The sequence below is a fragment of the Methylobacterium sp. M6A4_1b genome (assembly GCF_053345175.1).
The window spans coordinates 1-56,196 of record NZ_JBKEZQ010000020.1 but is presented as its reverse complement, the minus strand read 5'-3'; the positions used below and the strand labels follow the sequence as shown (position 1 = coordinate 56,196).

52 protein-coding genes (1 of these 52 only partly in view) are annotated in these 56,196 nt (G+C 71.3%); 32 read left to right on the top strand and 20 right to left on the bottom strand.

Features of this window, described 5'->3' with window-relative positions; all coding sequences use genetic code 11:
- The 8 genes from ACLBWX_RS17545 to ACLBWX_RS17510 all read right to left on the bottom strand — a co-directional run.
- Positions 1-587, bottom strand: partial view of a lipopolysaccharide biosynthesis protein gene (locus ACLBWX_RS17545; protein ID WP_447678285.1) — the 5' end (the start) only. The gene continues 925 nt to the left of window position 1, outside the view; the window shows 587 of its 1,512 coding nt (coding positions 1-587); it begins with the start codon at positions 585-587; its stop codon lies beyond the left edge, outside the window.
- Entirely contained in the window at positions 584-1,942 is a 1,359-nt protein-coding gene (locus tag ACLBWX_RS17540; protein WP_447678284.1) for a glycosyltransferase family 4 protein, read from the bottom strand. The genes ACLBWX_RS17545 and ACLBWX_RS17540 overlap by 4 nt, the downstream gene beginning before the upstream one ends.
- A complete protein-coding gene (locus ACLBWX_RS17535) occupies positions 1,939-3,198 on the bottom strand; it encodes a glycosyltransferase family 4 protein (protein ID WP_447678283.1) in 1,260 nt (419 codons plus the stop codon). The genes ACLBWX_RS17540 and ACLBWX_RS17535 overlap by 4 nt, the downstream gene beginning before the upstream one ends.
- The gene (locus ACLBWX_RS17530) at positions 3,179-4,321 is read right to left on the bottom strand and encodes a glycosyltransferase family 4 protein (RefSeq protein ID WP_447678282.1); all 1,143 of its coding nucleotides are present in this window, start codon (positions 4,319-4,321) and stop codon (positions 3,179-3,181) included. Before ACLBWX_RS17530 ends, ACLBWX_RS17535 begins: the two co-directional genes overlap by 20 nt.
- Positions 4,322-4,362: 41 nt before the next feature.
- The gene (locus ACLBWX_RS17525; RefSeq protein WP_447678281.1) at positions 4,363-5,580 is read right to left on the bottom strand and encodes a glycosyltransferase; all 1,218 of its coding nucleotides are present in this window, start codon (positions 5,578-5,580) and stop codon (positions 4,363-4,365) included.
- Complete coding sequence (locus ACLBWX_RS17520) at positions 5,580-7,778, bottom strand: GumC family protein (RefSeq protein WP_447678280.1); 2,199 nt, start codon at positions 7,776-7,778, stop codon at positions 5,580-5,582. The genes ACLBWX_RS17525 and ACLBWX_RS17520 overlap by 1 nt, the downstream gene beginning before the upstream one ends.
- A 12-nt stretch (positions 7,779-7,790) precedes the next feature.
- The gene (locus tag ACLBWX_RS17515) at positions 7,791-8,978 is read right to left on the bottom strand and encodes a glycosyltransferase (RefSeq protein WP_447678279.1); all 1,188 of its coding nucleotides are present in this window, start codon (positions 8,976-8,978) and stop codon (positions 7,791-7,793) included.
- A gap of 260 nt (positions 8,979-9,238) precedes the next feature.
- Positions 9,239-10,327 carry an acyltransferase family protein gene (locus tag ACLBWX_RS17510; protein ID WP_447678278.1) on the bottom strand — a complete coding sequence of 363 codons (1,089 nt, stop codon included), beginning with the start codon at positions 10,325-10,327 and terminating at the stop codon, positions 9,239-9,241.
- Between the two features lie 421 nt (positions 10,328-10,748).
- Between ACLBWX_RS17510 and ACLBWX_RS17505 the strand changes: the two genes are divergently transcribed.
- Genes ACLBWX_RS17505 through ACLBWX_RS17475 form a run of 7 tightly spaced genes read left to right on the top strand, consistent with a single transcriptional unit; the run spans position 10,749 to position 19,621 of the window.
- A complete protein-coding gene (locus tag ACLBWX_RS17505) occupies positions 10,749-11,003 on the top strand; it encodes an acyl carrier protein (RefSeq protein WP_447678277.1) in 255 nt (84 codons plus the stop codon).
- A complete protein-coding gene (locus tag ACLBWX_RS17500; protein WP_447678276.1) occupies positions 11,000-12,163 on the top strand; it encodes an acyl-CoA dehydrogenase family protein in 1,164 nt (387 codons plus the stop codon). Before ACLBWX_RS17505 ends, ACLBWX_RS17500 begins: the two co-directional genes overlap by 4 nt.
- Positions 12,163-13,131 carry an amino acid--[acyl-carrier-protein] ligase gene (locus tag ACLBWX_RS17495; protein ID WP_447678275.1) on the top strand — a complete coding sequence of 323 codons (969 nt, stop codon included), beginning with the start codon at positions 12,163-12,165 and terminating at the stop codon, positions 13,129-13,131. The genes ACLBWX_RS17500 and ACLBWX_RS17495 overlap by 1 nt, the downstream gene beginning before the upstream one ends.
- A gap of 4 nt (positions 13,132-13,135) precedes the next feature.
- Entirely contained in the window at positions 13,136-14,110 is a 975-nt protein-coding gene (locus ACLBWX_RS17490) for a DUF1839 family protein (RefSeq protein ID WP_447678274.1), read from the top strand.
- Between the two features lie 9 nt (positions 14,111-14,119).
- A complete protein-coding gene (locus ACLBWX_RS17485; protein WP_447678273.1) occupies positions 14,120-16,555 on the top strand; it encodes a glycoside hydrolase family 2 protein in 2,436 nt (811 codons plus the stop codon).
- 10 nt (positions 16,556-16,565) lie between these two features.
- Complete coding sequence (locus tag ACLBWX_RS17480; protein WP_447678272.1) at positions 16,566-18,341, top strand: alpha/beta fold hydrolase; 1,776 nt, start codon at positions 16,566-16,568, stop codon at positions 18,339-18,341.
- A complete protein-coding gene (locus ACLBWX_RS17475; protein WP_447678271.1) occupies positions 18,338-19,621 on the top strand; it encodes a hypothetical protein in 1,284 nt (427 codons plus the stop codon). Before ACLBWX_RS17480 ends, ACLBWX_RS17475 begins: the two co-directional genes overlap by 4 nt.
- A gap of 6 nt (positions 19,622-19,627) precedes the next feature.
- Here ACLBWX_RS17475 and ACLBWX_RS17470 read toward each other — a convergent pair whose 3' ends face one another.
- Positions 19,628-19,885: a PilZ domain-containing protein gene (locus ACLBWX_RS17470; protein WP_447678270.1), complete on the bottom strand. Its 258-nt coding sequence runs from the start codon at positions 19,883-19,885 to the stop codon at positions 19,628-19,630.
- An 84-nt stretch (positions 19,886-19,969) separates the two neighbouring features.
- Entirely contained in the window at positions 19,970-20,290 is a 321-nt protein-coding gene (locus ACLBWX_RS17465) for a PilZ domain-containing protein (RefSeq protein WP_447678269.1), read from the bottom strand.
- Between the two features lie 206 nt (positions 20,291-20,496).
- On the opposite strand from ACLBWX_RS17465, the gene poxB reads away from it, so the two are divergent.
- Positions 20,497-22,257 (top strand): ubiquinone-dependent pyruvate dehydrogenase, encoded by a 1,761-nt coding sequence (poxB, locus tag ACLBWX_RS17460; protein ID WP_447678268.1) that lies wholly within the window; start codon positions 20,497-20,499, stop codon positions 22,255-22,257.
- An 84-nt stretch (positions 22,258-22,341) separates the two neighbouring features.
- Here poxB and ACLBWX_RS17455 read toward each other — a convergent pair whose 3' ends face one another.
- Complete coding sequence (locus ACLBWX_RS17455; RefSeq protein ID WP_447678267.1) at positions 22,342-23,748, bottom strand: amidase; 1,407 nt, start codon at positions 23,746-23,748, stop codon at positions 22,342-22,344.
- A gap of 107 nt (positions 23,749-23,855) precedes the next feature.
- On the opposite strand from ACLBWX_RS17455, the gene ACLBWX_RS17450 reads away from it, so the two are divergent.
- On the top strand, positions 23,856-24,419 hold the full coding sequence (locus ACLBWX_RS17450; protein WP_447678266.1) for a TetR/AcrR family transcriptional regulator: 564 nt from the start codon (positions 23,856-23,858) through the stop codon (positions 24,417-24,419).
- Between the two features lie 11 nt (positions 24,420-24,430).
- Here ACLBWX_RS17450 and ACLBWX_RS17445 read toward each other — a convergent pair whose 3' ends face one another.
- Positions 24,431-25,135: a GntR family transcriptional regulator gene (locus ACLBWX_RS17445; RefSeq protein WP_447678301.1), complete on the bottom strand. Its 705-nt coding sequence runs from the start codon at positions 25,133-25,135 to the stop codon at positions 24,431-24,433.
- Between the two features lie 158 nt (positions 25,136-25,293).
- Between ACLBWX_RS17445 and ACLBWX_RS17440 the strand changes: the two genes are divergently transcribed.
- A complete protein-coding gene (locus tag ACLBWX_RS17440; protein WP_447678265.1) occupies positions 25,294-26,262 on the top strand; it encodes a PfkB family carbohydrate kinase in 969 nt (322 codons plus the stop codon).
- Here ACLBWX_RS17440 and ACLBWX_RS17435 read toward each other — a convergent pair.
- A complete protein-coding gene (locus ACLBWX_RS17435; RefSeq protein WP_447678264.1) occupies positions 26,237-27,316 on the bottom strand; it encodes a helix-turn-helix transcriptional regulator in 1,080 nt (359 codons plus the stop codon). The genes ACLBWX_RS17440 and ACLBWX_RS17435 overlap by 26 nt on opposite strands.
- Before the next feature lie 329 nt (positions 27,317-27,645).
- Between ACLBWX_RS17435 and ACLBWX_RS17430 the strand changes: the two genes are divergently transcribed.
- From ACLBWX_RS17430 to ACLBWX_RS17385, 10 genes are all read left to right on the top strand, one after another.
- A complete protein-coding gene (locus ACLBWX_RS17430; protein ID WP_447678263.1) occupies positions 27,646-27,855 on the top strand; it encodes a hypothetical protein in 210 nt (69 codons plus the stop codon).
- Between the two features lie 18 nt (positions 27,856-27,873).
- A complete protein-coding gene (locus ACLBWX_RS17425; protein ID WP_447678262.1) occupies positions 27,874-28,548 on the top strand; it encodes a LysE family transporter in 675 nt (224 codons plus the stop codon).
- A gap of 933 nt (positions 28,549-29,481) precedes the next feature.
- Positions 29,482-30,225 (top strand): (Fe-S)-binding protein, encoded by a 744-nt coding sequence (locus ACLBWX_RS17420; protein ID WP_447678261.1) that lies wholly within the window; start codon positions 29,482-29,484, stop codon positions 30,223-30,225.
- The gene (locus ACLBWX_RS17415) at positions 30,222-31,847 is read left to right on the top strand and encodes a lactate utilization protein B (RefSeq protein WP_447678260.1); all 1,626 of its coding nucleotides are present in this window, start codon (positions 30,222-30,224) and stop codon (positions 31,845-31,847) included. Before ACLBWX_RS17420 ends, ACLBWX_RS17415 begins: the two co-directional genes overlap by 4 nt.
- A complete protein-coding gene (locus ACLBWX_RS17410; protein ID WP_447678259.1) occupies positions 31,844-32,437 on the top strand; it encodes a LutC/YkgG family protein in 594 nt (197 codons plus the stop codon). Before ACLBWX_RS17415 ends, ACLBWX_RS17410 begins: the two co-directional genes overlap by 4 nt.
- Before the next feature lie 94 nt (positions 32,438-32,531).
- Positions 32,532-33,392, top strand: a complete 861-nt coding sequence (locus tag ACLBWX_RS17405; RefSeq protein WP_447678300.1) for a transglutaminase-like domain-containing protein — start codon at positions 32,532-32,534, stop codon at positions 33,390-33,392.
- 173 nt (positions 33,393-33,565) lie between these two features.
- Entirely contained in the window at positions 33,566-34,963 is a 1,398-nt protein-coding gene (locus ACLBWX_RS17400; protein WP_447678258.1) for an ethanolamine ammonia-lyase subunit EutB, read from the top strand.
- Entirely contained in the window at positions 34,960-35,778 is an 819-nt protein-coding gene (gene eutC, locus ACLBWX_RS17395) for an ethanolamine ammonia-lyase subunit EutC (protein WP_447678257.1), read from the top strand. The genes ACLBWX_RS17400 and eutC overlap by 4 nt, the downstream gene beginning before the upstream one ends.
- Positions 35,779-36,235: 457 nt before the next feature.
- The gene (ilvD, locus tag ACLBWX_RS17390) at positions 36,236-37,966 is read left to right on the top strand and encodes a dihydroxy-acid dehydratase (RefSeq protein ID WP_447678256.1); all 1,731 of its coding nucleotides are present in this window, start codon (positions 36,236-36,238) and stop codon (positions 37,964-37,966) included.
- Positions 37,953-38,852 carry a tetratricopeptide repeat protein gene (locus tag ACLBWX_RS17385; protein WP_447678255.1) on the top strand — a complete coding sequence of 300 codons (900 nt, stop codon included), beginning with the start codon at positions 37,953-37,955 and terminating at the stop codon, positions 38,850-38,852. Before ilvD ends, ACLBWX_RS17385 begins: the two co-directional genes overlap by 14 nt.
- Before the next feature lie 46 nt (positions 38,853-38,898).
- Here the strand turns inward: ACLBWX_RS17385 and ACLBWX_RS17380 are convergent, their stop codons facing one another.
- Both ACLBWX_RS17380 and xth read right to left on the bottom strand, forming a co-directional pair.
- The gene (locus ACLBWX_RS17380) at positions 38,899-39,528 is read right to left on the bottom strand and encodes a glutathione S-transferase family protein (protein WP_447678254.1); all 630 of its coding nucleotides are present in this window, start codon (positions 39,526-39,528) and stop codon (positions 38,899-38,901) included.
- 64 nt (positions 39,529-39,592) lie between these two features.
- Positions 39,593-40,387, bottom strand: coding sequence for an exodeoxyribonuclease III (xth, locus tag ACLBWX_RS17375; protein ID WP_447678253.1), 795 nt, complete (start codon positions 40,385-40,387; stop codon positions 39,593-39,595).
- A gap of 105 nt (positions 40,388-40,492) precedes the next feature.
- On the opposite strand from xth, the gene ACLBWX_RS17370 reads away from it, so the two are divergent.
- The 4 genes from ACLBWX_RS17370 to ACLBWX_RS17355 all read left to right on the top strand — a co-directional run bounded on the left by ACLBWX_RS17370 (position 40,493) and on the right by ACLBWX_RS17355 (position 45,180).
- Positions 40,493-41,197, top strand: coding sequence for a ceramidase domain-containing protein (locus ACLBWX_RS17370; RefSeq protein ID WP_447678252.1), 705 nt, complete (start codon positions 40,493-40,495; stop codon positions 41,195-41,197).
- A 184-nt stretch (positions 41,198-41,381) separates the two neighbouring features.
- The gene (locus ACLBWX_RS17365) at positions 41,382-42,704 is read left to right on the top strand and encodes a homoserine dehydrogenase (RefSeq protein WP_447678251.1); all 1,323 of its coding nucleotides are present in this window, start codon (positions 41,382-41,384) and stop codon (positions 42,702-42,704) included.
- A 134-nt stretch (positions 42,705-42,838) separates the two neighbouring features.
- Entirely contained in the window at positions 42,839-43,825 is a 987-nt protein-coding gene (gene glpX, locus ACLBWX_RS17360; protein WP_447678250.1) for a class II fructose-bisphosphatase, read from the top strand.
- Positions 43,826-44,130: 305 nt separating this feature from the next.
- Complete coding sequence (locus ACLBWX_RS17355) at positions 44,131-45,180, top strand: tlde1 domain-containing protein (protein WP_447678249.1); 1,050 nt, start codon at positions 44,131-44,133, stop codon at positions 45,178-45,180.
- Positions 45,181-45,282: 102 nt separating this feature from the next.
- Here the strand turns inward: ACLBWX_RS17355 and ACLBWX_RS17350 are convergent, their stop codons facing one another.
- From ACLBWX_RS17350 to ACLBWX_RS17335, 4 genes are all read right to left on the bottom strand, one after another.
- Positions 45,283-46,158 (bottom strand): tetratricopeptide repeat protein, encoded by an 876-nt coding sequence (locus ACLBWX_RS17350; protein ID WP_447678248.1) that lies wholly within the window; start codon positions 46,156-46,158, stop codon positions 45,283-45,285.
- 260 nt (positions 46,159-46,418) lie between these two features.
- Positions 46,419-47,489 (bottom strand): 5-(carboxyamino)imidazole ribonucleotide synthase, encoded by a 1,071-nt coding sequence (locus tag ACLBWX_RS17345; protein WP_447678299.1) that lies wholly within the window; start codon positions 47,487-47,489, stop codon positions 46,419-46,421.
- Between the two features lie 82 nt (positions 47,490-47,571).
- Positions 47,572-48,069 (bottom strand): 5-(carboxyamino)imidazole ribonucleotide mutase, encoded by a 498-nt coding sequence (gene purE / locus ACLBWX_RS17340; protein WP_447678247.1) that lies wholly within the window; start codon positions 48,067-48,069, stop codon positions 47,572-47,574.
- A 125-nt stretch (positions 48,070-48,194) separates the two neighbouring features.
- Complete coding sequence (locus ACLBWX_RS17335) at positions 48,195-48,413, bottom strand: YdcH family protein (RefSeq protein WP_055949968.1); 219 nt, start codon at positions 48,411-48,413, stop codon at positions 48,195-48,197.
- Positions 48,414-48,607: 194 nt separating this feature from the next.
- Here ACLBWX_RS17335 and ACLBWX_RS17330 point away from each other — a divergent pair, with 194 nt between their 5' ends.
- The 6 genes from ACLBWX_RS17330 (at position 48,608) to ACLBWX_RS17305 (ending at position 53,210) form a co-directional block, all read left to right on the top strand.
- Positions 48,608-48,790 (top strand): YdcH family protein, encoded by a 183-nt coding sequence (locus tag ACLBWX_RS17330; protein WP_056470003.1) that lies wholly within the window; start codon positions 48,608-48,610, stop codon positions 48,788-48,790.
- A 310-nt stretch (positions 48,791-49,100) separates the two neighbouring features.
- Entirely contained in the window at positions 49,101-51,041 is a 1,941-nt protein-coding gene (locus ACLBWX_RS17325) for a propionyl-CoA synthetase (protein ID WP_447678246.1), read from the top strand.
- Positions 51,042-51,097: 56 nt separating this feature from the next.
- Positions 51,098-52,216, top strand: coding sequence for an NADH:flavin oxidoreductase/NADH oxidase (locus tag ACLBWX_RS17320; RefSeq protein ID WP_447678245.1), 1,119 nt, complete (start codon positions 51,098-51,100; stop codon positions 52,214-52,216).
- 83 nt (positions 52,217-52,299) lie between these two features.
- Entirely contained in the window at positions 52,300-52,659 is a 360-nt protein-coding gene (locus tag ACLBWX_RS17315) for a hypothetical protein (RefSeq protein WP_447678244.1), read from the top strand.
- A gap of 56 nt (positions 52,660-52,715) precedes the next feature.
- Positions 52,716-52,883, top strand: a complete 168-nt coding sequence (locus ACLBWX_RS17310) for a hypothetical protein (protein ID WP_200930020.1) — start codon at positions 52,716-52,718, stop codon at positions 52,881-52,883.
- Positions 52,884-52,913: 30 nt separating this feature from the next.
- Positions 52,914-53,210: a hypothetical protein gene (locus ACLBWX_RS17305; RefSeq protein WP_447678243.1), complete on the top strand. Its 297-nt coding sequence runs from the start codon at positions 52,914-52,916 to the stop codon at positions 53,208-53,210.
- A 92-nt stretch (positions 53,211-53,302) separates the two neighbouring features.
- On the opposite strand, the gene ACLBWX_RS17300 is transcribed toward ACLBWX_RS17305, so the two are convergent.
- Positions 53,303-54,064 carry a phosphodiester glycosidase family protein gene (locus ACLBWX_RS17300; RefSeq protein ID WP_447678242.1) on the bottom strand — a complete coding sequence of 254 codons (762 nt, stop codon included), beginning with the start codon at positions 54,062-54,064 and terminating at the stop codon, positions 53,303-53,305.
- A gap of 253 nt (positions 54,065-54,317) precedes the next feature.
- Between ACLBWX_RS17300 and ACLBWX_RS17295 the strand changes: the two genes are divergently transcribed.
- Positions 54,318-54,785 carry a hypothetical protein gene (locus ACLBWX_RS17295; RefSeq protein ID WP_447678241.1) on the top strand — a complete coding sequence of 156 codons (468 nt, stop codon included), beginning with the start codon at positions 54,318-54,320 and terminating at the stop codon, positions 54,783-54,785.
- 127 nt (positions 54,786-54,912) lie between these two features.
- Complete coding sequence (locus tag ACLBWX_RS17290; protein ID WP_447678112.1) at positions 54,913-55,941, top strand: IS110 family transposase; 1,029 nt, start codon at positions 54,913-54,915, stop codon at positions 55,939-55,941.
- Positions 55,942-56,196: the final 255 nt, after the last annotated feature.

Sequence of the window (56,196 nt, the reverse complement as noted above, 5' to 3'; positions counted from 1 at the left end):
ACGAGGCTCCAGACTCCGTAATCCGCGAGTGCGAGCGCCAGGGCGGCGGCGCCCCCGAGGAGGTTGGCGCCGAGCGCCCGGAGGGCGAGCTTGCGGAAGCCGAAGCTGCGCTGGAGGCGCGCCTCGTGGATCGCGCCGAAGGCCGAGATCACGAAGCAGGCGGAGAGGGCGCAGAGGGCCGGGCGCAACTCGGGCAGGTCCAGCAGCCAGGCGATGGGCCAGGACAGCCCGACGAGGGCCGCCGCGTAGACGACGCTGGAGCCCAGCGTGACCCAGAAGGCCGTGGCGGCGAAATCCTCGTCGAGGTCCGCCCGCTGGACCACCGCGTCGGGCAGGCCGCCGCGGGCGACGATCTGCAGGATGTCGATGAAGACCGCCGCGACGGCGACGAGACCGAACTCGGCGGGCTCGATCAGCCGGGCCAGGACCAGGAACACCCCGAAGCTGAGGATGACGTTGCCCACGGAGGCCAGCGCCACCCAGCGGGCCGCCGCGAAGGAGCGGCCCGAGACGTCCGGCTCGTCGGTGACGCCGAGGGAGGCCGGTGCGGTCGCGGCCTGCCCCGGAAGCACTGCGGTGGCGCTCACGCGCGGTCGGCCCGGCGCTCGTCCACGAGCTCGGCGTAGAGGTCCAGGTACTTCTCGGCGACGCGCTCCGAGGTCGATTCGCGAATGACGTGCTGGAAGCTGCGTTCGTCCGGCAGGCCGACGCGGCCGCGGGCGATCACGGCCCGGAGGCGGTCGGCGAGTTCGGCCTCGTTGCCGGGCGTGAAGAGCCACTCGGCGTTGTCCTCGCCGATCAGCTCGGGGATGCCGCCCGAGGCCGCACCGATCACCGGCACGCCCATGACGTAGGCCTCGTAGATCGTCCGCGGCGAGGGCTCGGCCCAGAACGAGGGCACGATGAGCACGTCGATCTCGCTGAGGAAGTCGGCGGGCTTGGCCCAGCCCACGAACTCGATGGGCAGGCCCTCGGCCCGCGCCTTGAACCGGTCGATCGAGTCGTCCATCGCCTGGCCGGCCACGAGGCAGCGCCAGTCGCCGGGTCCGACCGCGCGGAACGCGTCGACCAGGGTGCCGACGCCCTTCTCGACGTTGATGCGGCCGAGATAGCCGAAGGTCATCGGCCGGCCGGTGCGGTCGATCCGCCGCCGCGCCTCGGGGTCGCCGTCCGGAACCGTGCAGGAATAGTAGATCACCCGCCGGCGCTCCGGCGCGAGGTGCCGGAACAGGCCGTGGTTCACGTGGGTCTTCAGGATCTCGGTTCCGACGCTGACCACGGCACCCACCGCCCGGTTGGTGATCTGCTTGGTGGCGTTCACCACCTTGCAGCCGAGATGCCAGTGCGTGCAGGGCTTGCCGTGCCGGAACATCGCGGCGTTGCCGCAGATCAGGTCGTATTCGCAGACCGTGTGGACGATCGGGATGCCGCGCTTGGCCGCCTCGCGCCAGACCAGGGTCGAGACGTCGAGGAGCGAGTGCGTGTTGACGATGTCGGGCCGGAAATCGTCGAGGACACGGCCGAACTCGGCGGCGATGGCGAAGTTCCACTGCTGCTTCAGCTTCGCCCAGGTGCGGCCGACCCGCGTGGCCTTGGGCCAGTCCTCCAGCCAGAAGTCGTTGTTGTGGGCCATGCGGTAGACGGTGACGCCGTTGCGCACGGTCTTGGGCTCGGGCTCCCGGGCGATGCAGGCCGCCGCCACCGTGTGGCCGGCCGCGACCAGTTCCTCGGCGAGATGCTCCACCGAGCGTTCCGCGCCACCGACGATGTAGGGCGGGTAGAGCGCGCTGAGATGCAGGATGCGCAGGGGGCCGGTCGCGGCGATCCGGGCGGCGCTTCCCGCGCCGCACAGTTCGGGGGTGGGCGCGGAAGAGGGCTCCAGCGGAGCGCGGGCGAAGCCCGGAGTCGCCATCGTCGAGGGGGTCATGGTGGAAGCGGTCATGGACGGCACTCGTCGAGACGCGGGGGCTCGGGGATGGCCGCCGGCGGGAGAGGATCGGGACGCGCCGCGCCGCGGGCGCGAACGGCGGCGTAGAGGTCGAGATAGGCGGCGGCGACGGCAGCGGGATCGGTTCCGTCCCGGACGGCACCGGCGCGGGCCAGGCCCTCGGAAAGGCGCCCCGGCGCGTCGACGAGCCGTGCCATCGCGGAGGCGAGGGCCGGCGCGTCGCCGGGGGGCACGAGCCAGGGGCCAGGGCCGACCTGCTCGCCGATTCCGCCCACCGCCGTGCCGATCACCGGCACGGCCCGGCCATAGGCTTCGGCCACCGTCCGGCCGAACGCCTCCGGCCAGACCGGCGGGACGACGAGGCAGTCGATGGCATCCAGGAAGGCATCCTTGTCGGCATACCCGACGAACGTTACCGGCAACCCCTCCGCCAGGGCGCGGTAGCGGTCGAGCCCGTCCGCAGCCTGACCGGCGACGACGAGGCGCCAGCCCTCCGGCGGCAGACGGCGGCAGGCCTCCAGCAGGATGTCGGTGCCCTTGGAGGGCTCGATGCGTCCGAGGCAGCCGAACACCACCGGGGCACCCGGCCGGCGCGGCTGCCGGGCGGAGGGGCCGCCGGGGGCGATCGGGTTCCAGATCACCCGGCGGAGCCGCGTGGGAACGTCCGCGAAGAAGCCGGCCGCCAGGTGTCGGTCCAGGATGTCGGTGCCGACCGCCGCGACGGCCGCAACCGCGTGCTGGCAGTGGCGATGGGGCGCCGCGTAGAGGCGGCACTTCAGGTGCTGGCCGGCGCAGGCGCGTCCGTGCCGGGACATCGCGCCGTTGGTGCACAGGCTGGTGAAATCGTGGAGCGTGTGGACCACCGGAAGTCCGAGCCGCCGGAGCATCGGCCAGATCGCGGGGGGGATCTCCGAGATCGAATGGGTGTTCACCACGTCGGGGGCGAAGTCGCGGACCGCCGCCTGCAGACCGGCGAGGGTGTGCCGGTTCCACTGGGTCGCGAGCTTGTAGCGGAGGCGGTCGAGGCGCCCGTGCTGCGGCCAGTCGAGGCGGTGGAAGGGTGTGCCGTATCCGGTCCGGTAGACGGTGACCCCGTCCTGGAGGGCCGGCGCTTCCACACGGCGCGAGGTGCAGGCCACCGCCACGGCGTGGCCGAGGCCGACCTGGGTCCGGGCGAGCGTCTCCACCATCAGTTCGGCGCCGCCGACCTGCTCGGGCGCGTAGAGGGAGCTAAGGTGCAGGATGCGCATCGGCGGCCTCCCCGGCGGAGATCGGACGGGTGGCGTCCCGCACGGCGTCGAGGAGCACGCCCTCGTAGCGCCGCGCCGTCTCGGCCCAGTCGTAGCGGCGCACATTGGCGTGACCGCGGGCGATCAGCTCGGCGCGCAGGCCGGGCTCGTGGAGGAGGCGGCGCAGGGCCGCCGCGAGGGCATCGGCGTCGGCGGGGTCGAAGGTGAGCGCCCCGGCACCCGCGATCTCGGGCGTCGCCGAGCGGTCCGAGCACAGCACCGGGCAGCCCAGCGCCTGCGCCTCCAGCACCGGCAGGCAGAAGCCCTCGGCGTAGGACGGCACGCACAGGCACAGGGCGCCGCGGTAGAGGGCGGCGAGGCGGTCGTCGCCGATGCGCGTGAGCCGTGTCAGCCGCACCGGTGTTCCGGCCAGGGCGGCCGCGATGGTCTCCCGTTCGTCATCGCCGACATGCACGATGGCGAGGTCGGGATGGGTCGGGGCAAGCGCCGCGACGGCCTGCGCCAGGGTGACGAAGTTCTTGTTGTGGGTGGCGTTGCCCACCGCCAGGACGTAGGCGCCGAGGGCGGTCTCCGGCGCGGCGCCCGCCGCCGACGCGTCGAGCATCGCCGCCGAAGGGACGGTCCTGACCCGGCCGCGCAGGGACGGGTAGAACCGCTCGAGGCACCCACGGGTGGTGTCCGAGACCGCGATCACCCGGGCGCTGTTGCCGAGAACCAGCCGGAAGATCAGGTCGGTCGTCACGGCTTCGCGCCGTCCCGTGCTTTCAGGGATCGTGCGAAAGTAGAGGTCGTGCACGACGCTGACCCGGGCGCGGCCGCCGAAGGCCGCGCCGTAGGGATCGGCGTTCAACACCACGTCGATCGCTTGCGCCCGGCACAGGGCCGGGACGGTGAATGCCTGGCGCAGGACGTCGAGGACCATCAGGCGCGGGCGCGGCACGGTGACGACCCCGACGCGGTCGCGAATCGTCTCGGGCAGTTGCGCGCGCGTCCAGGGTGAGCGCAGGACGACCGAAACGTTGCCCCGGTCGAGCAGCCCCGCGATCACCCGGAAGGCGACCAGCGCCACGCCGGACGGGCGGCCGCCGTGCTGGCTCGGCATGTTGACGAGGACGCGGGTCATCGTGGTTCGGCGGCTCCGGAGGAGAGGGGTGCCCGTCTGCGTCACGCGCGGGTTGCGACCTGGCGGACCAGGGCGGCGAGATCGTCCCGCATCCGGGCGGCCCCATAGCGGGCAAGGGCTCTCTCGCGGGCGAGGCGCGTGCGTCCGGCAAAGGACTCCGGGCGCGCCAGGAGCTCGGCGAGGGCGGCGGCGATGCGGTCGGGCCGGCGCGGCGGCACAAGGGTGCCGAGGGCGCCGCCATCGAGGATCTCGCTGGAGGCGCCGGCATCGGTGGCGACCACCGGCACGCCCGCCAGCATCGCCTCCACGAGGGTCCGGCCGAACGGCTCGGGGTCGACGGAGGGATGGACCACCGCGTCGACGGCCTGCATCAGGCGGGGCACGTCGCTGCGCTGGCCGAGGAACAGGACCCGGTCAGCGACACCCCGGGCCGCCGCGAGGTCGCGCAGCCCCGCCGCGTAGGCATCCTCACCGAACAGGGCCGAGCCCACCACCACGCAGCGCAATTCCGGCACCTGCGCCAGGGCCTCGATCACGACGTCCTGCCCCTTCCAGGGTGCGAGACGGCTGAACACGCCGACGAGGGGCCCCGCGGGCAGGCCGAGCTCAGCCCGCAAGGCGGGCGCGGGGCGTGGATCGAGGGTCAGGTCGAGGCCGTTCGGCACCACCGTCACGCGGTCCCGACGCCCGCCGGCCTGCACGAAGGCCACGGCGGCGGCCTGCGAGGGGACGATCACCCGCGCCGCGCAGGCATTCGCGAGGCGCGCCTGAACGATTCGCTGCGCCCGGCCGAAATGGGCACCGTCGAGGATGTCGTGCAGGTGCCAGATCAGGGGACGGCCGACGAGGCGGGCGGGCAGAGCCGCGAGCAGGAAGGCCTTCTGCGAGTTGGCGTAGACGACGTCGCAGGTCCGTGCCGCCCGGGCGAGGTCGAGCCCGAGGCGGGCGAGGCGCCCGAGCACCGGAAGGGCGCGCAAGGGGGAGACGTCCCGGCGCAGTCCCGAGAGGTCGGCGCCCGGCGCGGCGAGCCGGACGCTCAGGCCGGCCTCCCGCAGGGCCTCGGCGAGGGGGCCGCGCTCGAACAGGAAGGCCGCAGAACCCGGCCAAGCCCGCACGACGTCCCGCAGGACGAGTTCGGCCCCCGACATCGTGCCGGTGTGGCTGACGAACAGCACCCGCGGGCGGGCGCCCCGGGTCTCGATCGGAACCGTGGCGCGCGCCGGGTCGAGGTCGGCGGCAGTGGAGAGCGTTCCGGCCATCAGGCGGCTTCCGCGCGTTTCGGCAGGGACCGGGGCATCGGATCGTAGGTCGGCTGGCCGCCGGGCTTCACCATCGTCATGGCGATGCCGAGGACGGCGCCACCGGCCCTGCGCAGGCTCGAGACGGTCTCGATGGTGTCGGAGAGCTGCGAACGGCCGTAGCGGGTGCAGCAGAGCACGCCGTCGACGTGGCGGGCGAGCATGCAGGCATCCATCAGCAGGCTGGTCGGCGGGCTGTCGAGGAGCACGAGATCGTAGCGCCGGCTCCAGCGCAGGAGGTGCGCCATGCGCTGGCTCATCAGGAGCTCGGTCGAGTCCGGCGTCGGCATGCCGGCCGGGATGACGTCGAAGCCGTCCTTGGTGATGATGGCTGCGGGCGCATCGATCTCCCCGCGCAGGATGCCGGCGAGGCCGGCGCTGCGGCCGAGGCCGAGGGAGGCCTCGAAGTTCGGCCGGCGCAGGTCGCACTCGATCACCAGGACCCGGCGGCCGCTCGCGGCGCTTAGGCCGGCGATGGCGAAGGTCGTGAAGGACTTGCCTTCGCGCGGCTTGCCGGAGGTCACCAGCACCGTGCGCGAGCCGTCGCCGCCCGCCAGGAACAGGTGGGCGTGCAGGGTGCGCAGGACGTTGCGCATGCCGGGGTCGGCCTGCGCCCGCTGCAGGGCCTCCGCCAGGGGCAGTTCGCGGCGCCGGTCGGACAGGCGACCCATCAGGCCGCCCGCGGTGAGGCAGGGCAGCTGCGCGAAGACCGGGGCGCCGGTGCCGGCCACGAGCTGGGCGGGGGTGCGGACCCGGCGGTCGGCGAGGTCGCGCAGGAGGGCGGCGCCGGCGGCCAGCACGGTCGCCAGCACGAGGGCGCCGGCGAGGAACGGGACGGGCTTGGGCGAGAACGCGTCCTGGGGCACTTCGGCCAGGCTGACGAGCCGGGTGCTGCCGGTGAGGATGCGCCGCTCGGTCTCGAGCTCGCTCGCCCGCTTCACGAGGTCGGCGTAGCGGGCGCGCTTGATCTCGGCGTTGCGGACCATGCCCTCGATCGACGCTTCGTCGTCCATGGCGGCGGCGGCCTCCGACTTGGCGCTCTCCATCTGGGCCCGCAGGGACCGGGCCAGGGTGTTGGAGGCCTCGTAGGTCTTGCGCAGTCCGTCCGCGACGTTGGCGAGTTCCCGGTCGATGCGGGCGCGCAGGCTCGCCTGCTCGGTCTGGAGGGCGCGCACGGTGGGATGGTTCGGACCGAGCAGGGTGCTCTGATTGGCGAGCTGGGCGCTGACACCGCTGATCTGCTGCTTGAGGTCGCCCACCGCGCGGCTGGCGAGGGCCGCGGGGGCGCTGTCGGAGCCGCGGCGCCGGTCGGCCTCGATCTCCTTGAGGCGCGCGGCCGCGTCCGCCTTGGCGCCCTCGGCGGCGGCGAGCTGCTGGCTGATACCCGTGAGGCGCTCGGCGCTGATCGGTCCGGTCGCGCCCTTCACGAGGCCCTTGCGGCGGCGGAAGGCCTGGATGCGCGCCTCGTCGTCGCGGATCGAGGCATCGAGCTGCTTGATCTCGGTGAACAGCCAGTCGGTGGCGGCCTTGCGGCTGGAGGCCTGCGCGTTGCGCTGGTCTTCCAGGAAGGCGTTGATCAGGGCGTTGGCCATCGTCTGCGCCACCTCGGGCAGCGGCGACTTGTAGCCGATGGCGATGACGCGCGAGCGGCCGGCGCTGCCGACCATGTAGCGCTTCTGGAGGTATTCCACGAGGGCGTCGCGATCGCTGCCGAGCTTGGCGCAGACGGCGTCCTTCTTCTCGGTGATCCGGTCGGGCCGTCCGCGGGTCATGGCATGGCGGCACTCGGCCATCACCGCCTCGGCGAGACCGCTCTCGGCGGCCAGGCGCATGAGGCGGGGGGACCGGATCACCAGGATCTGGCTCTCGAGGTCGGCAGGGTCGCCGAGCTTCTGGATCCAGGCCATGGAGGCGTTGTTCGCGCCGGGCTCGGGCTCGGCCACGATGACGGAGCCACTGGCGACGTACTGGGCGGGCGTGCGGATCAGGAAGGCGACCGCGAGCCCGAGGACGGCGGCGAAGACGCTCGCGAACAGAAGACGCCGGCGCCAGATCTTCAGGAGCGGCGCCATCAATGCGCCGCCGCGTTCACGGTCCTGCTCGGGCGCGCGCCCGGCGGCCGGAACCCTTTCGGGCATGTCGAGGGTGAGGAGGGACATGCGCGCCGCTCGTTAGGACACGGCTTCGAAGCGCGGAACGGGCTCGAGCCGGGAGAGTGTGCGCGGGCGCGGCTCGCAAGCGGCGCGGTGCATCGAGAGCTGCTCGTCGACGAATCGCGAGAACCGGATGCGGAACAGATCGGCGGAGAACGGCTCCGCCTGGTTCCAGCAGGCCTCGCGGGTGAAACTCTCTTCCTGCCGGATGAAGTCGCAGACGCAGGACGCGATGGCGTCGGGCTCGGGGGTGTCGAAGAACAGGCCCGTGCGGTTCGGTCCGCGGGCCTGGACGGTCTCGCGGGCACCGCCGCGGCCGAGGGCGAGGACCGGGGTTCCCTCCGACTGGGCTTCCACCACGATGATCCCGAAATCCTCCTCGGCCGCGAAGACGAAGGCGCGGGCGGTGGCCATGAGGCGGCGCAGTTCCTCGTCGGACACGAAGCCCACGAAGGAGACGTTCGCGGTCGCGATCGCCTTCAGCCGATCGGCCTCCGGACCGGTGCCGGCGACCACGAGGTTGAGGCCGGGCAACTGCGCGAAGGCGCGCACCACCGCCTCGACGTTCTTGTAGGGAACGAGACGGCTCGCCACGAGGAAGTGGTTGGCCCGCGGCCCGTCGTAGCGCTGGTTCGAAAGGGTGACGGGTGGCGGGATCACCTCGGCGCTGCGGCCGTACACCTTGTGGATGCGCCGGGCCACGAAGCCGGAATTGGCGACGATGGCGTTCGGCCCGGCCGCCGTGCGGTAGTCCCACAGACGCATGCGGTGCAGGACGAGGCGGGCGAGAAGGCCCTTGAGGCCCTTCTCGCAGTTGCTCTCGCGCAGATAGGTGTGCTGGAGGTCCCAGGCGTAGCGCATCGGCGAGTGGACATAGGACACGTGAAGCTGGTCGGGCCCGGTGAGCACGCCCTTGGCCACCGCGTAGCTGCTGGAAATGACCAGATCGTAGCTCGACAGGTCGAACTGCTCGATGGCGAGGGGCATCAGCGGCAGGTAGTGCCGGTGCCGCGTCCGCGCGAAGGGAAGGTGCTGGATGAAGCTCGTTCGCGCATGTTCGTAGCCGAGATACGCCCGGGAAGCGTCTGGCAGGAAGTCGAACAGCGTATAGACATGCGCCTGGGGATAGATCTTGAGCAGCTGACGCAGCACCTGCTCGGCGCCTCCGACCACATACAACCAGTCGTGAACGATTGCGACTCGCATCCGAACCATCCTTGCCGGCACGCCGGACACCCGGTGAGTTTCCACTGACTGTCGGCCCGACCGCCGACCGGCCGGAGCGCTACTCTTGAGATGCAAAATACAACGACCGACCCAAGGGTGAAAGCAGTATCTCAAGCGTCCAGTACTTAGAGATAATGGTCTATCGTCCGCTTTATCGAAAATTGTTTGACAGAAAGCAGTGTCTCGTTAACGCTCTGGACTAAAAATCCATCCCGGCGGTCCCGGACGATGCGAGTCGTTCACGGTGCGACGGCGCCAGGCAGCGGCGCGGGGCGGGCTCCCCGGTCGCACAAACGCCGCAATGCTGCGCCCAGGGGCACCTCGACGACACGGTGCAGCCACTCGCCGAGAGCGATCGACGCCGACAGCGCGAGGACGAAGACCAAGGCGACCCGCAACGGGCCGGGCGCCACCAGGACGGCTGCCACTTTGGCGCCGACATGCAACATCAAGTTGTGGATAAGATAGAATGCATAGCTGGCATTCCCCTGGGAGAGGAGCCAGCGCCACCGCAGGACGACGCCGCCCCGCTCGAGAAGCACCAGCGCGCCGACCGCCAGGACGGCCGCGCTCCCCCAGACCAGGGGGCGCAGGAAACCCGTCATCTCCAGGTCGGCGCCGAGGGTGATCGCCGCGGCCTGGCCGCAGAGGACGATCGACGCCGCGGCCGCGAGGGCCGCCGCGGCGGTGCGCCGGACCGGGAAGCCCGGCCGCTGCGCGCCGAGGCGGTGGTAGGCGTAGCCGAGGCCTGCGCCGGCGACGAATTCGAGCACGATCGGCTTGGTGTAATAGGCCCAGTACAGCCCAGGCACAGGCGCGAGGCCGAGAAAAACCAGGGCGCCGAAGGCCAGGGCAAGACCGGTCATCCGCGCTCGCAGGCTCGCCATCAGCAGCAGGGCAGCGAACACGGCGTAGAAGAACATCTCGTAGTTGAGCGTCCAGCCAACCGAATTCAGGGGTTCGACGTAGCCGCCGCGCGAGAAGGGCAGGAACAGGAGCGACTGCACCACATAATCGGGCCGGAGCTCGACGATGCCGATCGGCTTCAGGCCGGCGAGCGCCACCAGCGCCAGCGCGAGAGTCACGAACCAATACAGCGGCACGACGCGGATCGCCCGGCGCAGCAGGAACGAGCCGGGAGTCTCGCTGCGCCCCGCCGTGCTCACGAACATGATGAAGCCGGACAGGACGAAGAACGCGTCCACGCCCGCTGCGCCGAACGCGAGAGCGTCGGGCCGCGGCAGGATGGGACCGGCGTAGAGGCCGAAATGCGTCAGGAAGACCGCATAGGCCGCCAGGGCGCGCAAGATCTGCAGATTGTAGATCATCTCTCGCCGTCGGATCGCCTGTCGCCGCCCGCCTGACGGGGAGGGCGTCCGCTCAACGCCCGATCGCAGAACCTGAGCGCGCCGCCGACGCTAAAGTCACGCCATTCCAGACGTTATCCTGAATCGTCCGGGCTTTCTACAATTCTCGTGAGACTTTGTTCATCACGACGGCGGTTCTTGCTGCCGCCCAGACGAATCGGAGTGAATTTCGCAGTTTCCGGCCTTTACGGAAAGCGGATGTAAAGCTGCGCGCCGTGATCGTCGCAGGAACGGCGGCTCCGACCGATCGACCACGACTGATCCTGCACCGCTAATCCGCACCTCGAACAACATATATCGGAATTTACCATCGCAGGCCTTGGTGTTTGACAATCTTCAATCCAGCTCAATACATGGCCCGATCCCAGAAAGGAGCCGCATCTTGGTCACTTCTCAAGACATCCGTCAGATCCTTGCCTCGAACGAGGCTCTGGCGCCGATCGCCGATCAGATCTCGGACAACGAGAGCCTGTTCGATCGCGGCCTCGACTCGTTCGGCTCGGTCCAGCTCATGCTCGCGCTCGAGGAGCGGTTCGGCATCGAGTTCCCGGACGAGTTCCTGACCCGCAAGTCCTTCGCCACGATCGGTGCGATCCGCGAGACCGTCGCCGCCGTCGTCCGGCCGCAGGCCGCATGAGCACCCTGGCCCAGCGCGCGCAGCGTGCGGCGGCGGTCGCGGCGCTCCATGCCGACGGCGTCGACCGCGAGGGCCGCTTCCCCCTGGAGGCGGTCACGGCCCTCAAGGCGGAGCGCCTGCTGGGCCTGCAGATCCCTCGCCAGTTCGGCGGCGAGGGCGCCGGGCTGCGCGAGATCGCGGACGCGTGCAGCACCCTCGGGCAGGCCTGCAGCAGTGCCGCGATGGTCTTCGCCATGCATCACATCAAGGTCGCAAGCCTGGTGGCGCACGGCCTCGACAGCACCTGGCACTGCCACCTGATGGAGCGGATCGCCCAGGAACAGCTCCTCGTCGCCTCCTCGACCACGGAGGCGGGGATCGGCGGCGACCTGCGCACCAGCTTCTGTGCCGTCGAAACGACCGGGAATGTCTTCGCCCTCGGCAAGGACGCCTCGGTGATCTCCTACGGGACCCAGGCCGACCTGATCCTCGCCACGGCCCGGCGCCATCCGGAGGCCGTGGGTTCCGACCAGGTGCTGGTTGCCCTGTTCGCCGATCAGATCTCCCTGGAGCGCAAGACCGTGTGGGACACGCTGGGCATGCGTGGCACCTGCAGCGACGGCTTCCGCCTGGAGGCTCGGGACATTCCCGTCGAGCAGATCCTGCCCAAGCCCTTCGCGGAGATCGCGGCCCAGTCGATGCTGGCCTCCTCGCATCTCCTGTGGAGCAGCGTCTGGTACGGCATCGCCAATTCCGCCGTCGACCGTGCCCGCACCTTCGTGCAGGCCGAGGCTCGGCGCCAGCCGGGACAGGTGCCGCCCACCGCCCTGCGCCTCGCGGAGGTTTCTAACGCGCTCCAGGCGATGCGGGCCGCCATCGTCTCGGCGCTCCGCCGTTACGAGGACGCGCACGGGGACGCCGACACCATCGGGTCGATCGGCTTCTCGGTTATGCTCAACAACCTGAAGACGACCGCCTCCGAGATGGCCGTCGACATCGTGCAGCGCGCCCTCTCGATCGTCGGCCTCGCCGGCTACAAGAACGGCACGCCCTTCAGCCTCGGTCGACCGTTGCGCGACGTCCTGTCGGCGCCGCTGATGATCGGAAACGACCGCATCCTCGCCAACACCGCCAAGCTTCTGCTCGTGCAGAAGGGCGGCGGCCAGCTCATGAGCGCGTGATGGACTCGACCTTCTCCACCCCGGCGGATGCCCGGGCCACCGAGATCTTCGACGAGGCCGCGGACGCCGTCCCGAGCTTCCTCGACCGTCTGTTCGATCAGGGCCTCCTGGTGCGCACCGGCGTCGACGGCCTCTACGGCCGCAGCGGCGCCTTCGAGAGCGTCGTGGACGCCCTCGAGCGCCTGATCAGCCGCCTCGGCGCGCCCGACGGGGCGGAAGTGATGCGCTTTCCCCCCGCCATGAGCCGGCCGGCCTTCGAGCGCAGCGGCTACCTCAAGGGCTTCCCGAACCTCGCCGGCACGGTGCACAGCTTCTGTGGCAACGAGGCGGAGCATGCCGAGCTCCTCGCCTACGTCGAAGCCCGGAGCGACTGGACCGGTCACCAGCAGGCGACGGACATCGTGCTCACGCCCGCGGCCTGCTACCCGCTGTACCCGGCCGCCGCCGCACGCGGCCGGCTGCCCGACGGGGGCGGCCTGTTCGACCTGCAATCCTACTGCTTCCGGCGCGAGCCCAGCCTGGAGCCGACCCGCATGCAGCTCTTCCGGATGCGCGAATACGTCCGCATGGGCAGCCCCGAGCAGGTGCTCGCCTTCCGCGAATCCTGGCTCGCCCGCGGCACCGAGATGATCCGCAGCCTCGACCTGCCGCTGGCCATCGACGTGGCGAACGACCCCTTCTTCGGCCGGGCCGGACGGATGCTCGCCAACAACCAGCGCCAGCAGAACCTCAAGTTCGAGCTGAACGTCCCGGTGAACAGCATCGAGAAGCCGACCGCCTGCCTCAGCTTCAACTATCATCAGGATCACTTCGGAACGACCTGGGACCTGCGCCAGGCCGACGGCAGCGTCGCCCACACCGCCTGCGTCGGCTTCGGCCTGGAGCGGATCACCCTGGCGCTCCTGCGCCATCACGGCCTGGACCTCGCCGCCTGGCCGGACGCCGTGCGCACCACCCTGTGGGGCTGAGCCGGTGACCAGCGCACTTCTCCGCCCGACACCGGGCCTTGACCCCGCGACGCCCTACCTGCCGCACCCGCTCCACGCGGCCGACCGCAACTGGCCGGAGACGAACTGCTACGTCGACCTCTGGATCGAACTCCTGCACGGGCGCGGCCTCGTGCCGGAGGCGATGCTGGGCTTCACCCTGAGGCAGGATTTCGAGGGCGACCAGTTCACCTTCTTCAAACCGCCGGCGGCCGACATCGAGCGGCTCTACGGGCTCGAGGTGCTGGAGCTCGCGGTCTACGACAGCCTCGAAGCGCAGGCCCTGGTCCAGGTGCAGCAGGGCCGGCCGGTGCTGGTGGAGGTCGACGCGATCTACCTGCCGGACACCCACGGCACCACCTACGGCCGGGAGCACGGCAAGACCACGATCGGCCTCCTGGCCCTCGACCCGGAGACCGAGGAGCTCGACTACCTGCACAATGCGGGCCGCTTCCGCCTCTCCGGCGGCGATTATCGCGGCATCTTCGGGCCGGCCGTGCTGCCGCCCTACGCGGAGTTCGTGAAGGCGGTCGCACCGCCCATGAGCACGGCCGAGCTGCCGGGCGCCGCGCTCGAGCTGCTGCGGTATCATCGCGTCCGGGCCCCCGGGCACAATCCGGTGCTGGCGTTCCGCGACACCCTCGCGCGGACCGGGCCGGCCCTGGTGCAGCGGTCCCTCGGCGTCTTCCACGCCTACGCCTTCAACACCACCCGCCAGCTCGGCGCGAATTTCGAGATGCTCGCGAGCCATCTCGCCTGGCTCGACGCGGCGGGCGCCGGCACCTTCACCCCCGCTTCGGACACGGCCCTTCGGCTCGCCGTCGAGGCCAAGGCCTTCCAGTTCCAGCTCGCCCGGGCCTTCCATCGCCGCGGCGCCGAGGGACTCGCGCCGCGCCTCGACCGGCTCGCGGCCACCTACGCGGACGTGTTCGCGGCCCTCGACCGCGCACTCGGCCGATAGGGGCGGATCGTGGCCCGGATCCGGTCCATCGACGGTGTGGCACCGCAGGCCGTGGACGGCCCCTGGCGGCTCGCCCTGACGCCGCCGAACGCCTGGGCCGGACCGGGCGACCTGTCGGAGGCCGCCGACTGGATCACGGCGCCGGTGCCCGGCACCGTCGCCGCCGCCCTGCGCGAGGCGGGCCGCTGGTCGGAGGCGGCGCCGACGCCGATCCATGACCGGGACGTGTGGTACCGAACCCGGCTGACCGAGGGCGGCCCCCTGCGCCTGCGGTTCGAAGGCCTCGCGACCCTTTCCGAGATCTGGCTCGACGGCGTGCCGGTGCTGGTCTCCCGCTCCATGTTCGAGGCGCACGCCTTCGAGGTCGATTTCCGGCCGGGGGCCGAGATCGCCCTCTGCTTCCGGTCGCTCAAGTCGGAACTCGATCGCCCGGGCAAGCGCGGGCGCTGGCGCCCCCGGATGATCACGCCGGGTTCCCTGCGCCACGTCCGCACGAGCCTTCTCGGCTTCATGCCGGGCTGGTGCCCGGAGATCGACCTTGTGGGTCCCTACCGCCCGGTGACCGTGGAGCCCCTTCGCCCCGGCGTGACGGACGCCGACCTGCGGGCCACGTATGATGGCGAGACCGGACGCCTCCTTGCGCGCCTGCGGATCTCCGGCCAGCCCACCTCCGTCACGCTCCGCTGCGACGGCTGCGCCGTGGCCCTCGCGGAATCCGAGACCGGCCACTTCATCGGCACGCTCACGCTGCCCGGCGTCGCGCCCTGGTGGCCGCACACCCACGGCACGCCCCGTCTGCACGCCGTGAGCGTCGAGGTCGACGGCGTGGCGGTCGATCTCGGCCGGACGGGCTTTCGCACCCTGTCGCTGGCGCGGCCCTTCGAGGAGGGCCTGGCCCTGGCCGTCAACGGCGTGCCGGTCTTCTGCCGGGGCGCCAACTGGACGCCCTCGGACCTGATCGGGCTCGGCGCCGAGGATTGCGCCGCACTCGTCGACCTCGCCCGCGAGGCCGGCATGAACATGCTGCGCGTGTCGGGCACCACTCTCTACCCGGCGCCCGACTTCTACGACCTCTGCGACGCCGCCGGCATCCTGGTCTGGCAGGACCTGATGCTGGCGAATTTCGATTATCCGCACGAAGCGGCCGGCTTCGCCGCCACGCTCGCCCGCGAGGTGACGGGCACCCTCCACCGGACACAGCTCGCCCCCTCCCTCGCCGTGATCTGCGGCGGCAGCGAGGTCTGGCAGCAGGCCGCCATGCTCGGAGCGCCGCGGTCCGTCTGGGCCGACCCGTTCTGTGCCGAGACCCTGCCGGGGCTCGTCGGGGAGACCCGGCCCGACCTCGTGGTGGTGCCGAACTCGCCGTCGGGCGGCGACCTGCCGTTCTCTCCGAGCGCGGGCTGCACCCACTATTACGGCGTCGGCGCCTATCGCCGCCCCCTGGAGGATGCGCGCCGCGCCGAAGTGGGCTTCGCCAGCGAATGCCTCGCCTTCGCCAACCTGCCGGAGCCGGCGACGCTCGGACGGACGAGCCCGGCCGATCCGCACTGGGACCGGGGTATTCCTCGCGACCGGGGCGCCGACTGGGATTTCGAGCAGGTGCGCGACCACTATGTCGGCCTGCTCTACGGCGTCGATCCCGCAGCCCTGCGCGCCGACGATCCGCAGCGCTACCTCGAACTCGGCCGCGCCGCCGTCGCCGAAGTGATGGAGGCCACCTTCGCCGAGTGGCGCAGGGCGCGCTCGCCCACGGCCGGCGGGCTCGTCTGGTTCCTGCGCGACCTCGGGCCGGGCACCGGCTGGGGCGTGATCGACTGGAACCAGGCCCCGAAATCCGGCTGGTACGCCCTGAAGCGCGCCTTCCGCCCGGTGCAGGTGACCCTGTCGGACGAGGGCCTGGGCGGGCTGCACCTCCACGTCCACAACGAGACCGCCCAGGGCCTGGACCTGCGCTTGGGACTGACCTTCGCAAACCGCACCGGCAAGGTCGGGGCACGGGCCGAGCGCGACCTGACAGTCGGTCCGCGGGCCTCCCTGACCCTGTCTTCCGCCGAGATGCTCGGCCGCTTCTTCGATGGCACCGACAGCTACCGCTTCGGCCCCCGCATCCACGACGTCGCGCATGCCCGCCTCACGGACGCAACGGGGACGGTCATCGCCGAGAGCTTCCATTTTCCCGGCCTCCGGCCGGTCGCGCCGGAGGCGATCGGCCTGCGCGTCGCGCCCGTGGCCGACGCGCCTGTGCCGACCCTGCGCATCGCCACCGACCACCTCGCCCTCGGAGTGAGCGTGCGAAGTCCGGAGGCGCGGCCTAGCGACAGCGGCTTCCACCTGGCGCCGGGCACGGAGAGGCTCGTCAGCTTCCCCGGTCATCTCCGGCTTCCGCAAGGCGTGGTCGGGGCCCTCAACAGCCGAGAGATCGTGAGGTTCGCCCATGATGCCTGAGGTCCGTTCCATGACCGCCCCGGATACGGCGCCCGAAGCCGCCGTGCCCGTGACCTTCGACGACCTGTTCGGCTGGATCCACCCGGCCGCGGGCCGGCGCGGTGTGGTCCTGTGCGGCGCCTGTGGCTTCGAGCAGATGGCTGCCCACCGCCCCTGGCGGGCGCTTGCCGGACGGATCGCTGCGGCCGGCTGCCCGACGCTGCGCTTCGACTATCCGGGGGAGGGCAATTCGGGCGATACCGGCGAGGCACGGCTCTCGGACCATGTCGCAGCGGTCCGCCGGGCGGTGCGCTTCCTGCGCGAGACGGCCGGCGTCGAAGAGATCGTCCTCATCGGCCTGCGGCTCGGCGCCAACCTCGCCCTGCTGGCGGCCCAGGAGGAGGAGGTCGACCGTCTGGTCCTGCTGGCGCCGGCGGCGACCGGGCGGGCCTATCTTCGCGAGATGCGGCTTCGCGCCCGAACGGTCGGCGGCGTCGCGGATGGCGTGGCCCCGAAGGCGGATGCCCACGACCTGTCCGTCGGTGGCTTCCGCATGGGCTCGGCCTTCCTGGCCGATCTCAGCGCCCTCGACGCCGGCGCGACCGGGCGCGCGCCGGCCCCGCGGACCCTGCTCCTCGCGCCCGAGACGCGGACGCTGACCGGCAGGCTGACCGCCCTCGGCGGCGCCGTGGAGACCGGGCCGCTCCCCGGACTTCCGCTTCTCGTCGGCGACCCGATCTTCGCCGAGGTTCCGGAGGCGGATTTCGAACGCATCACCGCCTTCGCGACGGAAGACCTCACGATCGCGGGCCCCGCCGCTCCGCTCCGCATTTCCCCGGCGCGCCTGGACGGCGCCGGCTGGTCCGAGACCCCCGCCCGGTTCCAGCCGGACCTGTTCGGCATCCGCTGCCTGCCCCGGCGGCAGGATTCCGGCGCACCGACGGTGGTGTTCGTCTCCACCGGCATGACCGTGCATTCCGGCTGGGGCCGGCAGACCACGGACCTCGCGCGCAGGCTCGCCGTGGAGGGCGTTCCCTCCTTCCGCTTCGACCTCGCCGGCATCGGCGACAGCGGCCGCCGGCCGGATGCTCGCAAGCCCCCTTACGCCCCCGACGGGTTCGCGGATGTGGGCCGAGCCCTCGATCACCTCGCCGAGGCCCGCGGACCCATCGTCCTCGTGGGCAATTGCAGCGGCGCCTACGCGGCGTTCCAGGCCCTCTGCCGCGACGCGCGCGTCGACGGCGCACTTCTCGTCAACCTCTACTGCTTCGACTGGGACCCGAACGAGGATGTCGACGCCGCGATCCGCCAGACCGTCGGCAGCACGGGCACCTACGCGTCGCTCCTGAAGCGGAGCGCGACGTGGCGGCGGCTCCTGCGCGGCGAGATCCACGTGCGGGCGATCAGCGGGGTCCTCGCCAGGCGGGCGCTCGAGACGGCCCTGCGGCGGCTGCGGCGCCTGAGGAACCCGATCTCCCCCGGCGGCTCCGTCGCCCGGCGGGTCGCCCGGCTGCGGCAGCGCGGCGCCGAGATTCGCCTCGTCTACAGCGCCGGCGATCCCGGGCTTGCGACCCTGCGCCGCCATCTCGGACGTTCGCCCGGCCGTGCCGACCGGCGCCTCGGCACCCCTGTGGCGATCGTGCCGGACGTGGACCACAACTTCAGTTCGGCCGAGGCGCAGGCGATGCTCGGAATTCACCTGCGTGACCTGCTGCACTCGGTTCAGGAAGCCCGGGCCTCCCGGGCCGAGGCGCGGACACCCGCCGACGCCCCCTCCCGGACCACCGCCGTCGCGGGCCTCGCGTGAGCGGCCTCACCCGGCGAACGGCCCTGGCCCTGACGGCGGGGGCCTTCGCGACGCGGGTCGAGGCCGCTGCCTCGCCGGTGCATCGCTGTGAGGATCTGATCGACGCCGTCGGCATCAACGTGCATTTCGGCCATGGGGGCTCGCCCTATGTCGAGCGCTTTTCCGTCTGCGTCGCTGCCCTCGACGACCTCGGCGTGCGCCACCTGCGCGACGACATCGTCCTCGTGGGCACGGAACCGTCCGGGCAGTTCGCGCGGATCGCGAGCCTCGCCCGACGGGGCTACCGCTTCAGCCTGGTCTTCTACGACGGCCTGACGCCCGGTCCGCGGGTGTCACCGGAGCGCTTCGCCGAGATCGCCGACTGGGCGGACGACGGGCTCGTGGTGGCGGAAGGCGGCAACGAGCCGCCGGTGGCCGCGAAGCCCGGCCTCGCCCGCCTTTCCGCCGAGCACCAGGCGGCCCTGTTCCGCGCGGTGCGGAGCGACCCGCGGCACCGCTCCGTCCAGGTCGCCGGCCCGAGCTACATCCAGGCGAACATCGCGGCCGCCGAAAACCTCTCCGGCTCGGTCGATCTCGCCAACATCCACGCCTATCCGGGACCGGAGCACCCCGAGACCCGGGGAGCGGGCAGTCTCGGCGGCTTCCGCGCCGCGGTGCGGCCGGTCTTCGGCACCGCCCCGGTGATCGTCACCGAGAACGGCTATCACACCGCCCTGGCGTCCACGAGCGCGCACCTGCCGGTCTCGGAGGGCATGCGTGCCCGATACCTGCCGCGCATGCTGCTGTGGAGCTACCTGCAGGGCGTGCGGCGGACCTACCTCTACGAGCTGATCGCGTCCTTCGAGCGGGGCGACACCGACCCGGAAAGCCGGTTCGGACTCCTCGCCCACGACGGTACGCCGAGCCCGTCCTTCGCTGCCGTGCGCGGCCTGATGCGCCTGTTCGGCGGGAGGGCGGAGGAGGCGGGGAATCCAGGAGAACGTATCGGCGTCGCGCTTCCGGCGGGGGTGCCCGACCTCGTGGCGGCAAGCTTCCAGCGCGCGGACGGCGCCCTGCTGGTTCCCATCTGGCTCGGAATCGACGGCTGGGACCGCAGCGCCCGGGCGCCCCGGCCGGACATCCCACCGCGGTCCGTGGAGGTCCGTCTGTCGGGCCCGCCCCGGAGGCTGCGCCTGCACCGCTTCGGCGACGACGGGATCGTCCGCGTCAGCCCGCTTCCGCCGACGCAGATCCCCACCGTGGCGGCCAGCGACCGGCTCGCCGTCCTGGAGGTCTGGTAGGACCCCTCAGGACGCCGTTTCGTCCACGAACCGGACGCCGATCTCGCCCAGCTTGCGCCAGGCGACCCGGACCGGGTGCCGCGCGCCCTGCGGTTCCAGCAACAGGGTGAAGCGGTCCGGGATGCCGACGACGCTCGCGACCTGCAGGCGGGCGCCGGAGGGCGAGCGGTTGCGCAGCGTGCAGTCGATGACGCCGCCGCCGTGCAACGCGATCTTGCCCGCCAGCAACGTGCGGGCGCGGGGCTCGGATCGTCTTTCTTCCATCACTCGGTGCCCTGATGCTTCGGGTCGGCCGCTCGTAGGGGCGAAGTGGTTACGACGCGGTATCGCCGCCGTGACCGTGCGACATCATCGGAATTGCGCGCCGATCATCTCGTCGGTGCGCCAGACGATGCTGCAGACCTTCACGCCATCGAGGGGAGGGGCCGCGAGCAGGAAGGTGCTCGGTACGAGATTGGCATCCGGCAGGGTGATCTTGACGCCGCTGAGGGAGAAATCATGCACCAGGCAGGCGATCTCGGTGTGCTCGTCGACGGTGATGCGGCCGGCCTCATCGGATCGGAAACGGGGTTCGGTACGGCGCTCCGACGAGAGCGCGTGCAGGGAGGCTTGCATGACGGGTGTTCCCGAGGCGGGTCTGACGCGGCAGGATTCGTCGGCGCGCAGCAAGGACCTTCTAAGCCGGTTGCTCAAATTGTCGGCACCCACGAAAAAGCCCGGGATCGGACGGGACAGGGCGTATACGCCACGGTCGCGTCGAGGTCGCGCCGTCCCCGGCGCAGCCCGGATGACAGATGCGCGCGGAGCACAACCCTCGGCTGGAACCGGGGCGCAGGACGACCGGTTCGGCAGGGGAACAACCGGAGCCGAGCGCCATGAAGATCGTCACCGTCGCGGACCTAATCGTCGACACCCTCGACCAGGCCGGCGTCCAGCGGATCTACGGCATCGTCGGCGACAGCCTAAACGCGCTGACCGAGTCGCTGCGGGCGCGGGGCACGATCGACTGGGTCCATGTCCGGCACGAGGAGGTGGCGGCCTTCGCGGCGGGGGCCGACAGCCAGCTGTCGGGCAAGCTCGCGGTCTGCGCCGGGTCCTGCGGGCCGGGGCACGTCCACCTCATCAACGGCCTCTACGATTGCCACCGCACCCGCACCCCGGTGCTGGCCATCGCGGCGCATATCCCCTCGTCCGAGATCGGCTCGGGCTACTTCCAGGAGACGCACCCGGGCGAGCTGTTCCGCGAGTGCAGCCACTATTGCGAGATGGTGGGCGACGCCTCCCAGCTGCCGCAGGTGCTGGAGAATGCCATGCGGGCGGCGATCGGCCTCTCCGGCGTCGCCGTGGTAATCATCCCGGGCGACGTCGCCCTGATGGATGCGCCGACCCGCGGGGTCGCCCCCAATGCCGGGTTGATCCCGCCCAGGCCCGTGGTGCGCCCGGCCGAGACCGAGCTCGACGCGCTCGCCGAACTGCTCAACGGCTCGGAGCGGATCACCCTCCTGTGCGGGCGCGGCTGCGCGGGCGCCCATGCCGAGCTGCTTCGGCTCGCCGAGGCCCTGAAGAGCCCCATCGTCCATGCGCTGGGCGGCAAGGACGTGGTCGAGTACGACAACCCCTACGACGTCGGCATGACCGGGCTGATCGGCTTCCCGTCGGGCTATGCCGCGATGATGTCCTGCGACACCCTGCTGATGCTGGGCACCGATTTTCCCTACCGGCAGTTCTACCCGCAGGACGCCAAGATCGCCCAGGTCGACATCCGCCCGGAGCAGCTCGGGCGCCGGTGCAGGCTCGATCTCGGCCTCGTCGGCCACGTCGACGACACCATCCGGGCGCTGCTGCCCAAGCTCACCCACAAGGCCGAGCGCAAGCATCTCGACGCGGCCCTGAAGCACTACGCCAAGGCGCGGGAGGACCTCGACGACCTCGCCACGGGCACGCCGGCGACGGGCTGGTTCGGCCTCAAGTCGGCCAAGCAGCCGATCCACCCGCAATACCTGACGAAGCTCGTCAGCGAGGCGGCCGCGGACGACGCGGTGTTCACGGCCGATGTCGGCACCCCGACGATCTGGGCGGCGCGCTACCTCAAGATGAACGGCCGGCGCCGGCTGATCGGCTCCTGGGTCCACGGCTCGATGGCCAACGCCATGGCGCAGGGCATCGGCGCGCAGTCGGCCTATCCCGACCGGCAGGTGGTGTCGCTCTCCGGCGACGGGGGCTTCGCCATGCTGATGGGCGACCTCCTCACCCTGCGCCAGCAGACGCTGCCCCTGAAGATCGTGATCTACAACAACGGCACCCTCGGCTTCGTCGAGCTCGAGATGAAGGCCGCCGGCTACCTCGAGACCGGGGTGTCCCTCGACAACCCGGACTTCGCCGCCATGGCCCGCGGCGCCGGCATCCACGCCGTCCGGGTCGAGGACCCGGCCGAGCTGGAGGCGGCGGTCCGCGAGGTGATGGCCCATCCCGGCCCCGCCCTCCTCGACTGCGTGGTGGCCCGCCAGGAACTCTCGATGCCCCCGAAGATCGACGGCAAGCAGGTGAAGGGCTTCAGCCTCTACGTCCTGCGCGCGGTGATGAGCGGCCGAGGCGATTCCGTGCTCGACCTCGCCAAGACGAACCTGCTGCGGTGAGGCGGCTCGGCCGTCCGGACGGCCGAGCCGCGACGGCCCGTATCCGCCTGACGCGATCGACCGGACCCTGGCAGGTTCCGACCCTCAGAGGGTCGGATGCAGCTGGCGGACGGGACTCACGCCCTCCAGAACCGAGGCGGCGTGCAGGATCGTTGCCTCCGCCTGCCAGCGGCCCACCAGCTGCACGTTGATGGGCAGGCCCTCCCGGCTGGTTCCGAAGCGCATCGACAGCCCCGGCAAGCCCGTGACGTTCAGGGGCACGGTCGCGCCCTGGAGATAGGTCAGGTCGACCGTCTCGCCGTTGACGACGAGCTCGCTGATGCCGTGCTTGTGCGCCGGCACCGGCAGCACGGGGGTCAGCAGAACGTCGTAGTCCCGGAAGTAGGTGGCATAGCCGTCCCGCAGGCGCTCCGCCGCCTGCTCGGCCGCGATGTAGTCCTCCATCGACGTGTCGGGCAGCGACAGCATGGTCCTGGCCATCGTGTACATCTGGTCCTCGTGCCCGGCGGTCGCCTCCCGGAAGGCGGGCTTCATCTCCATGACATGGAGCTTGTTGAACACGTCGAGGGCGAAGTCGCGCTCCAGCGCCGGGATGCGGACCTCCTCCACGAAGTGCCCCTCGCCCCTGAGCGCCTCGGCCGCCGCCTTGACGGTGGCCGCCACCTCCATGTCGACGGGACCGAAGCCAGGCCCGACCATCCAGCCGACGCGGAGGTTGCGACCCGCCCCGGCGCCCATGCCGGCGTCGGACGAGGCCGCGCTCGTCGCGAACGCGTCCAGGCCATCGGGGCCGGCCAGTTGCGAGAAGGCGAGGGCGAGGTCGCGGATCGAGCGCGCCATCGGGCCGACATGCCAGAAGCGGCGAGGCGCCCGCGGCCAGATGCCGGTCATCGGCACGCGTCCGTGGGTCGCCTTCAGCGAGACGATGCCGGTCTGTGCCGCCGGGCCGCGCACCGAAATGGCGAGGTCGGTGCCGAGGCCCAGCGGCGACATGCCCGCCGCGATGGCCGCCGACTCGCCACCGCTCGACCCGCCGGGCGTGCGCTGGAGATTCCAGGGGTTGTTCGAGCGGCCCGAGAGCAGGTTGTCGCTCTCGATCCAGTAGGAGAATTCGGGAAGGTTGGTCTTGGCGAGGAGGATTCCGCCGGCCCTCTTCATGCGGGCGACGCTGGTCGCGTCGGCATCGGGAATGCGGCCCTTGAAGATGGGCGAGCCGCGCTGGGTAAGGACCCCCTCGGTATCGATGGAATCCTTCACGGTGAACGGGACGCCGTGCAGGGGCCCGAGCGCCTTGCCCGCCAGGACCGCCGCTTCGGCCTCCTTTGCGGCAGCGCGCGCCCCCTCCGCCACCGTGACGATGGCGTTGACCTGCGGATCGACGGCTTCGATGCGATCGAGATGCGCCTGCACGACCTCGACGGGCGAAAGCTGCTTGGTCCGGATCAGTTCGGCCAGTCGGGTGGCGTCGGAGAAGATGATGTCCTGGGTCATGTCATTTCCCTACCTGTCGTTAGGCAGCCAACCGTTAGGGATGGATTTTCGCCCGGTCAACCCCTAACTAACGACCGGTAGTTTTTTGGTCCGAGGGGGAGACGGCGATGGGTGCGAACGTGAGGGAGACGATCCTGGCCGCCGCAAGGAAGACCGTGCAGGCCCGCGGGTACGGCGGCTTGAGCTACCGGGATCTGGCGGCCGACGTCGGCATCAAGGCGGCGAGCATCTACCACCACTTCGCCAGCAAGGCGGATCTCGGTGCGGCCGTGGCGAGGCGTTACGGGGAGGATACGGCGGCGGAACTCGACGCGATGCTGGCCGAGACCTCCGACCCGGTCCAATGCCTGCGGCTCTACCCGAGCACGTTCCGCAGGTCGCTCCAGGACGGGAACAGGCTCTGCCTGTGCAGCTTCATGTCGGCCGAATACGCCAACCTGCCGGAGGTCGTGCAGCGCGAAGCGCAGGGTTTCGCCGACGTCAACATCGCCTGGCTCGCCAAGGTGCTGGTCATGGCGGGAGCAACGAAGCCCGAGGACGGCGAAGCGCGGGCGCGGGCCATCTTCGCCGCCGTCTCCGGTGCCCAGCTCTACGCGCGGAGCCGCGCGGACATCGCGCAATTCGACGGGCTGATCGAAAGCTACCGCGCTTCGGGCCTGCTTCCGGCATAGGGCGCGCGGCCCTACGTGCTCAGATTGAGCCGGTACCGATAGGCGTCGCCGCGGAACAGGCCCTCGACGTACTCGATCATCACCGAGTCCTGGTTGTAGCTGTGGCGCTTGATCAGCAGGCAGGGGAGGGGCTGCTCGAAGGCGAAGATCTCGCACTCGGCCGCTGTCGGCAGGGTCGCCTCCACCGTCTGCTCGCAGCGCACGAGGCGGCCGCCCGGGTGCGCGGCCAGGAAGGCGTAGACCGAGCCGGAGAGGTCGCCGGTCTCCAGGGCCGGCACGGCGCGGATGTTGTACCAGGCGACCTCGCGCGACATCGGCACACCGTCGCCGAAGCGCACGCGGGTCAGGCGCAGGAAGGGGGCCGTGGAGGGCAGCCCGAAGATCGAGGCGATCGAGCGGTCCTCGGTGACCACCCGCTCCAGGATGCGCGTGGAAGGGATCTTCCCCAGTTCCCGCATCTCCTCGGTGAAGCCCTTGAGACGGTCCATGCCCGGGCGCACCGGCTCGGGGCGGCGGCGCACCAGGAAGCCCGAGCGCCCGCGCGGCACCAGGAGTTCGTCGTCGCTGAGCTCGGCATAGGCGCGCTGGACCGTGACGCGGCTGACGCCGAGGCTGTCGGCGAGCTGGCGCTCCGCCGGCAGGATGACCCCCGGCGGCAGCGAGCCCGACAGGATCAGCTGGCGCAGCTGCTCCTCGATCTGCCGGTACAGGGGCATCGCGGTGTCGCCGCGCAGCCGCAGGAGGGACAGCACCGAGGGGCGGTCGCCGTCGGTGGCATCCGATCCGTCCCCGCCGTGTCTCGTCCGATTTCTGGGGCGCACTTTCGATCGACCTCCGGTAGTGATGCTTATATCGGATCAGCTCGGGGTGCTCCATGCGGGTCTTCGTCGTCGGCAGCTTCGTGATCGCCTGCTCGGTCAAGGTCCCGCGGCTGCCGCAGGCGGGTGAATCGCTGGGCGGCTCGGCCTTCCTGGCGGAGCCCGGCGGCAAGGGCTTCAACCTCGCGCTGGCCGCGCACCGGCTCGGCGTCGCGGTGGACGGGCTCTTCGCCATCGGCGAGGACGTGTTCTCCCCCGTGGTCCGTTCGACCTTCGCGCGGGTCGGTTTCCCGGCCGACATGCTCGTGCCGCATGCGGGCACGACGGGCGCCGGCGTCGCCTTCGTCGATCCGGCCGGCGAGAACTGCCTCGCGGTCTGCCTCGGCGCCAACCTCGCCCTGAGCGCGGAGGACGTCCGGGCCGCCGCCGCCCGCCTCCGGGGCGCGGACCTCGTGGCGGCGACCTTCGAATCCCCCGACGCCCCCATCCGCGAGGCCTTCGCCCTGGCCCGGGCGCGGGGCATCCGCACCCTGCTCAACCCCTCGCCGGTGCGCGCCCTCGACCCGGCGATCCTGGCCGACACCGCGATCCTCGTCGTCAACGCCGTCGAGGCGGCCGCACTCGGCCTCGGGCCGCCCGAGGCCATCGCCGCGGCCGCCACCGCGACGCCGGCCATCGCCGCGCTCCTCGACGGGGGCCTCGAACTGCTGGTGGTGACGCTGGGTGCGCACGGCGCGATCGCCTTCCGTCCAGGGGAGCCGCCCCTGCGCCGGGCGGCCTTCGCGGCCGCGGCCGTCGACACGGTCGGGGCGGGCGACGCCTTCGCGGGCGGCCTGATCGCGGCCCTTCTCGCGGAGGCGCCCATCGAGGAGGCCCTGCGGCAGGCCGCGGCCTGCGGGGCGCTCGCCACCGGTCAATTCGGGGCCTTCGACGCCTTCCCGACCGCCGGGGCGCTGAGCGCCTTCCTCGGCGGTGCCGGGCAGCGGCCCGCGCCGGGCCTCAGCACTGCACGGGCTGCCCGCTGAACATCGAGAGCGAGGCGACGATGCTCAGGAGTTCCGCCTGCCGCTTGGTGCCCGTCTTGATGAAGATCGAGGTGAGCTGGGTGCGGACCGTGCTGGTCTGGACCCCCACGCTCTCCGCATAGGTCTGCAGGCGCAAGCCGCCGGCGAGAGCCTGGAGCAGGCGCGCCTCCGCCGGGGTGAGATCGAACAGGAGGTTCAGGAGCCCGTCGTCCGGGGCGGCCCGCGCGCCCACCTGCACCAGGATGAGCAGCACCGCCGAGGCATCGAAGACGTCGCCCGGATGCCGGTCGAAGCGCAGGATGTGGGCGATGTGGGCGCGGTTCTCGGAATAGCTGCGCACCGGCATGGTCTGCATCGCGCGCCGGCCGCCGACGACGTTTGCGATCGCGTCCTGCAGCAGCTTGCTGTTGATCAGGCTCTTGAAGACGTGGCCGCCGTGCTGGCCCGAGGTCAGCACCTCCTCGCGCTCCTGCAGGCGGGCATTCATGGTCAGCACCCGCCCCGAGGCCGACAGGATCGCGGCCGGCAGCCCGATCCGGTCGAGGGCCCTGGTGGTGACCCGGGTCCGCTCGGAGCCGAACTGGGCGCTGAGCTGGCAGGCGCGCACCAGGTGCGGGCGCAGGGCGTCGAGCCGGGGCAGGATGGCGGGCTCGTGCGGACCCGTCTCGGCCCGGCGCTCGACCGTGACGATGGCGACGTCGCCGGTGGGCAGGGGGATCGTCGTCCCCGCCTGCCAGAACGGCTCGTCGACCCGGCAGGGCCGGCCGTCATAGGAGCCCGGCACCAGGTCGACGTCGCGCATGAAGCCCGCATGGGCGAGGGTGCGCCACTGCGCCGCGCGCCCGCTGCCGCGCCAGGCGGCCGCCGCCGGGCGGTGGCGAAGGCGCTGCTCCAGGGCCGGGGAGGCGATCCAGCGGGGCAGGCCGACGGGCGGCAGCAGCATCAGCACGCCGCCATCCGAATGCGCCGTTTCGCCGAGGCACTGGAGGACGTCGGGCCAGAGGTCGGGCGTGCCCGCCGCCTCGTAGATCCGGTCGATAAGAGCTTCCCGCACCGGCTCCCTCCACGCTGGTCTGGCTGGTCGCGCGATAAGACCAATATCAGTCCAAAACCTGCGACGGTATCCTCCAAATGGGGGATGCCGTCGGCGGGGAGGGGTCGGCCGGATCGGCCGCCGCGGTCCCGGCGCGGCGACGGGCCGTGGCGGGCCGGGACGACCCGGCCGCCGGGGCCCAGGTCGCACCCGGGCAAAGCCTTGGCGGCACGTCCTTTTTCCGCATCGACCGCGACGGGTTCCGGGGCACCGGGGGCGCCCTCCGCCGGATGGATGATGCCCGCCTTCCGCCCGCCTCTCAGACTGCGGGCATTCGGGAGGAAACAATCATGCGCATGCTCGTCGCCAGCTTCATCGTCGTCCTGTCCTGCACCGTCACGCGGGCCGACGAACTGAACGACCTGCCGGACCTCGCCTGCGCGCAGGCCTCGTCGGCCGTGGAGCGCGCACAGATCGGGTGTCCGGACGCGAGTCACGCGACCGCGGAGCCGCGCGGCGCCGGCGCCGCCTCGCCCCTCGACCGGGCCGAGGACGACTGAGCGCGCGGGCGCGGCGCCATGAGCGTCATCGCCACGGCCCTGTTCGCCGGTGCCGGCCTCGGCCTGTCCATCGCCGCGCCGATCGGCCCGACCAGCCTGCTCTGCGTCCAGCGCACCCTGGCGGCCGGCCTGCCCACCGGCCTCGCCACCGGCCTCGGGGTCGCCACCGTGCACCTGACCTACGGAACCGTGGTGGTGCGCTGGGGCGCGGACCTCGTCGGCGCCTGGTCGAACCTCGCCCTGGTCTCCGTCGTCTCGGGGGTGGTGCTGCTCGCCCTCGCGGTCCGGGTGCTGCGCAGCGTCTCGGTCCTGGCCGCGACGGGCGAGGGGCGCCGCACCCTGGCGGCGAGCTATGCCAGTGCCGTCGGGCTCGCCCTGGCGAACCCGGTCACCCCCGTGCTGTTCCTGGCCGCCATGCCGAGCCTCCTCGCCCACGGGGCGGCGCCGCTCCCGGTGCTGGTGGCCGGCGTGTTCCTGGGCTCGTTCGGCTGGTGGGTCACCCTGAACACCGCGGTCTCGCTGTTCCGGGGCTGCGTGACCAGCCGGGTCCTGAACCGGATGAACAAGGCCGCCGGCCTCCTCCTGGCCGCCCTGGCCCTGAGCCTGCTCGCCCGGGGTCTGGCCGGCAGCCTGGACCGGGCGCCCCCCGGCCCGGGCACGAGCGTCCCGCGCTCAGGCCCGGCCCGGGGCTGAGCGGCGCGCGCGTCCGGCAGTCAGGTGGGGAGGCGGCGTGCAGCGTCACCGCAGGCGGCGCAGCGTCACCGACGGGGCCATCCAGCATGACCTCGACCGCGGGAGGCGGCCCGGCGGCGTCTGCGGGTCCTCACCGCTTGCAGCCCTGGCTCGTCAGGCAATTGGCGTAAAACCGGAAGCACTCGGACTGGCAGTTTTCGAACTGCGCCTGATTCTGACTCGGTATGTTCGCGCAGGATTTTCTCTGGCACGCGATGACGCTCTCGCCACACTCCCGGGTCTGTCCTTCCGTGCATAAGGGCCTGACATTGGGCTGAAGAACTTGAGCCGCGGCAAAATCACAGCCAACAAAAAGAGCGGTCATAGATAGCAGAGCTGGCGCCAAGGACTTCAGCGCGCCACGGTTCTTCGGCATGGAATCGTCACCTGTTTTCACCACGGGTCCTGAGGTTCTTGGCGACCTGTCAGCGACCTCTGATCGATGCTGCCAGCGTCACCGAATTGGGGCCGGTTCGCAATCGGGCGCGTCAGATTGACTTGGAGAGATCGGATTGCCTTGGAGACAGGGGATCCGGGGATCGGAGCGGGACGGTCCTGAGATGTCGTGCGAGGCCATCGGCAGCCGCCAGGACAGCATCTCGCCAGTCCGTCCTGCAAGTCCGCCCTGCAAGTCCGCCCTGCAAGTCCGCCCTGCAAGTCCGCCCTGCAAGTCCGCCCTGCAAGTCCGCCCTGCAAGTCCGCCCTGCAAGTCCGCCCTGCAAGTCCGCCCTGCAAGTCCGCCCTGCAAGTCCGCCCTGCAAGTCCGCCCTGCAGGTCCGCGCACGCGAATCCGGTTTCCCCTTTCCCGCCCGATACTCTAGACCCGGGCCAAGAGTAGAACATTTCCAAAGCGGCCGGCGGGGCGTCCCGATGGGCGCGGGACCAGGGAACGCCATGCGCATCGGACTGTTCGTGCCGTGCTACGTCGATGCCTTCGAGCCCGAGGTGGGGATCGCCACGCTGGAGTTGCTGGAGCGCTTCGGCCTCGACGTCGAATACCCCTTCGACCAGACCTGCTGCGGCCAGCCGATGACGAACACCGGCTGCCACGCGGAAGCCGCCGCCACCGAGGCGCTGTTCGTCAAGAACTTCGCCCCGTTCGACTACGTCGTGGCCCCGTCCGGCTCCTGCGTGCATCAGGTGCGCGAGCACCTCACGGCGATCCCGCAGACCGACGCGGTCAAGGCGGTGCGGGCCAAGACCTTCGAGCTCGTCGAGTTCCTGCACGACATCCTCAAGGTCGAGGCATTCCCCTGGGCGGAATTCCCGCACCGGGTCGGCTACCACGGCAATTGCAACGCGCTGCGGGGCATCCACCACGCCCGCCCGTCCGAGTTGAACACGCCGTTCTTCTCGAAACCCCTGGACCTCCTGAAGAAGGTCAAGGGCATCGAGATCGTGGCTCCGGCCCGACCCGACGAATGCTGCGGCTTCGGCGGCACCTTCTCGGTGTTCGAGCCCGCCGTCTCGGCCAAGATGGGCTACGACAAGGTGGCCGACCACGCCCAGGCCGGGGCCGAATACGTCGTCTCGGCCGATTCCTCCTGCATGATGCACCAGAAGGGCTGCGCCGACCGGATCGGCGTACCCCTCAAGTTCATCCACATCGCCCGCATCCTCAATGGAGCGACCGCATGAGCGCCTCCGACGAACTCCGCCCGGACGACCGTCGGCCGGGCGACGCGTCCCGCCGCGACGGGGTGATCCATCCCGAGGTGCTGGCCGGCAACGACGAGAGCGAGCGCGGCCAGGACGGCCGGCGCCTGCAGCATGCCGAGGGCGCCTCGCGGCCGATCTCGGCCGGAGCCATCTCCCCGAAGGCCCCCCGGGAGCCGCAGCCGCGCGGCGCCAAGATCCGCGGCGACCGGCCGATCGACCAGGCCGAGGCCGCCGAGCGCTTCCTCGCCGCGCCGATGCACCAGAAGGCGCACGACGCCCGGCTCTGGGACCTGCGCTCGAAGCGCGACACCGCCGCCTTCGGCATCCCCGAATGGGAGGCGCTGCGCGAGCTCGCCTCGCAGATCAAGACGCATACCCTGGCCAATCTCGACCGCTACCTCGAGGAGTTCGAGGCGCAGGCCAAGGCCAACGGCGTCCAGGTGCACTGGGCCGCCGACGGGGCCGAGCACAACCGCATCGTCCACGGCATCCTCAAGGATCACGGCGCGAGATCGCTGATCAAGTCGAAGTCGATGCTCACCGAGGAATGCGGCTTCCGTCACTACATGGCCGGCACCGGCATCGAGGTGATCGAGACGGATCTCGGCGAGCGCATCCAGCAGCTCGACAACGAGGAGCCGAGCCACGTGGTGGTGCCGGCCGTGCACAAGACCCGGTTCGACGTGGCGGAGGTCTTCTCCCGCACCATGGGCACCGACCCGGAGAACGACGACGCCCACTACCTCGCCGAGAGCCAGCGCATGCACACGCGCCCGCTCATCCTGGAGGCGGATGCGGGCCTCACCGGCTGCAACTTCGCCATCGCCGAGACCGGCACGGTGGTGACCTGCACCAACGAGGGCAACGCAGATCTTTCGGGCAACGTGCCCAAGCTCCAGATCCACTCCATCGGCATCGAGAAGCTGATCCCGCGCATCGAGCATCTCGGCGTGTTCCTGCGCCTGCTCTCGCGCTCGGCGCTCGGCTCGCCCATCACCCAGTACACCTCGCATTTCCGCAAACCGCGGACTGGCTCGGCCATGCACTACGTGCTGGTCGACAACGGCCGCTCCGAACGCCTCGGCATGGAGGAGTTCTGGACCTCGCTGAAATGCATCCGCTGCGGCGCCTGCATGAACACCTGCCCGGTCTACCGGCGCTCGGGGGGCCTCTCCTACGGCGCCACCTATTCGGGGCCGATCGGGCTGATCATCGACCCGACCTTCAACAAGCGGAAATATTCGACCCTGCCGTTCTCCTCGACCATGAACGGGAGCTGCACCAACGTCTGCCCGGTGAAGATCAACATCCACGAGCAGATCTTCGCCTGGCGCAAGGTGCTGGCGGAAGAGCACCAGATCCCGCTCCTGAAGCAGGGCATGATGAAGGCGGCGGGCCAGGTGCTGAGCCGTCCGGCGACCTACCGCGCGGCCATCGGCGCCGCCGATTCCGCCCTCAAGGTGCTGCCGCGCTTCGCCGTCTACAACCCGCTCAACACCTGGGGGAAGGGCCGCGAGATGCCCGAGGCCCCGCGCCAGACCTTCCACGCCTGGTACAAGCAGAACCGCATGACGAAGCAGAAGACGGACGGCACGAAATGAGCGTCCGCGAAGACACCCTGGCGCGCATCCGCCGGAACCGGCCGGCCGGCGCGTATCCGCTGCCGGAGGTGCCGCTGTTCGCCCCCCTCGTCGGCGACGATCTCGTGGCCGAGTTCGGCGAGCGCCTGAAGCGCATGGGCGGCAAGCTCGCCGAACCGGTGTCCGGCGGCGACCTCTTCGCCAGCGTGCGCGAGCGCCTGGACGGCGCGGCGGTCATCGCCTCCGCCGTGCCGGAGATCGCGGGCAACCGCGACCTCGGCGCCGTCGCCCGGCCGCAGGACCTCGCCGACGTCGACGTCGCCATCGTGCGGGCGGTGTTCGGGGTGGCCGAGACCGGCTCGGTGCTGTTCACGCAGGCCGAGTTGCAGGTGAACGCGGTCGCCTACCTCGCCCAGCACCTCGTGGTGCTCCTCGACCCGGCCGACATCCTGGTGAACATCCAGGCGGCCTATCGCCGCCCGGATTTCGCCCGCGCCGCCTACGCCGTGCTCCACACCGGCCCCTCGGCCACCGCCGACATCGAGGGCGTGCTGATCCACGGCGCGCAGGGGGTGCGCTCGCTCACCGTGATCCTGGCGCCGCGGGGCTGAGGATACCCTTCGCGACGTTGCCCGCACAGGCGCGATCCTTGCTATGCTGACGGCCATGACTCGACGGCGATGACCCGACAGCAAGGAGCGGATGGTGCGCTATCAACTGGGCTGCAATCTATCCTACAACATCCTCTCGGACACGACCTTCATCTTCAACCTCGAAGTCGCGCGCCTGCGCAGCGTCGAGATCCTCAGTGAAAGCCTGGTCCTGTCGCCGAACCTGAAGCGCGACATCTACGTCACCCCCGATCTCCAGAACCGCTATCTCGGCGTCAACGTGCCGGTGGGGCAGTTCGCGCTCGAATACAACGCCGAGGTCGAGCTCACCGTGCACCGGGCCGACCCGGCGACCATCAACGAGACCCCGATCGCGCAGCTGCCCCTCGACATCCTGCCCTTCCTGCTGCCGAGCCGCTTCGTCTCCTCCGACCGGCTGACGCCCTTCGCGCTCGCCGAGTTCGGCGCCCTGCCGAAGGGCCACCAGCGCGTCAACGCGATCTGCAACTGGATCCACGACCACCTGACCTACCAGCCGGGCACCAGCGACGGCGAGACCACCGCCGACGAGAGCCTGCTGAAGCGAGCCGGCGTCTGCCGCGACTTCGCCCATATCGGCACCGCCTTCTGCCGGGCGCTGGGCATCCCCGCCCGCTTCGTCAGCTGCTACGCCCACGGCCTCGTCCCGAGCGACTTCCACGCGGTGTTCGAGGCCTATCTCGACGGGCGCTGGTGGCTGTTCGACGCCACGCGCCAGGCCGACCTCGACGGCCTCGTGCGGATCGGCGTCGGGCGCGACGCCGCCGAGATCGCCTTCTCGACGCCCTGGGGCAACATGCAGCCCGTCAACCAGCAGATCCGCATCGTGCGGGCGGACGGGCAGGGCAGCCCGGCTCAGCGCACCGTCGACGCGATCTCCACCGAGGAGCCGGCCCCGCACGCCGGCGCGGCCTGACGGACAGGGGCGGCTTCCTCTGAGGCTGCCGGCGGCTCCCTCTGAGGCGGCCGCGGCCTTGCCGAAGCTGCCGGCGGCCTTGCCGAAGCTGCCGGCGGCTCCCCGAACCTGCCGGCGGCCTTGCCGAAGCGGGCACGGGCGCGATGTGGATCGTTCAGGGAGGGCATCGCGCCATGGCCTATCGTCACGTCGTCGGTCCGCGGACCCACGTCTTCGCCGATCTCGCGACCCTGATGGCCAAGGCGACGCCGGTGCGGTCCGGCGACCGGCTCGCGGGCGTGGCGGCCGAATCCGCCGAGGAGGAGGTGGCCGCGCGCTGGTGCCTCGCCGATGTCCCCTTGAGCGAGATCCTGGCGAGGCCCCTGATTCCCTACGAGGCCGACGACGTCACCCGGCTCATCCTCGACACCCACGACGCGGCTTCCTTCGCCGAGATCGCCCATCTCACCGTCGGGGACTTTCGCGAGTTCCTGCTCACCGCCCCGTCGGAGACCCTGGCGCGCATCGCCCCCGGCGTCACGCCCGAGATCGCGGCGGCGGTCTGCAAGATCATGCGCAACCAGGACCTGATCCTGGTGGCCCGCAAGTGCCGGGTGGTCACGCGCTTTCGCAACACCATCGGGCTTCCCGGGCGCCTCGCGGTACGGCTGCAGCCCAACCATCCCACCGACGACGCCGCGGGCATCACCGCCTCGATCCTCGACGGGCTGTCCTACGGCTGCGGCGACGCGGTGATCGGCCTCAACCCGGCCTCCGACTCCGTGTCGACCCTGAGCGGCCTGCTCCATCTCTTCGACGACCTGATCGGGCGCCTGGAGATCCCGACGCAGGGCTGCATCCTCACCCACGTCACCACGACGATCGAGGCCATGAACCGGGGCCTGCCCGTCGACCTGGTGTTCCAGTCGATCGCCGGCACGCAAGGGGCCAATGCGAGCTTCGGCGTCACCCTGCCGATCCTCAAGGAGGCGCACGAGGCGGCCCTGGCGCTCAAGCGCGGCACGGTGGGCGACAACTGCATGTATTTCGAGACCGGGCAGGGCTCGGCCCTCTCGGCCGGCCAGCACCACGGCATCGACCAGCAGACCCTGGAGGCTCGCGCCTACGCGGTGGCGCGGCCGTTCCGGCCCCTCCTGGTCAACACGGTGGTGGGCTTCATCGGGCCGGAATACCTCTACGACGGCAAGGAGATCATCCGGGCCGGCCTGGAGGACCATTTCTGCGGCAAGCTGATGGGCGTGCCGCTCGGCGTGGACGTCTGCTACACCAATCACGCCGAGGCCGACCAGAACGACATGGACACCCTGCTGACCCTGCTGGGGGCGGCCGGCTGCAACTTCATCATGGGCGTACCCGGCGCCGACGACGTGATGCTGAACTACCAGTCCACCTCGTTCCACGATTCGCTCTACCTGCGCGAGGTGCTCGGCCTGAAGCGCGCCCCGGAATTCGAGGCCTGGCTGGCGCGGATCGGGCTCACCGACGCCGACGGCGCCCTGCTGCCGGAGGGACCGAGCGCCCGCCTCATCGCCGCCGCGCCGGGCCTGGCCCGGTCGGGCCTGGCCGCATGAGCGCCGACCGCTCCGGGGACGAGCCCGATCCCTGGGTCCGGCTCGCCCGGCTCACCCCCGCCCGCATCGGCCTCGGCCGGGTCGGCTCCGGCCTGCCGACCCGGGAGGTCCTGCGCTTCGGCCTCGCCCACGCCCAGGCCCGGGACGCGGTGCACACGCCCCTCGACGCCGAGGCGGTGGCCGCCGGCATCGCCGCCCTCGGGTTCGCGACGATCCCCGTGGCCTCCGCCGCCCCGGACCGGGCGGGCTACCTGCGCCGGCCGGACCTCGGCCGCGCCCTGACGGCGGAGGGCGCCGCGGCGCTCGCCGCCCGCAGCGACGGCCCCGTGGACCTCGCCCTCGTGGTCGCCGACGGGCTCTCGGCCCGGGCCGTGCACGAGGGGGCGGCGGGCTTCCTCGCCGCCTTCAAGCCCCATCTCGACCGTGCCGGCCGGCGCCTCGCACCCGTCGTGGTGGCGACGCTGGCGCGGGTGGCCCTGGGCGACGGCATCGGCGCGGCGTTGAAGGCCCGCGCCGTGGTGGTGATCATCGGCGAGCGGCCCGGCCTGTCCTCGCCGGACAGCCTCGGGCTCTACCTCACCTTCGACCCGCGGGTGGGGCGCTCGGACGCCGAGCGCAACTGCATCTCGAACGTGCGCCCGGCCGGGCTCTCGCACGACCTCGCCGCGTTCAAGCTCGACTGGCTCCTGACCCAGGCCTTCGCGCTGGGCCTCTCCGGCGTGACCCTGAAGGACGGCAGCGGGCCGGCCCTGGACGCGGCCCCGGACCCGACCCTGCTCGGCGGCGGATCGCAGGCGGAGACGGACCCGGCCTGAAGCGGCGATCCGATTCCCGTGGGGTCCGCGACCCCGCCGGCGCCTCACCACGGACCCGGGAGATCTCGCGGTCGGCTCACGATCCCCGGCCGAGGAGGGCGGGCAGGGACCCGGCCGCCCGGACGCGCGGCCCGGCGATGGAATCGGCCGTCGCATCGGCCAGTTCGGACGATAGCCCGCGCCGAAGCGTGGCTGTGGCGGGGTCGCAACACCCCGAAAGCATCCCGACTTTGCCTTGGGAGACCCCTCTCGCCGCCGCGATCCCGCCATAAACCGGGACCACCTCAGCAAGTGCGGTAAACGATAGTTCCCCCAACGCTTTACCGCGGAGTTCAGACGCTTTCCGAGAAACGGTCCGGTGGGGCCGCGCGCCGTGGCTGTCCACGGAGCGCACCCATCTGTTCGCGGTCGCTCCGAACCCACACATGCGTATCGGGCCGGGGTGGTGAGACGAACGATGGACGCGCGTAAAACCGACAAGTCGAAGCTTCCCAGCCGTCACGTCACGGAGGGGCCGGAGCGCGCTCCCCACCGCTCGTATCTCTATGCCATGGGCTTGACCCGCGAGCAGATTCACCAGCCGCTGGTGGGCGTCGCCTCCTGCTGGAACGAGGCCGCACCCTGCAACATCTCGCTGATGCGCCAGGCGCAGGCGGTGAAGAAGGGCGTCTCGGCCGCCAACGGCACCCCGCGCGAGTTCTGCACCATCACGGTGACGGACGGCATCGCCATGGGCCATGCCGGCATGCGCGCCTCGCTGCCCTCCCGCGAGGTCATCGCCGATTCCGTCGAGCTGACCATGCGCGGCCATGCCTACGACGCCCTCGTGGGTCTGGCCGGCTGCGACAAGTCCCTGCCCGGCATGATGATGTCGATGGTGCGCCTCAACGTGCCGGCGATCTTCATCTATGGCGGCTCGATCCTGCCCGGCTCGTTCCGCGGCCGCCCGGTGACGGTGCAGGACCTGTTCGAGGCGGTGGGCAAGGTCGCGGTCGGCGACATGTCCCTCGACGATCTCGACGAGCTGGAGCAGGTCGCCTGTCCTTCGGCCGGCGCCTGCGGCGCGCAGTTCACCGCCAACACCATGGCCACCGTCTCCGAGGCCATCGGCCTCGCGCTGCCCTACTCGGCCGGCGCGCCGGCGCCCTACGAGATCCGCGACAGATTCTGCATGACCGCGGGCGAGAAGGTGATGGAGCTCATCGCCAAGAACATCCGTCCGCGCGACATCGTCACCCGCAAGAGCCTGGAGAACGCGGCGGCCGCCGTCGCGGCCTCGGGCGGCTCGACCAACGCGGCCCTGCACCTGCCGGCGATCGCCCACGAGTGCGGCATCAAGTTCGACCTGTTCGACGTGGCCGAGGTGTTCAAGCGGACGCCCTACATCGCCGACCTGAAGCCGGGCGGACGCTACGTGGCCAAGGACATGTTCGAGGTCGGCGGCATCCCGCTTCTGCTGAAGACGCTTCTCGACCACGGCTTCCTGCACGGCGACTGCATGACGGTCACCGGCCGCACCATGGCGGAGAACATGGAGAAGGTGCAGTGGAACCCGGACCAGGACGTGGTCCGCTCCGCCGGCACGCCCCTGACCCCCACCGGCGGCGTCGTCGGCCTGCGCGGCAACCTCGCGCCGGAGGGCGCCATCGTGAAGGTGGCGGGCATGTCGGAGGAGAAGCAGGTCTTCACCGGCCCGGCCCGCGTCTTCGACGGCGAGGAGGCCTGCTTCGAGGCCGTCCAGAAGCGCACCTACAAGGAGGGCGAGGTCCTCGTCATCCGCTACGAGGGTCCGAAGGGCGGCCCCGGCATGCGCGAGATGCTCTCCACCACCGCGGCCCTCTACGGCCAGGGCATGGGCGACAAGGTCGCGCTGATCACCGACGGGCGCTTCTCCGGCGCCACCCGCGGCTTCTGCGTCGGCCATGTCGGACCCGAGGCCGCCATCGGCGGTCCGATCGGCCTGATCCGCGACGGCGACGTGATCACCCTCGACGCCATCAAGGGCACCCTCGACGTGGCGGTCTCCGACGCGGAGTTCGCCCAGCGCCGGGCCGCCTGGACCCCGCGCACCAACTCGGCCACCTCCGGCTACCTGTGGAAGTACCAGCAGACCGTGGGTCCGGCGGTGAACGGCGCGGTGACCCATCCGGGCGGCGCCGAGGAGACGCACACCTATGCGGACATCTAGGACAGCCCTCGGCCGCGCCGTGCGGCCGGCCTGGGCCGCCCGGGATCGGCCGCTGGCACGCATGGGCCGGCGGCTCGCCGCGGCGGCGGGGCTCCTGCTCCTCGGCCTGGCTCCGGCGGCGGCCCTCGACGCCACCGCCCGGACGCCCGTGCCGAGCGGTGGCTACCGCAGCGCCCGCGAGGCCCTGCGCATGGGCGTGCGCGACTACAATGCGGGCGACAAGGAAGGCGCCGCCCGCGCCCTCGAATACGCCGCCGACCAGGGCCACGCCCTGGCGCTGTGGAAGCTCGGGCGCATGTATGCCGAGGGCGACGGCGTGCCCCACGACGACCTAAAGGCGTTCGAGTTCTTCTCGCGCATCGCCGACGACACCACGGACGAGGGGCCGGACGCCCAGAACTCGGGCGTGGTCGCGAGCGCCTTCACGGCGCTCGGCGCCTACTTCCTGGACGGGATCAAGGGCACCTACGTGCGCCCGAATCCCGAGCGCGCCTACGACATGTTCAACTACGCGGCCTCGTATTTCGGCGACCCGAACGCCCAGTACAATCTCGGCCGGCTCTACCTCGACGGCACCGGCGTCGACACCGACGCGCGCCAGGCCGCGCGCTGGTTCAATCTCGCCGCGGAGAAGGGCCACGCCCCGGCCCAGGCCCTGCTCGGCCAGCTTCTCGTCAACGGCCTGGGCGTGCCGGCCCAGCGTGCCCGCGGGCTGATGTGGCTCTCCATGGCCCGGGACGCCGCGCAGGGCCGCAAGGACGACTGGATCGTCGCCCTCTACGAGAAGACCTGGGCCTCGGCCAGCGAGGAGGACCGCGCCGCCGCGGTGGCGCAGGCCTCCCAGAGTTCCGCCCAGGTCACCGGGTCGGCGCGCCGGCGGCGCTGACCCGCGGGAAGGGCGTCGCCCACGCGGACGGTCGGTTCGGGGACGGTCAGTTCGGGGACGTCCGGGCCGCGAGCGCCGTCACGAAGGACGGCCGGGCCAGGGTGGCGGTGACGTAGCCGGCGAGCTTCGGCCAGCGCCCGGCATCGACGGATTCCCCGGCCAGATGCAGGTTGTGGAAGCCGGTCGCCACCGAGATGTCCGCGATGCCGAAAGCGTCGCCCACGAGGTAGGGTCCGTCGATCTGCCCCTCGAGATAGTCGTAGATCTTCGGCAGGTCCTCGGTCAGCGCCTTGGCGACGGCGGCCTCGTCGCCGGGCTTCCCCAGCAGCTTCGGCTTCACCACCCGGTTGGCGAAGGGGGCGATGATGGCGTCGAACATCTCGGTGTCGCCGTACTTGTCGAACCAGATCGCGCGGCCGCGCGCCTCGGCCTCGGACGGAAACAGCGCCGGACTCGGAAACTTGGCCTCGAGATAGGTCAGGATCGCCGAGGAATCGGCGAGCAGGAAGCCGTCGTCGTCGAGGGCGGGAATCTTGCCGAGCGGGCTCGCCGCCTGGAACGCCGGGTCCTTGGCGTGGAAGAACAGCGGGATGTGCTCCGCCTCCCGGCCCTTCTCGGCCAGGGCGACGAGGACCTTGCGGACGTAGGGCGAATAGCCGGTGCCGTAGAGTTTCACGCGGGTTTGCCTCCATGTGGGGGGATCGGTGCTGGCCCAACCCACGGGAGACGGGATCGTTCGCTCACGCGTCGGTGAGTTCCGCCGTCACCGGCACGTGGTCGGAGGGCTTCTCCAGGCCGCGCAGGTGCTTCTGCACCGAGGCCGAGAGCAGGCGGTCGGCGGCCTGGGGCGAGAGCAGGAGGTGGTCGATCCGGATGCCGGCATTCCGGTTCCAGGCCCCCGCCTGGTAGTCCCAGAAGGTGTAGAGGCCTGGCCGCGGGTCGCAGGCCCGCAGGGCGTCGGTGTAGCCCTCGGCGAGGAGCGCCCGGAACGCCGCCCGGCTCCGCGGCAGGAACAGGGCGTCCGCGCGCCAGGCCTCGGGGTCGGCGGCATCCTCCGGCTCGGGAATGACGTTGTAGTCGCCGGCCAGCACCACCGCCTCTTCGGCCTCGCGCAGGCCCTGCGCGTGGCGCCGCAGCCGCTCCAGGAAGCCGAGCTTGTAAGGGTATTTCGGGCTGTCGACCGGATTGCCGTTGGGCAGGTAGATCGAAGCGACGCGCACGGGACGCACAGCGTCGCCGGAGACCAGCGCCTCGATGTAGCGGGCCTGCTCGTCGCTGTCGTCGCCGGGCAGCCCGCGGCGGATCTCGGACATCGCGAGAGGCGCGCGCACCAGCAGGGCGACGCCGTTATAGGCCTTCTGGCCCAGGGTCTCGACGGCGTAGCCCGCCGCTTCGATCTCCGCCCGGGGAAAGCCTTCGTCCTGGCATTTCAGCTCCTGCAGGCAGACCACGTCGGGCTTGGCCTCGTCGAGGAAGCCGACGAGGTGGCCGACGCGCTGCTTGATCGAATTGACGTTCCAGGTGGCGATCCGCATGGGCTGGGAGTCTCTGAGGGTCTTTGCGCGAGGGTGTCCGTCATCGGGCCTTCGCTTCGGGCTGGCAAGACGTCACGGATCGCGGGGCGGACGGATGGGGGCCGGATGGCCGGGCACTGGCTGACACCGATCTACGCCTATTGCGAGCGCAGCGATCCCGGCTTCTGGGCGGAGCCGGTCAACGCCCTGTCCAACGGCGCCTTCCTGGTCGCCGCTGGCCTGGCGGCGTGGCGCGTGCGCCGGGCCGGCACGGGGGATGTCCCGGCCCTCCTGCTCAGCGCCCTGGTGGCGGTGGTGGGCCTCGGCTCGTTCCTGTTCCACACCCTCGCGGTGCAGTGGTCGCTGCTGGCCGACGTCATCCCGATCGCGCTGTTCATCGACGCCTATTTCCTCCTGGCGATGCGCCGCTTCTTCGGCCTCGGCCTCATGGCGGCGCTGGCCGCCACCCTGGGCTTCGCCGCCTTCAACATCGGCCTGGAGCCGGCCCTCGACGGGCTGACGGGCCGGTCGATGGAGGCGCTCACCAACGGCTCGATCGGCTACGCTCCGGCGATCCTGGCGCTGGCGGGCGTCGCCGCCGGCCTGCTGGCGTCGCAGGGCCGCCCCCTCGGCCCGGTCCGGCGCGAGGCCGGACGGGCGCTCCTCGGGGTCGCCGCGCTGTTCGCCGTCTCGCTCGCCTTCCGCACCCTCGACCGGGCGGTCTGCCCGGCCTGGCCGCTGGGAACCCACGCCCTCTGGCACGTCCTCAATGCCGGGGTGCTCCACGCGCTGATCGCCGTCGCGGCCCGCTACCGCGAACGCCGATCGTAACGCCGCGGGTCCGCGACGGCCGGGCGTTTTGTTGCGCGCCCCGGCAAATCGTTGCAGAAGATCGGGCCGCGTCGAGCGCGGCAATCGCCTCCGCCGACCGACGCCAAGGCCCCGCGCCGCCGCCGGACGCGGCAGGTCCCGGATGCGGCAGGCCTCCTACGCGACAGAGTGACGGAACACACCCATGACACAGAGCCTTCGCCTCGGCGTTGCCGGCCTCGGCACCGTCGGCGCCGCCGTCGTCCGGATGGTCGCCCGCCGGGCCGAGGCCCTGGGCCAGACCAGCGGTCGGACGATTCGGGTCACTGCCGTCTCGTCGCGCGACCGCAGCCGCGACCGCGGCCTCGACCTCGCCGGCGTGGCCTGGTTCGACGATCCCGTCGCCCTGGCGCGCTCGGGTGAGGTCGATTGCGTGGTCGAGCTCATCGGCGGCGCCGAGGGCCCGGCCCGGGAGACGGTGGAGGCGGCCCTGGCCGCCGGCAAGCACGTGGTCACCGCCAACAAGGCCCTGCTGGCCAGGCACGGCGCGGCGCTCGCCCGGCAGGCCGAGGCGGCGGGGGTGGCGCTGGCCTACGAGGCCTCCGTCGCCGGCGGCATCCCGGTGATCAAGGCCCTGCGCGAGGGCCTGACCGGCAACGCCGTCTCGCGCGTCTACGGAATCATGAACGGCACCTGCAACTACATCCTCACCCGGATGGAGCGCGAGGGCCTGACCTTCGAGGCCTGCCTCAAGGACGCCCAGGCGCTCGGCTATGCCGAGGCCGACCCGACCTTCGACGTCGAGGGCTTCGACACCGCCCACAAGCTCGCGATCCTGACGAGCCTCGCCTTCGGCACCGAGGTCGATGCCGAGGGCGTCTCCGTCGAGGGCATCTCGGCGATCCAGCCCCTCGACCTGACCATGGCCGAGGAGCTCGGCTACCGGATCAAGCTGCTGGGCGTCGCGCAGGTCGCGGCCGGGGGCATCGAGCAGCGGGTGCACCCGACCATGGTGCCGAAATCCTCCGCCATCGCCCAGGTCATGGGCGTGACCAACGCGGTCACCATCGACGCGGACGCGGTCGGTGAACTCACCCTGATCGGCCCCGGCGCCGGCGGCGAGGCCACCGCCTCGGCCGTGGTCTCGGACATCACCGACATCGCCGCCGGCACCCGTCGCCCGACCTTCGGACGGCCCTCGGCCGCCCTGAGCCCGTCCCAGCGCGTCGCCATGCAGCGGCACGAGGGCGGCTACTACATCCGCCTCACCGTGCACGATCGCCCCGGCGTCGCCGCGGGCGTGGCCACGCGGATGGCCGAGCGCGACATCTCCATCGAGAGCATCCTGCAGCGCCGGTCCGAGAGCGCGGCCTCGAAGGACCCGCACGGCCGCTCGGGCCAGCCGGTCCCCCTGGTCCTCATCACCTACGCCGCCACCGAGGGTACGATCCGGGACGCCCTGGACGCCATCGCGGGCGACGGCCTGCTCGCCGAGGCGCCCCAGCTGATCCGGATCGAGCGCGAATAGCGCCGGCTGCGTCTGCAAACGGACGATCGGTGGACGAACGAAGAAAAGTGCGTGCGACTGGCGAAACTTAGTGCCTCACTCGCATTTTAGTTCATAAGGGGCGCCCGAGAGAGGCGCAGGGGCGCGAGGCTCATATGTCCGGTGGCAACTTGGAATCGCGCGCGCCGGTGGCGCGGTCCCTGACCCTCGAGCTGGCGCGCGTCACCGAGCGCGCGGCCATCGCCGCCGCGCGCCTGCGCGGGCAGGGCCGCGAGAAGGAGGCCGACCAGGCCGCCGTCGACGCGATGCGCCTCGAACTCAACCTCCTGCCCATCGACGGCACCGTGGTGATCGGCGAGGGCGAGCGCGACAACGCCCCGATGCTCTACATCGGCGAGCGCCTCGGCACCGGCGACGGCCCGAAGGTCGACATCGCCGTCGACCCCCTGGAGGGCACCACCCTCTGCGCCAAGGACATGCCCGGCGCCATCGCGGTGACGGCCCTGGCGGAGGCCGGCTCCCTGCTCGCCGCCCCCGACGTCTACATGCAGAAGATCGCCATCGGTCCCGGCTATCCGGCCGGCCTCGTCGACCTCGACGCCAGCCCGGCGGACAACATCGGCGCGCTCGCCCGGCACAAGGGCGTCGACCCGGCCCAGATCACCGCGATCATCCTCGACCGCCCGCGCCACATGCAGCTCGTGGCCGCCGTGCGCGCGACGGGGGCCGGTATCCGCCTGATCTCGGACGGCGACATCGCCGGCATCATCCACACCGCCAATGCCGATGCGACCGGAGCCGACATCTATCTCGGCATCGGCGCGGCCCCCGAGGGCGTCATCGCCGCCGGCGTACTCCGCTGCATCGGCGGCCACATGCAAGGGCGCCTGATCCTCGACAGCCATGACAAGCGCGAGCGCGCCGCCCGGATGGGCATCAGCGATCCCAACCGGAAGTACGAGCTGCACGACTTGGCCCGCGGCGACGTCATCGTCGCCGCCACCGGCGTCACCGACGGCGCCCTGCTCAGGGGCGTCCGGTTCCGACCCGGCCTGATCGAGACCGAGACCGTGGTCTACCGTTCCGCCAGCGGCACGGTCCGACGCATGCTCTGCGAGCACCGCCTGCTCGGCGAGGTCTGAGGCGGCGAGGCCGGGCGCGATGCGCGCGGCCCGAACCCCGCCGGATCCGATGTTCTCGAAGCCGGATCTACTGCATTCGGCGGCCGGCCGGGGCGCGATCGGCCTCACCATTGGCCAAATCGACGCCGTCTCGGCCTGTATAGGCACCCAAAGTCGGCGCAATGCCGCCATCAAATTGCCGATTCGGCCGACTGAGATGGCCATCGTGACGGCCGAATACTTCCGAGTTCGTCACTCGCGCCCGAAATGGCACGGATGGAGGGACCGGCATCGGCGCCGGCCCGGAACGGCGGATCGCGCTGATCATGATCGACCTTGCCAGAAGCCACGACGTGACGGGCCACGACACGATGGGCCACGATCCGCGGACCGGCGATGCCGGGGCCTCCCCGCGGCGGTCGGGCCTCGCCGTCGGCGGAACGCTGGCGCTGGCCGTCCTCCTCGGCGGCGGCCTGGCCTACTGGTCCCGTCACCCGGTCCCGGTCCGGGACGATGCCGTGGCGGCCGGCGCGACGATCACGGCGGAGCCGGACGCGGCGCAGGTCGCCGGCGGGCCAGGACCCGCGACGCAGGCCGAGGGTGAACCCGCCGCCCAGGCGCAGGGCGAGGCGCCGGACCCCGCGGAGGAGACCGCCGTGGCGGCCGCGACGCCCGAGCCTTCGCCGCCGGACGCCGGTCCGGCGCCATCCACCCTCGCCGCCGTCGCCGAGCCCCTGGCGCCGCGGCTGGTCCCGCTCCCGGTGCCGCGCCCCCCCGAATTCCGTGCGGGCCGGGCCTCGTCCCGCCCGGCGCGCGCCGCGGCGCGTCAGACCCCGCCCGCCGCCGCAGCCCCGCCGGAGGACACCCGCTCCTTCGTCGAGAGGCTGTTCGGCATCGAGAACCCGGAGCCGCCGCGGCTCGCCTACGCGGCCCTGGAGACCAAGCCCGCCGACGACGTCTTCCGCAGGGCGCTGAATCTGGTGCCGCGCAGCGGCACCGGCGGGGTCGCGGTCTACGACATCCGCGCCAAGGTGGTGACGCTCCCGAACGGCGAAAAGCTCGAGGCGCATTCGGGCCTCGGCGAGAGCATGGACGACCCCGCGCACGTGCATGTCCGGATGAAGGGCCCGACCCCTGTCGGCACCTACGACATCACCGAGCGCGAGCAGCCCTTCCACGGCGTCCGCGCCCTGCGCCTCAATCCCGTCGGGGGGCCGGAGGCGGTGCACGGCCGGGTCGGCCTCCTCGCGCACACCTACATGCTCGGGGCGAGCGGCGCCTCGAACGGCTGCGTCTCGTTCAAGAACTACGAGAAGTTCCTGCAGGCCTACCTGCGCGGCGAGGTTCAGCGCCTGATCGTGGTCGCCGGCGGCTAGCGCCGCCGGACGCGCGCGTTCGCGGAAACCTCGGCCTCCGCCCGCGCCCCCGATCCCTCCGGGACCGGGCCGGCGCGCCGGATCTCCCGGCTTTACGAGGGCCTAGTTGAACAACGAGCCGACGCCGCCCTGGACGCGGCCGAGGCCCTGCTTGGCGACCGGGTTGCCGGGCTCGATCTGCGCGGCGCGCTGGTAGCTCTCCACCGCTTCCTTCTTGCGGTTGGACTTCTCGTAGGCGAGGCCGCGATAGGCCCAGGAGGTGGCGTCCTTGTTGTTGACGTTGAGCGCCGCGTTGTAGTCCTCGATCGCCTTGTCGTACTGGTTGGTGGCGATCAGACTCTGGCCGCGGGCGGCATAGGGGGCCGCCACGAAGGGGTTGCGGTCGATGGCGGCGTCGAAATCCGCGATGGCCTGGGTGTTCTGGCCCTGCTTCTGACGAACGAGGCCGCGGGCGTGATAGGCCTCGGCCGATTCCGGCGCGAGGCGGATCGCCTGGTTCAGGTCTGAGGTGGCGCCCTCGAGGTCGCCCTGGGCGCGCAGCACGTTGGCGCGGCCGATATAGGCGGGGGCGTAGTTCGGGTCGGCCGCGATGGACTTCGAGAAATCCTGCAGCGCGGCGTCGTTGCGGCCGATCTGGCGGTTGGCCAGGGCGCGGTTGTTGTAGGCGGAGGCCGAGTTCGGATCGATCTGCACCGCCTTGGTGAAGTCGCCGATGGCGTCGTTGAACTGACCGGCCCGGGCATAGGCCGCGCCGCGCGTGACGTAGGCCGCCGCGTCGTTGGGGTTGCGCTGGATCACGTCGCTGAGCGACGCGATGTTGACCGTGGTGGCCCCCGTCTGGTCCGATTCGAGCACGGCGAACTGGCGCGACGCGGTGGCGCCGCCGCCATAGGTCTCGCAGCCGGCCAGGGCGGCCGCCACGAGCGCCGTGGCCCCGATCAGCCCCGCCTTCGATGCCCGCAGCTTCAAAACCGTCATGGTCCTCGCTCCCCCCGGCGTCGCGCGCGACACCGCCCCCGAATCGATCGTATCCCTCGCCGGCGCCCGCATGGTCGGGGCCGATCGCGCCGGCACCATCCCGCATCGCGGTGAATGGGCGCTTAAAGTCGGCGACGGGTTCCGCTCAAGCGGTTGGATGTGGCGAAGGTATGGCCCGCCGCGCGCACCGGCCCGAAACGGCCGGCGGAGCCGTCAGTTGCCGGACCCGTGTCGCAATCGGGCCGCGGTTCGGAAGGCCTTCAGGGCTTCGGCAGCAGCCGGGTGACGTGACCCATCTTGCGGCCGGGCCGGGCCTCGCCCTTGCCGTAGAGGTGGAGCTGCGCCCCCGGCTGGCCCAGGATCGCGGCCCAGTCGTCGACGTCGCCGCCGATGAGGTTGTGCATTTCCACCGCCATGCCGCCGACCCGGGCCGAATCGCCCAGCGGCCAGCCGCAGACCGCCCGGACGTGCTGGGCGAATTGCGAGGTCGTCGCGCCCTCGATGGTCCAGTGCCCGGAATTGTGGACCCGCGGGGCGATCTCGTTGACCACGACGCGGGCGGGACCGTCCGCCTGGGGCACCAGGAACATCTCGACGGCGAGCACGCCGACGTAGTCGAGCGCCTCGGCGATGCGGCGCGCGATGCCGATGGCGGCGGCCTCGGTCTGCGGCGCGATGCCGGGCGCGGGAACGCGCGTGACGGCGAGGATGTGGTCGCGGTGCTCGTTGGCGCAGGGATCGAAGGCCGCGAAGGCCCCGTCGGCCCCGCGGGCGGCGACCACCGACACCTCCGCCTCGAACGGCACGAACCCTTCGAGGATGCAGGGCGCGCCGCCGAATTCGGCCAGGATCGCAGCAGGATCGATCGCAGCAGGATCGATCGCGGCGGAATCGGATTCGCCCTCCGCGCGGATCATGCGCTGGCCCTTGCCGTCGTAGCCGAAGCGGCGGGTCTTCAGGACCGCCGGGCGGCCGATCTCGGCCAGCGCCCGGGCGAGGTCTTCGGCCGTGTCGACGGCGCGGAAGGGCGCGGTCTCGATGCCGAGTTCGTTGATGAAGCGCTTCTCGGTCAGCCGGTCCTGGGTCGTGGCGAGCGCCGCGGCGTTCGGGTGCAGGGGCGCCTTCGCGGCCAGGGCCTCGGCGGCCTGCGCCGGGATGTTCTCGAACTCGTAGGTGACCACGTCGACGCTCGCGGCGAAGCGCGCCAGGGCCTCGACGTCGTCATAGGCCGCGACGGTGGCCTCGGCCGACACGTCGAAGGCCGGACTGTCCGCGTCGGGGGCGAAGACGTGGACCCGCAGGCCGTAATTCGCGGCCGCGAGGGCGATCATGCGCCCGAGCTGGCCGCCGCCCACGATGCCGAGGGTCGCGCCGGGGCGAAGGGAGGGGATCGGGGTCAAGGCGCGTCGCTTTTCACGGTAAGTCGCTTTGCGGGATCTCGGCGACGCTCGCGGTCTGCGCGGAGCGCCAGGCCTCGAGCCGCGCGGCGAGGGCCGGATCGGTGAGGGCGAGGATGGCGGCGGCGAGCAACGCGGCGTTGACCGCGCCCGCCCGGCCGATGGCCAGGGTGCCCACCGGGATGCCGGCGGGCATCTGAACGATGGAGAGCAGGCTGTCCTGGCCCGACAGGGCCTTCGATTCCACCGGGACGCCGAGGACGGGGAGGGGGGTCATCGCCGCCGTCATGCCGGGCAGGTGGGCGGCGCCGCCGGCGCCCGCGATCACCACCTGGAATCCTTCGGCCTTGGCGCCCTTGGCGAAGGCCACGAGGCGGTCGGGGGTGCGATGGGCCGAGACGATGCGGTCGTCATGGGCGACGCCGAGCGCATCCAGCGTCTCGGCGGCATGCCGCATGGTCGCCCAGTCCGACTGGCTGCCCATGATGATCGCGACCGGGGAGGCTCCCGCCATGGTCGTCAGATCCCTTCGCGATCAGGTGTTGAGACGGACCGTGCGACGCGCCGCGGCCCCTGGAACGCGGAATACAAAAGCGGTGGCGCGCCCGCAAGGCGGGGCCTCCGCGGCCCCGCGCCCGGTCAGGCGATGATGTCGGGGGTGATCTGGTCCTCGAGATACGAGATCCGGTCGCGCAGGGAGAGCTTGCGCTTCTTCAGGCGCTGGATCTGAAGCTGGTCGGCCACCACGCCGACCTCGAGGGCGTCGATCGCGCCGTCGAGATCGCGGTGTTCCTGCTTCAGCCGCGCCAACTCGTCGGCCGGTTCCACCGATGCATCGTTATCGAACTGGACCGCCATCGCACCTGATGCCCCGGGACGCTTTCGCGGCCGACCATGCGACAGCCGGCCGGCCTGGGCAAGAACCCGCCGCCCCTCCTGCACAAACATCCGCCTGCTCAAACATCCGTCAAGCCTGGCCGTCGATAGGCTTCGACAGCCGGCTGATCATATGCCAGTCTGGACCCGTCGAAACGAGACAGGAGACACAGCTCATGTCACTGCAGACGCACCTGACCCAGCTCGCCCGGAAGCACGAAGCCCTCGAGCGGGAAATCCACGACGCCACCCTCCGCCCATCGGCGAACGATCTGCAGATCGCAGAACTCAAGAGACGCAAGCTCCACCTCAAGGACGTGATGAACCGCCTGCGAAGCGAATCCGACCAGCTGCATTAGCGGCCGTTCCGGCCCCACATCCTAATCTCTAGAGCGTTCGCCGCCGCCGCTGGTCTCCAGGGCGGCGGTCTTCGTTTCCGCTATCCTCGCGCCGCGGGTCTCCAGGGCGGCGGTCTTCGTTTCCGCTATCCTCGCGCCGCCGGTCTCCAGGGCGGCGGTCTTCGTTTCCGCTATCCTCGCGCCGCCGGTCTCCGGAGCGGCGGTTTTCGTTTCTCCCCAGTCCGGGCAGGATGGCGAAGCGGCCCGGCGGCGTAAATTCCGGTAGAGTGCGGAGAAACCGGCATCCACGACCGGTCGCGCAGGATACGCCATGGACGCCACGCCCCCCGCCCCGAATCCGCTGCCCGGCTCCTACGCCGAGGTCCATGCGGCCTCCCTGCGCGATCCCGAGGCGTTCTGGCTCGATGCGGCCCGGGCGATCGACTGGGCGAGCGCGCCGACCCGCGCCTTCGACGGGGCGGCCGGCGCCTACGGCCGCTGGTTCCCCGACGCCTCCCTGAACGCCTGCCACAACGCCGTGGACCGGCACGCGGAGGGGGGCCGCGGCGACCAGGCCGCGATCCTCTACGATTCGCCCGTCACCGGCACGAAGCGTCGGATCACCTACGCGGAGCTGCGCGATTCGGTGGCCGCGCTCGCCGGGGTGCTCCGCGACCTCGGGGTCGGCCGGGGCGACCGGGTGGTGATCTACATGCCGATGGTGCCCGAGGCGCTGTTCGGCATGCTGGCCTGTGCCCGCCTCGGGGCGGTGCATTCCGTGGTGTTCGGCGGGTTCGCCGCCAACGAACTCGCGATCCGCATCGAGGATGCCGCGCCCAAGGTGGTGCTCGCGGCCTCCTGCGGCATCGAGCCGAGCCGGGTCGTCGCCTACAAGCCTCTCCTCGACGCCGCCCTCGCGGCCTCCGCGCACAAGCCGGCGGCCTGCCTGATCCTGCAGCGCCCGCAGGCCGCGGCCGACCTCGTGCCGGGGCGCGACCACGACTGGGCCGAGACGGTGGCGCGGGCGAGAGCCGAGGGCCGGCGCGCCGAATGCGTGAGCGTGGCGGCCGCCGACCCGCTCTACATCCTCTACACCTCCGGCACGACGGGGAAGCCCAAGGGCGTGGTGCGCGACACCGGCGGCTACTGCGTGGCGCTGACCTGGTCGATGCCCAACCTCTACGACGTGGCCCCGGGGGAGACCTATTTCTGCGCCTCCGACATCGGCTGGGTGGTGGGGCATTCCTACATCGTCTACGCGCCGCTCCTGCACGGCTGCACCACGGTGCTCTACGAGGGCAAGCCGGTGGGCACGCCCGATGCCGGAGCGCTCTGGCGGGTGGTGGCCGAATACGGCGCCGCCTGCCTGTTCACCGCACCGACCGCCCTGCGGGCGATCAAGAAGGACGACCCGCGCGCCGAGCGCGTCGGCGCCTACGACCTCTCGGCCTTCCGGTCCCTGTTCCTGGCCGGCGAGCGGGCCGACCCCGATTCGGTGGCCTGGGCGGAGCGCGCCCTCGGCCGGCCGGTCATCGACCATTGGTGGCAGACCGAGACCGGCTGGGCCATCGCGGGCAACCCCGTCGGCCTCGGCCGGCTGCCGGTCAAGCACGGCAGCGCCTGCGTGCCGATGCCGGGCTACGACCTCGCCGTCCTCGACGAGGCCGGCAAGCCGGTGCCGGCCGGAACGATGGGCACCATCGCCCTGCGGCTGCCCCTGCCGCCCGGCTGCCTGCCGACCCTCTGGGGCTCGGAGGCGCGCTTCCGCTCGAGCTACCTCGCCACGTATCCGGGCTGGTACGACACCTCGGATGCCGGCATCGTCGATGCCGACGGCTACGTCACCGTGCTGGGCCGCACCGACGACATCATCAACGTCGCGGGGCATCGGCTCTCCACCGGCGGCATGGAGGCGGTGCTGGCGAGCCACCCGGACGTGGCGGAATGCGCGGTGATCGGCATCCGCGACGCCCTCAAGGGCGAGCAGCCCTGCGGCTTCGTCGTGCTGAAATCGGGGGTGGACCGCCCGACCCGGGCGATCGAGGGCGAGCTCGTGGCCCTGGTGCGCGAGCAGATCGGCCCCGTCGCGGCCTTCAAGCTGGCCCTGACCGTGCAGCGGCTGCCGAAGACCCGGTCGGGGAAGATCCTGCGCGGGACCATGAAGCGCATCGCCGACGGCGAGCCCTGGACCACCCCGCCGACCATCGACGATGCCGGCGTCCTCGACGAGATCGGCGCCAGCCTCAAGGCGCGCGGGATTGGCGGCGGCTAGCCAAGCGCGCGCCGGCGCGCCACCTATGTGGGCATGCAGCCAAGCCGGAGCCCTTCATGACCGCCCGCCTGTTCGAGCCCCTGCGCCTCGACGACCTCACCCTCGAGAACCGCATCATCGTCGCGCCGATGTGCCAGTACTCGGCCCATGCGGGCCAGGCCGGCGACTGGCACCTCATGCATCTCGGGCAGATGGCGATGTCGGGGGCGGGGCTCCTCACCCTGGAGGCGACGGCGATCTCGCCCGAGGCGCGGATCTCGCCCACCGATCTCGGGCTCTATTCCGACGAGACCGAGCGGGCGCTGGGCCGGGTCCTCGACGCGGTGCGGGCTCACGCGCCGGTGCCGATCGCGATCCAGATCAACCATGCGGGCCGCAAGGCCTCCAGCCGCGCGCCCTGGGACGGCGGCGCCCAGATCGACCCGCAAGCGCCGGACGGCTGGCGCACGGAAGCGCCCTCGGCGCTGGCGCACGGAGAGGGCGAGACCGAACCCCACGCCCTCGATTCGGAGGGACTGAAGCGGATCCGCGACGGCTTCGTCGCCACGGCCAAGCGCGCCCTGCACCTCGGCATCGACGGTTTCGAGCTGCACGGGGCGCACGGCTACCTGCTGCACCAGTTCCTCTCGCCCCTCTCCAACCGGCGCACCGACCAGTATGGCGGCTCGCTCGCCAACCGGATGCGGTTCCCGCTGGAATGCTTCGAGGCGGTGCGGGACGCCGTGCCGGCGGGCAAGCCGGTCTGGATGCGCGTCTCGGCCACCGACTGGGTCGAAGGGGGCTGGACCCTGGAGGAGACGGTGGAGCTCGCCCACGCCCTGAAACGCCGGGGCTCGGCCGCGATCCACGTCTCCACCGGGGGCCTCTCCACCCGCCAGCAGATCCCGCTCTCGGCGGGCTACCAGGTGCCGTTCGCCGAGCGGATCAAGGCCGAGACCGGACTCACCACGATCGCGGTCGGGCTCATCACCGAGGCGGCGCATGCGGAATCGATCCTGGCCCAGGGCCAAGCCGACGCGGTCTCCCTGGCGCGCGCCCTGCTCTACGATCCCCGCTGGCCCTGGCACGCGGCGGCCGAGCTCGGCGCGCAGGTGCGCGCGCCCCGCCAGTACTGGCGTTCGCAGCCGCGCCAGTTCAAGGACCTCTTCAGCGACACCCAGCACGGACAGCGCTGAGCATCCCGCGCGCGACGCCCGGGCACCCACCGCTTTCCCTGCACCATCCCGCCCGCGGCGGGCGCTTCGCGAGAGACACGAGCATGGACGACGACGACGTCACGACCTTCGCGGTGGAGCGGGTCCGCCTCGACATCGAGAACGGCATCACCCTGATCTCGGGCGCGGACGACGAGGAGGAGCCGGCGGGCTACTTCATCATCCAGATCGAGAAGGGCGATCCCGACGGGCCGCTGATTGAGGTCTTCGGCGAGGACCTGACCCAGTCGGACGGCGTCACCCGCCTCGAACTCGGCCTGCGCCACATGCAGTTCGCCTTCGACCCGCGCAGCACCATCGGGGCCGAGATGCCCTCGGTGCGCATCGAGTCGCGCACCGAGATCCCGGAGGGCGTGCGCGCCCGCCTGTCCGTGGCCTTCGGCAAACGCGCGAAGCGGGCCTGAGACGCGCGCGCGAAGCGGGCACGAGACCCACCATCATCGAGGCGAAGAGGCATTCCGTGGCGATCAAGGTCGGCGACTTCGTCGCATCCGACGACAACGAGGCCACCATGACGGTGGTGGCCCTGGAGGGGGACCGGGCGCTCTGCCGCTGGTTCGTCGACGGCGACGTCGACGGCGACGAGCAGGAGGCTTGGATCGACCTGACGGCGCTGACCGTTCTGTAGACGCAGCGGCACGGAAAGCCGGGAGGGGACATGTCCGAGATCGAGGAGAAGCGGCGCGAGATCGCCGAGCTGATCGCGCTGGAACTCGGCTTCGGCGACCTCGCGGCGCTGAGCGCGGCCGACCGGGCGGCCGTGGACCGTCAGACCGACGAGACCATCGCGGGCTGCGCGGCGAACAGCCCGGAGCCCGCCGATTGCGCCGAGGCCAACATCCGCCTGCGCGGCCTGCTCCAGCAGTACCAGGCCCTGCAGCTCCTCCGGAGCGACGAGGCCGACGCGCGGCTGGCGGCGGAGGGCGAGGTCTTCGGCCGAGAGGACGATGCCTGAGCGGCCGCGCCCTCGGCGCGCCACCCGCGCCCTCGGCGCGCCACCCGCGCCCTCGGCGCGCCACCCGCGCCCTCGGCGCGCCACCCGCGCCCTCAGCGCGCCACCGCCCCGACCATCGGACCGAGGGGCCGGCTGAGGTCCGAGCGGTTCATCGAGGGGGCGTAGAGGCTCGACACGCTGCCGTCGAGGAACAGCGCGTTGCGGCAGCCGAGGGCGTCCTTGAACAGCCGCGCGAAGGCGCCGAAGCTGACCGGGCGCTCCGAGATCGCGAACACGGCGGTGCGGCCGTCGTCGCGGACGCCGACCCCGTTGCGGATCTTCTGGCTGGGACCGTCGGCGGAGATCTTGGGGTGGATGTGCCCGTCCACCACCAGCATCGGCCCGGACTGCGTGGCGAAGTCCGGCTTCGGAGGGCTGCGCAGGTAGCGGCCGGTCTCCATCACGCCGGCGCGCTCGCCCTTCACCCAGAAGATGCCGTTGGGCTTGAGGTGGAAGTTGCCCGGCCCGTTGGCGGTGGAGACGCCCTTCAGCTCGCGCCCGTCCTCGATGTAGAGCCCGACCGGGGCCTGGCCCTTGTCGTACATGCCGGCATTCATCGCGAAGCGCAGCCCCGCCCCCTGCTTCTCGGCGAGCGTCGAGAGGGAGGAGTAGGGCAGACCGTCGGCGCCGAGCCAGAACACCCGGACCCGCTCGCGGCGCAGGTCCACGGTGCAGACCGTATAGGACTCGCCCTCCGCCTGGACGGCACGGCAGGGGGCGGGAGCGGGCGCCGCCGGGGCGGCCAAAGCCGTTCCGGCGAGGCCGAGGCCGAGGCAGACGGCGCGCAGGAGGGCGGTGACCGGGAAACGACTCACCTGAACGCGAGCCCGCACGACAACCTGCACCATGATCACCCGCATCGCCCTTGAGCCCGCTCGCCGGAGGATCGTGGCGGCCGGGTCCGCTTCCTCGCCCGAAACCCGCGGCGATTTCAAGGGCGGGTGTGCGCAGGCGGGGCGGCCGGCGTGCTTCACGATGACGGGAGACGCAGAAGGCGCATGAACCCTTCCGGGTGGCTCCGCGTTTGAGGTTCAAGGGGACGTTTCGGCTTCTCTCGGAGACGATGTGATGAAACGAGTTGTTCTGGCCTCCGTGGCCATGATCGGCGCGCTCGCGATGATTCCCGCCGCCGCAGAAGCGCGCGGCGGTTTCCACGGTGGTGGCTTCCACGGTGGCGGCGGCTTCGGCGGCGGTGGGTTCCGCGGCGGCTTCGGCGGCGGCGGCTTCCGCCATGCCGGCTTCGGTGGCTATCGCGGTGGCTTCGGCGGCTATCGCGGCGGGTATTACGGACGCGGATACGGACGCGGATACGGCTACGGCCTCGGCGGCCTGGGTCTCGGCGTCGGCCTCGGCCTGGCGGCGGGCGGCCTCTACGGCGCCTACGGCCCGGGTTACGGCTACGGCTACGGCGGCGGATACGCGCCCGTGGGCTACGGCGCCTACGATTACGGCTACGGCGGCGGCTGCTACACCGTCCCGCGCGTGCGCTGGACGCCGTACGGCTATCGCCGGGTGCTGGTCGAGCGCTGCTACTGACCGGATCCACCGGTTCGAAAAATCTCCGGGGGCCGCCGCGTGCGGCCCCTTTTATGGATGGCCCGCCCCTCACTGGGCTTCACTGCTAGGTTTGCAGTGTGGCTCACACGAGGGATGGAGCGGACCGATGGCCATTGCGATACTCGGGATCGATCTGGGCAAGAACAGCTGCAGCCTTGTCGGGCAGGATGCGACCGGTCGGGTCGTCTTGCGACGCCGGATGCGGCGCGAGACGGTGATGACCTTTGGCGCAACGCTTCCAGCTTGCATCATCGCCATGGAGGCGTGCTGTGGCGCGCATCACATGGGCCGGGCGCTCGCCGCTCAAGGCCACACCATCCGGTTGATGTCGCCGGAATATGTGCGGCCCTACGTCAAAGCCCAGAAGAATGACGACCGCGACGCTGAGGCGATCGCAGAGGCTGCGACGCGTCCGACCATGCGGTTCGTGGCATTGAAGTCGGAGGCACAGCTCGACATGCAGACCCTGCACCGGGTGCGGGACCAACTTGTCGGCGAACGCACGGCCCTGATGAACCAGATCCGCGCCATCCTTCTGGAGCGCGGTCACATCGTCCCGCAGGGACGCGCCAAGCTCGCCGCTAGCTTAGAAAATCTGCTCGATACCGAGGCGGTCTCTGACCTCACGCCACGGATGCGCATCCTCGTGGCGGACGTCCGGGATCGCTGGCAGTCCCTCGACGGACGCATCGCAGCCCTCGACGCAGAGTTCGTCGAACAGGCTCGGACCGACGAAAGTGCGCGCCGGCTTACCACCATCCCGGGCATCGGCGCCCTCAACGCGACGGCGCTGGTCGCGGCGATCGGTGATGTGGCGACCTTCGCCCGCGGACGTGATCTGGCGGCCTGGCTCGGCCTCGTGCCGCGTCAGGTCACAACGGGCGGACGACCACGTCTCCTCGGGATCACCAAACGTGGCAGCAAGTACCTGCGCAAGATGCTGATCCAGGGCGCTCGGGCCGCGATGCCGACTTTGCGCAAGAGCGATACGCTGATCGGCCAGTGGCTACGGGGCCTGCTGGCGCGGGCACATGCTAATACCGCCGTCGTCGCGCTGGCAGCCAAGATGGCTCGGACCGTGTGGGCACTTCTGCGCCACGAACGCGTCTATGAGCCGGCAGCGTTGGCTGCCTGAACCGAGCTTGGTCGGCGAAGCCTTCGTCGGCCTTACGTTGTCTGCGAGCGGCGAGAGAAAGATGGCCTGACAGTCGATCGGTGTTCTGGAAGCCTCTGGCGTAAAATGGCGCTCGACGCCGACCCTTTTATGAGGACCAGAACGCGCGGATCTCCATCTTGGCCAATGGCGCTGCCGGAAGGCCGGATACGTTTATGCAGACTGCTCAGACCAGCGGATCATAAGCCACTTGCGGACGGGGCGGGCCATACGTTT

What these genes read in the sequence shown, in the direction of transcription:
- ACLBWX_RS17540 (WP_447678284.1), bottom strand. Translation starts at nt 1,942, where the DNA reads ATGACCGCTTCCACCATGACCCCCTCGACGATGGCGACTCCGGGCTTC.
- ACLBWX_RS17535 (WP_447678283.1), bottom strand. Translation starts at nt 3,198, where the DNA reads ATGCGCATCCTGCACCTTAGCTCCCTCTACGCGCCCGAGCAGGTCGGC.
- ACLBWX_RS17530 (WP_447678282.1), bottom strand. Translation starts at nt 4,321, where the DNA reads ATGACCCGCGTCCTCGTCAACATGCCGAGCCAGCACGGCGGCCGCCCG.
- ACLBWX_RS17525 (WP_447678281.1), bottom strand. Translation starts at nt 5,580, where the DNA reads ATGGCCGGAACGCTCTCCACTGCCGCCGACCTCGACCCGGCGCGCGCC.
- ACLBWX_RS17520 (WP_447678280.1), bottom strand. Translation starts at nt 7,778, where the DNA reads ATGTCCCTCCTCACCCTCGACATGCCCGAAAGGGTTCCGGCCGCCGGG.
- ACLBWX_RS17515 (WP_447678279.1), bottom strand. Translation starts at nt 8,978, where the DNA reads ATGCGAGTCGCAATCGTTCACGACTGGTTGTATGTGGTCGGAGGCGCC.
- ACLBWX_RS17510 (WP_447678278.1), bottom strand. Translation starts at nt 10,327, where the DNA reads ATGATCTACAATCTGCAGATCTTGCGCGCCCTGGCGGCCTATGCGGTC.
- ACLBWX_RS17500 (WP_447678276.1), top strand. Translation starts at nt 11,000, where the DNA reads ATGAGCACCCTGGCCCAGCGCGCGCAGCGTGCGGCGGCGGTCGCGGCG.
- ACLBWX_RS17495 (WP_447678275.1), top strand. Translation starts at nt 12,163, where the DNA reads ATGGACTCGACCTTCTCCACCCCGGCGGATGCCCGGGCCACCGAGATC.
- ACLBWX_RS17480 (WP_447678272.1), top strand. Translation starts at nt 16,566, where the DNA reads ATGACCGCCCCGGATACGGCGCCCGAAGCCGCCGTGCCCGTGACCTTC.
- ACLBWX_RS17470 (WP_447678270.1), bottom strand. Translation starts at nt 19,885, where the DNA reads ATGGAAGAAAGACGATCCGAGCCCCGCGCCCGCACGTTGCTGGCGGGC.
- poxB (WP_447678268.1), top strand. Translation starts at nt 20,497, where the DNA reads ATGAAGATCGTCACCGTCGCGGACCTAATCGTCGACACCCTCGACCAG.
- ACLBWX_RS17455 (WP_447678267.1), bottom strand. Translation starts at nt 23,748, where the DNA reads ATGACCCAGGACATCATCTTCTCCGACGCCACCCGACTGGCCGAACTG.
- ACLBWX_RS17450 (WP_447678266.1), top strand. Translation starts at nt 23,856, where the DNA reads ATGGGTGCGAACGTGAGGGAGACGATCCTGGCCGCCGCAAGGAAGACC.
- ACLBWX_RS17445 (WP_447678301.1), bottom strand. Translation starts at nt 25,135, where the DNA reads ATGCCCCTGTACCGGCAGATCGAGGAGCAGCTGCGCCAGCTGATCCTG.
- ACLBWX_RS17440 (WP_447678265.1), top strand. Translation starts at nt 25,294, where the DNA reads ATGCGGGTCTTCGTCGTCGGCAGCTTCGTGATCGCCTGCTCGGTCAAG.
- ACLBWX_RS17430 (WP_447678263.1), top strand. Translation starts at nt 27,646, where the DNA reads ATGCGCATGCTCGTCGCCAGCTTCATCGTCGTCCTGTCCTGCACCGTC.
- ACLBWX_RS17425 (WP_447678262.1), top strand. Translation starts at nt 27,874, where the DNA reads ATGAGCGTCATCGCCACGGCCCTGTTCGCCGGTGCCGGCCTCGGCCTG.
- ACLBWX_RS17420 (WP_447678261.1), top strand. Translation starts at nt 29,482, where the DNA reads ATGCGCATCGGACTGTTCGTGCCGTGCTACGTCGATGCCTTCGAGCCC.
- ACLBWX_RS17415 (WP_447678260.1), top strand. Translation starts at nt 30,222, where the DNA reads ATGAGCGCCTCCGACGAACTCCGCCCGGACGACCGTCGGCCGGGCGAC.
- ACLBWX_RS17410 (WP_447678259.1), top strand. Translation starts at nt 31,844, where the DNA reads ATGAGCGTCCGCGAAGACACCCTGGCGCGCATCCGCCGGAACCGGCCG.
- ACLBWX_RS17400 (WP_447678258.1), top strand. Translation starts at nt 33,566, where the DNA reads ATGGCCTATCGTCACGTCGTCGGTCCGCGGACCCACGTCTTCGCCGAT.
- eutC (WP_447678257.1), top strand. Translation starts at nt 34,960, where the DNA reads ATGAGCGCCGACCGCTCCGGGGACGAGCCCGATCCCTGGGTCCGGCTC.
- ilvD (WP_447678256.1), top strand. Translation starts at nt 36,236, where the DNA reads ATGGACGCGCGTAAAACCGACAAGTCGAAGCTTCCCAGCCGTCACGTC.
- ACLBWX_RS17385 (WP_447678255.1), top strand. Translation starts at nt 37,953, where the DNA reads ATGCGGACATCTAGGACAGCCCTCGGCCGCGCCGTGCGGCCGGCCTGG.
- xth (WP_447678253.1), bottom strand. Translation starts at nt 40,387, where the DNA reads ATGCGGATCGCCACCTGGAACGTCAATTCGATCAAGCAGCGCGTCGGC.
- ACLBWX_RS17370 (WP_447678252.1), top strand. Translation starts at nt 40,493, where the DNA reads ATGGCCGGGCACTGGCTGACACCGATCTACGCCTATTGCGAGCGCAGC.
- ACLBWX_RS17365 (WP_447678251.1), top strand. Translation starts at nt 41,382, where the DNA reads ATGACACAGAGCCTTCGCCTCGGCGTTGCCGGCCTCGGCACCGTCGGC.
- glpX (WP_447678250.1), top strand. Translation starts at nt 42,839, where the DNA reads ATGTCCGGTGGCAACTTGGAATCGCGCGCGCCGGTGGCGCGGTCCCTG.
- ACLBWX_RS17355 (WP_447678249.1), top strand. Translation starts at nt 44,131, where the DNA reads ATGATCGACCTTGCCAGAAGCCACGACGTGACGGGCCACGACACGATG.
- ACLBWX_RS17350 (WP_447678248.1), bottom strand. Translation starts at nt 46,158, where the DNA reads ATGACGGTTTTGAAGCTGCGGGCATCGAAGGCGGGGCTGATCGGGGCC.
- ACLBWX_RS17345 (WP_447678299.1), bottom strand. Translation starts at nt 47,489, where the DNA reads ATGATCGCCCTCGCGGCCGCGAATTACGGCCTGCGGGTCCACGTCTTC.
- purE (WP_447678247.1), bottom strand. Translation starts at nt 48,069, where the DNA reads ATGGCGGGAGCCTCCCCGGTCGCGATCATCATGGGCAGCCAGTCGGAC.
- ACLBWX_RS17335 (WP_055949968.1), bottom strand. Translation starts at nt 48,413, where the DNA reads ATGGCGGTCCAGTTCGATAACGATGCATCGGTGGAACCGGCCGACGAG.
- ACLBWX_RS17330 (WP_056470003.1), top strand. Translation starts at nt 48,608, where the DNA reads ATGTCACTGCAGACGCACCTGACCCAGCTCGCCCGGAAGCACGAAGCC.
- ACLBWX_RS17325 (WP_447678246.1), top strand. Translation starts at nt 49,101, where the DNA reads ATGGACGCCACGCCCCCCGCCCCGAATCCGCTGCCCGGCTCCTACGCC.
- ACLBWX_RS17320 (WP_447678245.1), top strand. Translation starts at nt 51,098, where the DNA reads ATGACCGCCCGCCTGTTCGAGCCCCTGCGCCTCGACGACCTCACCCTC.
- ACLBWX_RS17315 (WP_447678244.1), top strand. Translation starts at nt 52,300, where the DNA reads ATGGACGACGACGACGTCACGACCTTCGCGGTGGAGCGGGTCCGCCTC.
- ACLBWX_RS17305 (WP_447678243.1), top strand. Translation starts at nt 52,914, where the DNA reads ATGTCCGAGATCGAGGAGAAGCGGCGCGAGATCGCCGAGCTGATCGCG.
- ACLBWX_RS17295 (WP_447678241.1), top strand. Translation starts at nt 54,318, where the DNA reads ATGAAACGAGTTGTTCTGGCCTCCGTGGCCATGATCGGCGCGCTCGCG.
- ACLBWX_RS17290 (WP_447678112.1), top strand. Translation starts at nt 54,913, where the DNA reads ATGGCCATTGCGATACTCGGGATCGATCTGGGCAAGAACAGCTGCAGC.